This window comes from Pseudomonas sp. NyZ480 (genome assembly GCF_029537255.1).
Taxonomy (GTDB): Bacteria; Pseudomonadota; Gammaproteobacteria; order Pseudomonadales; family Pseudomonadaceae; genus Aquipseudomonas; species Aquipseudomonas taiwanensis.
Map to the genome: position 1 here is coordinate 2,956,958 of NZ_CP120626.1, position 57,671 is coordinate 3,014,628.

At 62.8% G+C, this 57,671-nt stretch carries 47 protein-coding genes, 1 pseudogene and 2 riboswitches (1 of these 50 cut by a window edge); of the genes and pseudogenes, 23 read left to right on the forward strand and 25 right to left on the reverse strand.

The genetic code is table 11. The features are described from left to right. Positions 1-71: 71 nt before the first annotated feature. From P3R38_RS13515 to P3R38_RS13530, 4 genes and pseudogenes are all read right to left on the reverse strand, one after another. Complete coding sequence (locus P3R38_RS13515; RefSeq protein ID WP_277686249.1) at positions 72-1,073, reverse strand: AAA family ATPase; 1,002 nt, start codon at positions 1,071-1,073, stop codon at positions 72-74. A 1-nt stretch (position 1,074) separates the two neighbouring features. Continuing rightward, positions 1,075-4,836, reverse strand: coding sequence for a cobaltochelatase subunit CobN (gene cobN, locus P3R38_RS13520; protein WP_202675382.1), 3,762 nt, complete (start codon positions 4,834-4,836; stop codon positions 1,075-1,077). A 3-nt stretch (positions 4,837-4,839) separates the two neighbouring features. Next, the gene (cobW, locus tag P3R38_RS13525) at positions 4,840-5,907 is read right to left on the reverse strand and encodes a cobalamin biosynthesis protein CobW (RefSeq protein WP_023380813.1); all 1,068 of its coding nucleotides are present in this window, start codon (positions 5,905-5,907) and stop codon (positions 4,840-4,842) included. Positions 5,908-6,001: 94 nt separating this feature from the next. Next, positions 6,002-6,211: riboswitch (cobalamin riboswitch) on the reverse strand. Between the two features lie 34 nt (positions 6,212-6,245). After that, a pseudogene (locus P3R38_RS13530) lies at positions 6,246-6,382 on the reverse strand (IS481 family transposase); the annotation flags it as partial. Between the two features lie 2,091 nt (positions 6,383-8,473). Then, positions 8,474-8,696: riboswitch (cobalamin riboswitch) on the forward strand. Positions 8,697-8,789: 93 nt separating this feature from the next. Between P3R38_RS13530 and P3R38_RS13535 the strand changes: the two are divergent. From P3R38_RS13535 to P3R38_RS13565, 7 genes are all read left to right on the forward strand, one after another. Then, positions 8,790-8,975, forward strand: a complete 186-nt coding sequence (locus P3R38_RS13535) for a CbtB-domain containing protein (RefSeq protein ID WP_023380814.1) — start codon at positions 8,790-8,792, stop codon at positions 8,973-8,975. Between the two features lie 10 nt (positions 8,976-8,985). After that, positions 8,986-9,678 (forward strand): CbtA family protein, encoded by a 693-nt coding sequence (locus P3R38_RS13540; RefSeq protein WP_104883832.1) that lies wholly within the window; start codon positions 8,986-8,988, stop codon positions 9,676-9,678. After that, positions 9,678-10,088: a cobalamin biosynthesis protein gene (locus P3R38_RS13545; protein WP_277687218.1), complete on the forward strand. Its 411-nt coding sequence runs from the start codon at positions 9,678-9,680 to the stop codon at positions 10,086-10,088. Before P3R38_RS13540 ends, P3R38_RS13545 begins: the two co-directional genes overlap by 1 nt. A 32-nt stretch (positions 10,089-10,120) precedes the next feature. Continuing rightward, a complete protein-coding gene (gene cobM / locus P3R38_RS13550) occupies positions 10,121-10,873 on the forward strand; it encodes a precorrin-4 C(11)-methyltransferase (protein ID WP_027906681.1) in 753 nt (250 codons plus the stop codon). Between the two features lie 66 nt (positions 10,874-10,939). Beyond that, positions 10,940-11,182 (forward strand): DUF1272 domain-containing protein, encoded by a 243-nt coding sequence (locus P3R38_RS13555; RefSeq protein WP_023380818.1) that lies wholly within the window; start codon positions 10,940-10,942, stop codon positions 11,180-11,182. A 216-nt stretch (positions 11,183-11,398) separates the two neighbouring features. Further along, positions 11,399-12,013 (forward strand): response regulator transcription factor, encoded by a 615-nt coding sequence (locus P3R38_RS13560; RefSeq protein ID WP_277686250.1) that lies wholly within the window; start codon positions 11,399-11,401, stop codon positions 12,011-12,013. Positions 12,014-12,026: 13 nt separating this feature from the next. Next, positions 12,027-15,299, forward strand: coding sequence for a transporter substrate-binding domain-containing protein (locus tag P3R38_RS13565; protein WP_277686251.1), 3,273 nt, complete (start codon positions 12,027-12,029; stop codon positions 15,297-15,299). Here P3R38_RS13565 and P3R38_RS13570 read toward each other — a convergent pair. Continuing rightward, positions 15,274-16,593: a PAS domain-containing methyl-accepting chemotaxis protein gene (locus P3R38_RS13570; RefSeq protein ID WP_277686252.1), complete on the reverse strand. Its 1,320-nt coding sequence runs from the start codon at positions 16,591-16,593 to the stop codon at positions 15,274-15,276. The two genes, P3R38_RS13565 and P3R38_RS13570, sit on opposite strands and share 26 nt — an antisense overlap. A 111-nt stretch (positions 16,594-16,704) precedes the next feature. Further along, complete coding sequence (locus tag P3R38_RS13575) at positions 16,705-17,724, reverse strand: LacI family DNA-binding transcriptional regulator (RefSeq protein WP_023380822.1); 1,020 nt, start codon at positions 17,722-17,724, stop codon at positions 16,705-16,707. 207 nt (positions 17,725-17,931) lie between these two features. On the opposite strand from P3R38_RS13575, the gene P3R38_RS13580 reads away from it, so the two are divergent. Together P3R38_RS13580 and P3R38_RS13585 are read left to right on the forward strand one after the other, a co-directional pair. After that, positions 17,932-18,471, forward strand: coding sequence for a gluconokinase (locus tag P3R38_RS13580; RefSeq protein ID WP_023380823.1), 540 nt, complete (start codon positions 17,932-17,934; stop codon positions 18,469-18,471). 111 nt (positions 18,472-18,582) lie between these two features. Beyond that, on the forward strand, positions 18,583-19,935 hold the full coding sequence (locus P3R38_RS13585) for a GntP family permease (protein WP_023380824.1): 1,353 nt from the start codon (positions 18,583-18,585) through the stop codon (positions 19,933-19,935). A 30-nt stretch (positions 19,936-19,965) separates the two neighbouring features. On the opposite strand, the gene P3R38_RS13590 is transcribed toward P3R38_RS13585, so the two are convergent. The 4 genes from P3R38_RS13590 to P3R38_RS13605 all read right to left on the reverse strand — a co-directional run bounded on the left by P3R38_RS13590 (position 19,966) and on the right by P3R38_RS13605 (position 25,317). Further along, positions 19,966-21,390 carry a sigma-54 dependent transcriptional regulator gene (locus P3R38_RS13590; RefSeq protein ID WP_023380825.1) on the reverse strand — a complete coding sequence of 475 codons (1,425 nt, stop codon included), beginning with the start codon at positions 21,388-21,390 and terminating at the stop codon, positions 19,966-19,968. Further along, positions 21,359-22,852, reverse strand: a complete 1,494-nt coding sequence (locus P3R38_RS13595) for a HAMP domain-containing sensor histidine kinase (RefSeq protein WP_023380826.1) — start codon at positions 22,850-22,852, stop codon at positions 21,359-21,361. Before P3R38_RS13595 ends, P3R38_RS13590 begins: the two co-directional genes overlap by 32 nt. 292 nt (positions 22,853-23,144) lie before the next feature. Then, positions 23,145-24,602 carry a HAMP domain-containing sensor histidine kinase gene (locus P3R38_RS13600; RefSeq protein WP_277686253.1) on the reverse strand — a complete coding sequence of 486 codons (1,458 nt, stop codon included), beginning with the start codon at positions 24,600-24,602 and terminating at the stop codon, positions 23,145-23,147. Between the two features lie 118 nt (positions 24,603-24,720). Beyond that, the gene (locus P3R38_RS13605; RefSeq protein WP_023380828.1) at positions 24,721-25,317 is read right to left on the reverse strand and encodes a lytic transglycosylase domain-containing protein; all 597 of its coding nucleotides are present in this window, start codon (positions 25,315-25,317) and stop codon (positions 24,721-24,723) included. 185 nt (positions 25,318-25,502) lie between these two features. On the opposite strand from P3R38_RS13605, the gene gspG reads away from it, so the two are divergent. Both gspG and P3R38_RS13615 read left to right on the forward strand, forming a co-directional pair. After that, a complete protein-coding gene (gene gspG / locus P3R38_RS13610) occupies positions 25,503-25,928 on the forward strand; it encodes a type II secretion system major pseudopilin GspG (protein ID WP_023380829.1) in 426 nt (141 codons plus the stop codon). Between the two features lie 11 nt (positions 25,929-25,939). Beyond that, positions 25,940-27,130: a type II secretion system F family protein gene (locus P3R38_RS13615; protein WP_023380830.1), complete on the forward strand. Its 1,191-nt coding sequence runs from the start codon at positions 25,940-25,942 to the stop codon at positions 27,128-27,130. A gap of 42 nt (positions 27,131-27,172) precedes the next feature. Here the strand turns inward: P3R38_RS13615 and P3R38_RS13620 are convergent, their stop codons facing one another. From P3R38_RS13620 to P3R38_RS13640, 5 genes are all read right to left on the reverse strand, one after another. Continuing rightward, complete coding sequence (locus P3R38_RS13620) at positions 27,173-28,708, reverse strand: DHA2 family efflux MFS transporter permease subunit (protein WP_023380831.1); 1,536 nt, start codon at positions 28,706-28,708, stop codon at positions 27,173-27,175. Beyond that, positions 28,705-29,898 (reverse strand): HlyD family efflux transporter periplasmic adaptor subunit, encoded by a 1,194-nt coding sequence (locus tag P3R38_RS13625; protein ID WP_023380832.1) that lies wholly within the window; start codon positions 29,896-29,898, stop codon positions 28,705-28,707. The genes P3R38_RS13620 and P3R38_RS13625 overlap by 4 nt, the downstream gene beginning before the upstream one ends. Positions 29,899-29,928: 30 nt before the next feature. Next, entirely contained in the window at positions 29,929-30,402 is a 474-nt protein-coding gene (locus tag P3R38_RS13630; RefSeq protein WP_023380833.1) for a MarR family transcriptional regulator, read from the reverse strand. A 164-nt stretch (positions 30,403-30,566) separates the two neighbouring features. Continuing rightward, positions 30,567-31,199, reverse strand: a complete 633-nt coding sequence (locus P3R38_RS13635) for a response regulator (RefSeq protein WP_277686255.1) — start codon at positions 31,197-31,199, stop codon at positions 30,567-30,569. Between the two features lie 14 nt (positions 31,200-31,213). Continuing rightward, positions 31,214-32,620 (reverse strand): PAS domain-containing sensor histidine kinase, encoded by a 1,407-nt coding sequence (locus P3R38_RS13640; protein WP_277686256.1) that lies wholly within the window; start codon positions 32,618-32,620, stop codon positions 31,214-31,216. A 194-nt stretch (positions 32,621-32,814) separates the two neighbouring features. Between P3R38_RS13640 and P3R38_RS13645 the strand changes: the two genes are divergently transcribed. The 3 genes from P3R38_RS13645 (at position 32,815) to P3R38_RS13655 (ending at position 37,424) form a co-directional block, all read left to right on the forward strand. Further along, entirely contained in the window at positions 32,815-34,437 is a 1,623-nt protein-coding gene (locus P3R38_RS13645) for an acyl-CoA synthetase (RefSeq protein ID WP_104883826.1), read from the forward strand. A gap of 39 nt (positions 34,438-34,476) precedes the next feature. After that, entirely contained in the window at positions 34,477-36,246 is a 1,770-nt protein-coding gene (locus tag P3R38_RS13650; protein ID WP_023380839.1) for an acyl-CoA dehydrogenase C-terminal domain-containing protein, read from the forward strand. Between the two features lie 170 nt (positions 36,247-36,416). Further along, complete coding sequence (locus P3R38_RS13655; RefSeq protein WP_023380840.1) at positions 36,417-37,424, forward strand: FecR family protein; 1,008 nt, start codon at positions 36,417-36,419, stop codon at positions 37,422-37,424. 12 nt (positions 37,425-37,436) lie between these two features. Here the strand turns inward: P3R38_RS13655 and P3R38_RS13660 are convergent, their stop codons facing one another. After that, positions 37,437-38,756: a Na+/H+ antiporter family protein gene (locus P3R38_RS13660; protein ID WP_023380842.1), complete on the reverse strand. Its 1,320-nt coding sequence runs from the start codon at positions 38,754-38,756 to the stop codon at positions 37,437-37,439. Positions 38,757-38,968: 212 nt separating this feature from the next. On the opposite strand from P3R38_RS13660, the gene P3R38_RS13665 reads away from it, so the two are divergent. From P3R38_RS13665 to P3R38_RS13680, 4 genes are all read left to right on the forward strand, one after another. After that, entirely contained in the window at positions 38,969-41,113 is a 2,145-nt protein-coding gene (locus tag P3R38_RS13665) for a methyl-accepting chemotaxis protein (protein WP_023380844.1), read from the forward strand. Positions 41,114-41,292: 179 nt separating this feature from the next. Beyond that, a complete protein-coding gene (locus P3R38_RS13670) occupies positions 41,293-42,210 on the forward strand; it encodes an AEC family transporter (RefSeq protein ID WP_023380846.1) in 918 nt (305 codons plus the stop codon). Positions 42,211-42,258: 48 nt separating this feature from the next. Next, positions 42,259-42,870, forward strand: coding sequence for a cell wall hydrolase (locus P3R38_RS13675; protein WP_041925504.1), 612 nt, complete (start codon positions 42,259-42,261; stop codon positions 42,868-42,870). Between the two features lie 173 nt (positions 42,871-43,043). Further along, entirely contained in the window at positions 43,044-43,895 is an 852-nt protein-coding gene (locus tag P3R38_RS13680) for a CAP domain-containing protein (RefSeq protein ID WP_277686257.1), read from the forward strand. Positions 43,896-43,915: 20 nt separating this feature from the next. Here the strand turns inward: P3R38_RS13680 and P3R38_RS13685 are convergent, their stop codons facing one another. Next, positions 43,916-44,884: a helix-turn-helix domain-containing protein gene (locus P3R38_RS13685; RefSeq protein ID WP_104881685.1), complete on the reverse strand. Its 969-nt coding sequence runs from the start codon at positions 44,882-44,884 to the stop codon at positions 43,916-43,918. A gap of 101 nt (positions 44,885-44,985) precedes the next feature. Here P3R38_RS13685 and P3R38_RS13690 point away from each other — a divergent pair, with 101 nt between their 5' ends. Next, the gene (locus P3R38_RS13690) at positions 44,986-45,597 is read left to right on the forward strand and encodes a LysE family transporter (protein ID WP_023380850.1); all 612 of its coding nucleotides are present in this window, start codon (positions 44,986-44,988) and stop codon (positions 45,595-45,597) included. Positions 45,598-45,621: 24 nt separating this feature from the next. On the opposite strand, the gene P3R38_RS13695 is transcribed toward P3R38_RS13690, so the two are convergent. Further along, positions 45,622-46,521, reverse strand: a complete 900-nt coding sequence (locus P3R38_RS13695; RefSeq protein ID WP_027906690.1) for a LysR family transcriptional regulator — start codon at positions 46,519-46,521, stop codon at positions 45,622-45,624. A 117-nt stretch (positions 46,522-46,638) separates the two neighbouring features. Between P3R38_RS13695 and P3R38_RS13700 the strand changes: the two genes are divergently transcribed. The 4 genes from P3R38_RS13700 (at position 46,639) to P3R38_RS13715 (ending at position 51,648) form a co-directional block, all read left to right on the forward strand. Further along, on the forward strand, positions 46,639-46,992 hold the full coding sequence (locus P3R38_RS13700) for a cupin domain-containing protein (RefSeq protein ID WP_023380853.1): 354 nt from the start codon (positions 46,639-46,641) through the stop codon (positions 46,990-46,992). Positions 46,993-47,290: 298 nt separating this feature from the next. Next, entirely contained in the window at positions 47,291-49,708 is a 2,418-nt protein-coding gene (locus tag P3R38_RS13705; RefSeq protein WP_277686258.1) for a glucose/quinate/shikimate family membrane-bound PQQ-dependent dehydrogenase, read from the forward strand. A 111-nt stretch (positions 49,709-49,819) separates the two neighbouring features. Continuing rightward, positions 49,820-51,091, forward strand: a complete 1,272-nt coding sequence (locus tag P3R38_RS13710) for a carbohydrate porin (RefSeq protein WP_023380857.1) — start codon at positions 49,820-49,822, stop codon at positions 51,089-51,091. Positions 51,092-51,261: 170 nt separating this feature from the next. Next, positions 51,262-51,648: a VOC family protein gene (locus tag P3R38_RS13715; RefSeq protein ID WP_277686259.1), complete on the forward strand. Its 387-nt coding sequence runs from the start codon at positions 51,262-51,264 to the stop codon at positions 51,646-51,648. A 6-nt stretch (positions 51,649-51,654) separates the two neighbouring features. Here the strand turns inward: P3R38_RS13715 and P3R38_RS13720 are convergent, their stop codons facing one another. The 7 genes in view from P3R38_RS13720 to P3R38_RS13750 are tightly spaced (at most 12 nt apart) and all read right to left on the reverse strand, a layout consistent with a single transcriptional unit that may run on beyond the window. Beyond that, the gene (locus P3R38_RS13720) at positions 51,655-53,022 is read right to left on the reverse strand and encodes an ATP-binding protein (RefSeq protein WP_104881683.1); all 1,368 of its coding nucleotides are present in this window, start codon (positions 53,020-53,022) and stop codon (positions 51,655-51,657) included. Further along, positions 53,019-53,681, reverse strand: coding sequence for a response regulator (locus P3R38_RS13725; RefSeq protein ID WP_023380860.1), 663 nt, complete (start codon positions 53,679-53,681; stop codon positions 53,019-53,021). Before P3R38_RS13725 ends, P3R38_RS13720 begins: the two co-directional genes overlap by 4 nt. Before the next feature lie 2 nt (positions 53,682-53,683). Further along, positions 53,684-54,325: a tetratricopeptide repeat protein gene (locus P3R38_RS13730; RefSeq protein WP_023380861.1), complete on the reverse strand. Its 642-nt coding sequence runs from the start codon at positions 54,323-54,325 to the stop codon at positions 53,684-53,686. After that, positions 54,322-55,128: an SDR family oxidoreductase gene (locus P3R38_RS13735; RefSeq protein ID WP_104881682.1), complete on the reverse strand. Its 807-nt coding sequence runs from the start codon at positions 55,126-55,128 to the stop codon at positions 54,322-54,324. The genes P3R38_RS13730 and P3R38_RS13735 overlap by 4 nt, the downstream gene beginning before the upstream one ends. Then, complete coding sequence (locus P3R38_RS13740; protein ID WP_023380863.1) at positions 55,115-55,795, reverse strand: iron-containing redox enzyme family protein; 681 nt, start codon at positions 55,793-55,795, stop codon at positions 55,115-55,117. Before P3R38_RS13740 ends, P3R38_RS13735 begins: the two co-directional genes overlap by 14 nt. A gap of 12 nt (positions 55,796-55,807) precedes the next feature. Then, a complete protein-coding gene (locus tag P3R38_RS13745) occupies positions 55,808-57,268 on the reverse strand; it encodes an AMP-binding protein (protein ID WP_023380864.1) in 1,461 nt (486 codons plus the stop codon). Next, a protein-coding gene (locus P3R38_RS13750) for a thermostable hemolysin (protein ID WP_023380865.1) crosses the window boundary here: on the reverse strand, positions 57,258-57,671 show its 3' portion. The gene runs 264 nt beyond the window's last position; only the last 414 of its 678 coding nucleotides appear in the window; the start codon falls outside the window, past its right edge — the gene reads right to left on this strand; its stop codon occupies positions 57,258-57,260. The genes P3R38_RS13745 and P3R38_RS13750 overlap by 11 nt, the downstream gene beginning before the upstream one ends.

Genomic DNA, 57,671 nt, shown 5'->3' on the forward strand with positions numbered 1-57,671 from the left:
CCGGCTGGCGCCCTTGAGCGGTCCGACGCGGGGCCTGGCATCCGTCGCCTTGGCGTCAGGCGGGCGGATGCTCAGGGCTTTTTTGCCCAGTTCGGCACCTCGCGGCAAGCCCCGGTGGCTACCGGCTGAGGCGCCATGGCGCCCCAATCACCCTGCCCGCCTTGCCTTTGCCCTTCTCCTTGGCCGCCCTCAGGCGCTGCCGATGGCGGCATGGCGGGGGGCGAGACCCGACGGCGGTGGCGCAGGGCGAACTCCGCTACGGCGTCGACATCTTCCTCTGCAATGACTTCGGCGCCGCGCCAGGCGCAGTGGGCGCGGGCTGCTCGCAGCCAGACCAGATCGGCACGCAGGCCATCGACGCCAGCGGCGAAGCAGCGCTCGGTGATCCAGGCCAGAGCCTGGTCATCCAGGGCAATACGCTCGAGCCGCTGACGCGCGGCCTGACAGCGTTCACGCAGTTGCGCCTGGGCTGCGGCCCATTGCGCGCAGAACGCTTGAGGGTCGCTGTCAAAAGCCAGACGGCGGCGAATGATGTGCTGACGAGCGTCTGGGGTAGGCACCCCTTCAAGAGCCACATTCAAGCCAAACCGGTCCAGCAGTTGCGGGCGCAGCTCGCCCTCTTCCGGGTTCATCGTGCCAATCAGCACGAACCGGGCGCTGTGGCGATGAGAAATGCCGTCGCGCTCGACTCGGTTGGTTCCGCTGGCCGCCACATCCAGCAGCAAGTCCACCAGGGTATCGGGCAGCAGGTTGACTTCATCGACGTACAACACGCCGCCGTCAGCCTGGGCCAACACTCCTGGGGAAAACTGCGCCTTGCCCTGGCCCAGCGCCGCGTCCAGGTCAAGCGTACCGACCAGCCGCTCTTCACTGGCGCCCAAAGGCAAGGTGACAAACGGCCCTTCACCCAGCAAATCCGCCAAACCACGCGCCAAGGTGCTCTTGGCCATGCCGCGCGGACCTTCGATCAGTACGCCGCCAATCCTCGGGTCGATGGCCGTCAGGCACAGCGCCAGCTTGAGGTCGTCGGCGCCAACCACGGCCGCCAGGGGAAATTGTACGGGTTCACTCATTTCAAGCCTGTTCCTCGCCGTCGAGCAACTGCTCCTCGAGGGCCTCTCGATAATCGCCTGGGGCCTGCCAGAGGCCTCGTTGCTGAGCCTCCAGCAAGCGCTCGGTCAGATCGCGCAGGGCCTCTGGATTGTGCTCGCGCATGAATTCGCGCGTCGCCGGGTCGAGCACATAGGCATCGGCCAGGGACTGGTAATGATGGTCATCGATCAGGTGCGTGGTGGCATCGAAGGCGAACAGGTTGTCGACCGTCGCGGCCATTTCGAAAGCCCCCTTGTAACCGTGGCGCTTCACCCCGTCGATCCACTTGGGGTTCAGCGCACGCGCACGAATGACCCGGTTCAGCTCTTCCTTCAGGGTACGGATACGGGGGCGGTCGACCTGGCTGTGATCGCCGTGATAACTGGCCACTGTCGTACCGGCCAGCGTCTCCGAGGCCGCCAGCATGCCACCCTGGAATTGGTAATAGTCGTTGGAGTCGAGCACGTCGTGCTCGTGGTTGTCCTGGTTCTGCAACACCGCCTGCACCTGACTCAGGCGACGGGCGAACTGAGTGCGTGCCGGTGTGCCCTGGTCAGCGCTGCCATAGGCATAACCACCGTGGTTGAGGTAGACCTCGGCCAGGTCCTCACGCTGCTGCCACAAGCGTCCATCGATGGCGTTCTGCACGCCGGCGCCATAGGCGCCTGGCTTGGCACCGAAAACCCGCCAACCCGCTTCACGGGCGGCCTGCTCGGCCGAGACGCCTTGTGCGATCAGCACTTCACGCTCACTGCGCACCCGAGCCGCCAGAGGGTTAAGGTCATCTGGCTCATCCAGTGCAGCCACCGCTTGCACGGCGGCATCGAACAGCCGGATCAGGTTACCGAAGGCATCTCGGAAAAAGCCCGAAACACGCAAGGTCACGTCCACCCGAGGGCGGTCCAGCAGGCTCAGGGGCAATATCTCGAAATCATCGACCCGCTGGCTACCGGTCGCCCACACCGGCCGAACGCCCATCAATGCCATGGCCTGGGCGATGTCGTCGCCCCCCGTGCGCATGGTTGCCGTGCCCCAGACCGACAGGCCCAATTGGCGCAGATGGTCGCCATGGTCCTGCAGATGACGCTCCAAGACAAGGTTGGCCGAAGCGAAGCCCAGGCGCCAAGCCGTGGTCGTGGGCAGGTTGCGCACATCCACGGTGTAGAAATTGCGGCCGGTGGGCAGTACGTCCAGACGGCCACGGCTGGGCGCACCACTGGGGCCGGCAGGCACGAAGCGCCCCTCCAGCGCTGCCAGCAGGCTGCCGATTTCGGCCGCCCCACAAGCATCCAGATTCGGCGCGACCTCGTCCTGCAGCGCCTGCACCACCTCACGTACCGACTGCCACGGGGCTTGCTCGGGCAGTCGCAGCGTGCCGGCCAGGGCTTGCTCGATCACCTGCAAGGCCATCAGTTCGAGGCGTTCGCGGGTGTCGCCACAGGTTCGCCACGCCGAACCGCTGACGGCCTGCAACACGTCGGGGCGCGGCCCTTGCCAGGGTTGACCGAGCTCGCAGTCCAGCGGATCGAAGCCCAGTTCCAGCGCCTTGGCCAGGGCTCGCGGCAAGCTGGCGTTGCCACCACGACCATCGCCACGCTCTACCCGCAGCAAGGCGAGCAAGGTATCCAGACGCAGCCGTCCTTCAGGAGATTGGCCGAACACATGCAAGCCATCGCGGATCTGCGACTCCTTGAGGTCGCACAGGTACGTATCCAGACGCGGCAACCATACCGTTGCGTCGTCCAGCTGGCCTTCGAGCTGAAGTTCGCGGTCGATATGGTTGACCTTGACCAGTTCGAGTATGTCGCGCTGAAGCTCGCGGGCACGCCGCGGGTCAAGCAGTTGCGCCTCGTAGTATTCATCGGCCAGTTGTTCCAGGTGGCGCAGCGGGCCGTAGGTTTCGGCGCGGGTCAGTGGCGGCATCAGGTGGTCGATGATCACCGCTTGGGTACGGCGCTTTGCCTGTGCGCCCTCACCCGGGTCGTTGACGATGAACGGGTAGATGTTCGGCAGCGGCCCTAGCAATGCATCGGGCCAACATTGGGCGGATAGGCCGACCCCCTTGCCAGGCAGCCATTCGAGGTTGCCGTGCTTGCCGACATGGATCACCGCATCGGCGGCGTAGGCATGACGCATCCAGAAGTAGAACGCCAGGTAGCCGTGCGGCGGAACCAGATCGGGGTCGTGGTAGACGGCGCTGGGATCGACCTGGTAGCCGCGTGCGGGCTGGATGCCAACGAAGGTCAGGCCAAAGCGCAGACCCGCTACCATCAGGCGGCCACTGCGGAACATCGGGTCCTGCTCGGGCGGCCCCCAGCGCTCCAGCACGGCTTGGCGGTTGGCATCCGGCAGACGTTCAAAGGCTGCCTGATAATCCGCCAGGCTCAGGCTCTGGGCACAGGGGCGCTGGTCCACGTGGTCGAGGTCGTTGGTGACACCGCCCAGCAGTTGATGGATCAACGCGGTGCCGCTGCCAGGCAGCTCGCTCGTCGGATACCCCTCGTCCTGCAGGGCCTTGAGGATATTCAATGCAGCGGCCGGCGTATCCAGGCCGACACCGTTGCCAATGCGCCCGTCACGGGTCGGGTAGTTGGCCAGCACCAGGGCGATGCGTTTCTGGCCATTGGGCAGGCGCGCAAGCTCCACCCAGCGGCGCGCCAACTCGGCAACGAAATCCATGCGCTCGGGATGGGCGCGGTAGCACACCACGTCCGCCTGGCTACGCTCGCTGCGCCAGGCCAGATCCTTGAAACTCACTGGCCGGGTGATGATGCGCCCGTCAAGCTCGGGCAAGGCGATATGCATGGCCAGGTCGCGGGCGCCCAGGCCCTGCTCGCTTGCCTCCCAGCCGGGCTGGTTGTCCTGGGCGCAGATCGCTTGCAGAACTGGAATGTCGCGCCGGAATGGTCGCGAATTGGGTCGCTCTGGGCTGGACAGGGCAAACCCGGTCGTGTTGATCAGGACTTCGGCTTCGACCTCTTCCAGCCAGGCCTCGACCTGCTCCAGGCAGGCGCTTTCCTTGAGGCTGGCCACCGCGATGGGCAATGGATTGAGCCCGGCCTTCTGCAAGCGCTTGCAAAACACGTCGATGAATGCGGTATTGGCCGCCTGCAAGTGCGAGCGGTAAAACAGCACCGGTGCCACCGGCTGTTCCGGGCGCCAATGGCCATACCAGTCTTGGATTGATGCACTGGCCTTGGTGGGGTGATAGACGGCGGTCCGGGGCAGCGGTTGAGGCTCGTCCCAGGCGTAGTCGCAGCCCAGCCACTGGCTAGCGATGCAGTTGAACAGGTTGACGGCATTGGCCTTGCCGCCCTGGCGCAGGTAGTGCCACAGGCGGTCCGCCTGCTCGGGGGCCACCGTGCTCAAACCGGTAAGTTCGGGGTCCGGGCGATCATCGCCGGGCACCAGAATCAACTGCACCCCGCGCGCTGCCAGTTCGACCAGCTGTTCGACGCCATAGCGCCAGTAGCCGACGCCGCCGTGCAGCGAGACCAGGATCACCTTGGCATGGCGCAGCACCTGGTCGACATACAGGTCGACCGAAGCATGATTCTGCACCTGCATAGGGTTGGCTAGACGTACGCTGGGGAAGCCAGGCGGCAGTTGCTCGGCGGTGTCGGCGAGCAACGCCAGGTGCGAATCGCCGCTGCAGAGGATCACCAGGTCGGCGGGGGTCTGGCCGAGGTCGGCGATGCTGTCGTCCGGCACGAAACCGCCGGGCTGGGTCCGCAGCAGGTGCATGGGTCAGGCGCCCAGGGCCTTGCGCAGTCGCGCTTCCAGTTCACTGGCGTTCAGCTCCTGGCCGATCAGCACCAGGCGGGTGATACGCGGCTCGTCGGCGCGCCAGGCGCGATCGAAATGCTTGTCGAAGCGCGTGCCCACGCCCTGCACCAGCAGGCGCATCGGCTTGCCCGGAATGGCCGCGAAGCCTTTGGCGCGCAGAATGCCGAATTCGACCACCAACTGGGTCAGGGCATCGAGCAGCAAGCTTTCATCGGCTTCGGGCAGGTCGATGGAGATGGAGTCGAAGGCATCGTGGTCATGATCGTCATGGTCGTCGTCATCGTGGTGCGAATCGTGGTGGGTGCGGCGACCGTCGATATGCGCCTCGGATTCAGCCCCCACGCCCAGTAGTACGTCCAGTGGCAGGCGACCGCTGCTGGCTTCGATCACCTTGACTGCTGGCGGCAGCTCTTCGGCGACTTCCGCCCGGACCTTAGCCAGGCCTTGGGCGTCGATCAGGTCGGCCTTGTTGAGCACCACCAGGTCGGCACTGGCCAGTTGGTCGGCGAACAGTTCGTGCAGCGGCGATTCGTGGTCCAGGTTGGGGTCGAGCTTGCGCTGGGCATCTACCTGGTCTGGATAGGCTGCGAATGTGCCGGCGGCCACCGCCGGGCTGTCGACCACGGTGATGACGGCGTCCACAGTGCAGGCATTGCGAATTTCCGGCCACTGGAAGGCCTGTACCAGGGGTTTTGGCAGGGCCAGGCCGCTGGTTTCAATGAGAATGTGGTCGAGGTCGCCACGGCGCGCCACCAATTCGCGCATTACTGGGAAGAACTCTTCCTGTACGGTGCAGCACAGGCAGCCATTGGCCAGTTCGTAGACGCGTCCGCTGGCTTCTTCCTCGGTGCAACCGATGCTGCACTGCTTGAGAATTTCGCCGTCGATACCCAGTTCGCCGAATTCATTGACGATTACCGCGATACGGCGGCCTTGGGCATTGTCGAGCATGTGCCGGAGCAACGTGGTTTTGCCCGAGCCGAGGAAGCCGGTGACGATGGTGACGGGTAGCTTGGCCAGTGTTTTCATGTCGCAATGCCCTTGGCAGGATGGCGGGCATGCGGGACGAGAGCCACGGGCCAGTGGCCGGGCTTATTCGCCACCGGATCACCCCGCCCGGTTGAAAGTCGAAATCGTCCGAGGCAGGTCTCCTGGCTTGCACTGCTTCGCCCTCTCTCTGCGGGGGCTTGAGGGATGACGCCTTCCCGCGCTTGGGCGCAGTGGCTGTGTCGATCCGTTGTCGGTGCTTACAGTTGCGGGGGCAGCCGCGGCTTGTACCGCGTTCCCGTCTTAGCTTCGGCGCAGCCGAAGAACCTCGAAGCGGCAAGGCTACGCGTGGGGTGGCAGGTGGTCAACTGTTCGCACAATCGCTCGACCCATTTGTAGCCGGTCTTTCGGCTGATCTCGTAGGCCTGGCATAGGGCGCTGAAGCTGGGCGCCCCTTGCAGGAATCCGCGATGAAAAGCATTTTCAGGTCCATAGGTTTCAGCTCTCGCCAAGGCATGGTCAGAACCTCGAATACCGACCCTGTCAGTCAAAGACTGTTACCTATGTGCGTGATCTGATTTGTAACCCATGTGGGTGAGTCATGCCGCCAGACCTTTTTGGCTACTTTTTGGGGCGTCTGCCAAAAAGTGACCCGCTGTAAGAGCGGAAAGGTGGTTGAGCGTCGCTTTGGCAAATGGATATGCCCATGCATCCATAAACCAAAACTTTGAAGCACAGATTTAAGGGCGGCATTCAGATAGCGTGAATATCCATTCGCCATGGAGGGGCTCATTCACCCTTTCGCCTTTACGGCGACCTACTTTTGCTCTTGGGCAAAAGTAGGCAAAAACCGCTGGCTCCTATCATCCGGCCCCTACGCTTCGCTTCGGGGTTCCCTCGCTACGGGCTTGCTCCCGGGAGGACCGCGCTGAACGGCCCCTCCTGGGCCGCAGCGCTTGACGGGCATCCATGCCCGTCACCTCCCTCCGCAAGCCCTACGCTCGGCCTACTGACGTCGCAATTTGCAGCGCCTGGAATATCGCGCATTAAAAGCAAAAGCGGAGCATGAAATACCAACTCCGAACAACAACAACAACAACAACAACAACAACAACAACAGCTAAACCAGCCGCACATTCAATATTAAAACTATAAATGCGAGGCAAATTTTCTTTTGCTTCGCTTTGCTCTTGCTTCTAGCGCGCGGTAGTTCAGACGCCACCTAATGCGACTTCAGGAGGCCGAGCGCAGGGCTTGCGCAGGGAGGTGACGGGCATGGATGCCCGTCAAGCGCTGCGGCCCAGGAGGGGCCGTTCAGCGCGGTCCTCCCGGAGCAAGCCCGGAGCGAGGGAACCCCGGAGCGCAGCGCAGGGGCCGGATGATAGGAGCCAGACTTTTTTGGTTACTTTTTGGGGCGTCTGCCAAAAAGTGACCCGCTGTAAGAGCGGAAAGGTGATTGAGCGTCACCTTGGCAAATGGATATGCTCACGCATCCAGAAACCAAAACTTCAAACTTCAAACTTCAAAGCACAGATTTAAGGGCGGCATTCAGATAGCGTGAATATCCATTCGCCATGGAGGCGCTCACTCACCTTTTCGCCTTTACGGCGACCTACTTTTGCTCTTGGGCAAAAGTAGGCAAAAACCGCTGGCTCCTATCATCCGGCCCCTACGCTTCGCTTCGGGGTTCCCTCGCTACGGGCTTGCTCCCGGGAGGACCGCGCTGAACGGCCCCTCCTGGGCCGCAGCGCTTGACGGGCATCCATGCCCGTCACCTCCCTCCGCAAGCCCTACGCTCGGCCTACTGACGTCGCAATTTGCAGCGTCTGGGATATCGCGCATTAAAAGCAAAAGCGGAGCATGAAATACCAACTCCCAACTCCCAACAACAACAACAACAACAACAACAACAACAACAGCTAAACCAGCCGCACATTCAACATTAAAACTATAAATTCGAGGCGGACTTTCTTTTGCTTCGCTTTGCTCTTGCTTCTAGCGCGCGGTAGTTCAGGCGCCACCTAATGCGACTTTAGGAGGCCGAGCGCAGGGCTTGCGCAGGGAGGTGACGGGCATGGATGCCCGTCAAGCGCTGCGGCCCAGGAGGGGCCGTTCAGCGCGGTCCTCCCGGAGCAAGCCCGGAGCGAGGGAACCCCGGAGCGCAGCGCAGGGGCCGGATGATAGGAGCCAGACTTTTTTGGTTACTTTTTGGGGCGTCTGCCAAAAAGTGACCCGCTGTAAGAGCGGAAAGGTGACTGAGCGTCACCTTGGCAAATGGATATGCTCACGCATCCAGAAACCAAAACTTCAAACTTCAAACTTCAAAGCCCAGATTTAAGGACGGCATTCAGATAGCGTGAATATTCATTCACCATGGAGGCGCACATTAACCCTTTCGCCTTTACGGCGACCTACTCCGGCCCCTACGCTGCGCTCCGGGGTCCCCTCGCTACGGGCTTGCTCCCGGGAAAACCTAGGCTCGGCCCCCTGCCCTCGCATTTGGCTGCGCCTGAACCAACCCGCATAGAGGAGCAACAACAAAGCGACAACGACGCAAAATCGCTGTTGAAATGTAACTGCATTTGACGTGCATCCCGCCCCGTGCTCTCCTTACGCCTTGCGTTCAGGTGCCCCATCAGGGGTGAAACGGGAAACCGGTGCGTCACAACCCCCGACAGGGGTGGACAAAGCCGGTGCTGCCCCCGCAACGGTAAGCGAGCGAAGCGTCTAGACCACTGTGCCAGCACCCCTGGCATGGGAAGGTGACCCTTTACAAGGAGCCCTGCTCCTCCTCGTGAGCCCGGAGACCGGCCTGGCGTTCATGAACACCCCGCGGTGGGCGGGCGCTGTCGCATTCCCCTGGGCACTTCGCGCTCGGGGTTGCCGCGCCTGCCCATTGCCCACAAAAAGCAGAGGAACGCGTCATGCCCGTCACCAGCGCCAAACACACCGTCGCCACCCCCGTTACCCTGAGCCAGCGTGTCGTCATCGCCGTTGGTGCCAGCCTGCTGGGCCTGTGCCTGGTCTACTTCGCAGGGTTTTCGCACATCGAGGCAGTGCACAACGCCGCCCACGATACTCGCCACAGCGCCGCCTTCCCCTGCCACTGAGCCTGCCCGCATGATCAAGCGCATCGCCCGTACGGCAGGCTTCAGCGGCCTGCTTGCCGCCCTCCTGCTGACTTTGCTGCAGAGTTTCTGGGTTACACCCCTGATCCTCGAAGCGGAAACCTACGAGTCCGCCACCCCCGCTGTCGAGCCGCACAGCCATGAGGGCCAAGCCGCTCACACCCACGAACACAGTGAACAAGCCTGGTCGCCGGAAGATGGCTGGCAACGCGTGCTGTCCACCACTGGCGGCAATCTCGTCGTGGCCGTTGGTTTCGCGCTGATCCTGGCTGCACTGTACAGCCTGCGCGAACCCAGCCGCGTAGCCACCGGCGCACTGTGGGGCCTGGCCGGTTTCGCGGTGTTCTGCCTGGCGCCCACCCTTGGCTTGCCACCGGAACTGCCCGGCACCGCCGCCGCTGAACTGGGGCAACGCCAAACCTGGTGGATCGGCACCGCTGCAGCGACCGCACTGGGCCTGGCACTGCTGGTTTTCGCTCGCCACGGTTTGCTCAAGGTCGTGGGCGCCGCCCTGCTGGTGCTGCCACACGTGATCGGCGCGCCGCAGCCTGAAGTGCATCAAAGCCTGGCCCCCGAAGCGCTGGAAACCCAATTCGTGTTCGCCTCGTGGCTGACCAACGCGGCCTTCTGGGTAGCGCTGGGCCTGATCAGCGCTTGGCTGTACCGTCGCTCCAGCCAGGCTTGATGGCCTGCGGGGTGTCCTCGTCCCTGCTCTATGCAGGCTTCGGTTGCCGCCAAGGCTGCCCGGCGGCCACGCTCGACACCCTGCTATGCCAGGCACTGGATGCGCATGGCCTGCCACTGACGGCACTTGGCGGCATTGCCAGCATTCCAACCAAGGCCGATGAACCAGGGTTGCGGCAACTCTGCGCGCGACTGGGCCTTCCGCTAACCGTATTCGACTCGGTACAACTACAGCCATTCGAACCGCTATTGAGCCACCGTTCACCAACGGTGTTCGCCCACAGCGGCTGCTGGGGCGTGGCGGAGAGTGCCGCATTGGCGCTTGCCACCCACCATCACGGTTCGGCCAGGCTTGTCGTGCCCCGTCTTGTGCTCGGCCCGGCTACCCTCGCCCTTGCTTGTGGCCGATAATCGCTTCATTCATTTATCTGCAAGGACTCTCCATGACGGTCTACTTCATTGGTGCCGGCCCCGGCGACCCGGATCTGATCACGGTCAAGGGCCAGCGCCTGATCCGTCAGTGCCCCGTGATCATCTACGCAGGTTCGCTGGTTCCGCCAGCCGTCCTCGAAGGCCATCAGGCACACACCGTCATCAACAGTGCCCAGCTTCACTTGGAGCAAATCATCGAGGCGATGCGCGATGCCCATGAAAAGGGGCTGGATGTAGCTCGTGTCCACAGCGGCGATCCAAGTCTCTATGGCGCCATCGGTGAACAGATCCGCCACCTGCGCGAACTTGGCATCGACTATCAGATCGTACCTGGCGTTACCGCCGCTGCCGCCAGCGCCGCCCTGCTCGGCTGCGAGCTGACACTGCCCGATGTGGCGCAAACCGTGATTCTCACACGCTATGGGGACAGCTCCCCCATGCCGGCTGGCGAGCAATTGGGCGACTTGGCCCGCCATGGCAGCACCCTGGCCATTCATCTAGGGGTGAAACACCTGCCGCGTATCGTGGACGAGCTGATGCCCCACTATGGCCCTGATTGCCCGATTGCCGTGATCCATCGCGCCACCTGGCCCGATCAGGACTGGGTGCGTGGAAACCTTGGGAATATCGTCGAACGCGTGGCGGCCAAGGGCTTTCGCCGCACCTCGCTGATTCTCGTCGGCCATGTACTTGGGGATGCCCCCTTTGCCGAGTCCGCCCTGTATCGGGCAGGTCACGCCCACCTGTATCGCCCTGGCGATTGACCATTGCCAAGCGCCTGAAGCCCGTAGCAGACTCCGCTGTACCTCTCTCGAACCGGAGTCACGTCCATGCTGGAGCTACGCCCGAATTGCGAATGCTGCAATGCCGATCTGCCGGGTGACAGCCCGGATGCGTTCATCTGTTCCTTCGAGTGCACGTTCTGCCGTGCGTGCGCCGATACCCGTTTGAAAGGCCGCTGCCCGAACTGCTCTGGGCAATTGGTGGCTCGCCCCAGCCGCGTAGGCCAGGCTCTTCGCGACAACCCCGCCTCCATAGAACGGGTGCTAAAACCACACGCCGCTTGCGCCTGATCTGTCTTGGGCATCGCCAGGGTTCGCTTGGCGATGCCTATCTCAAGCATCTTGTAGGATTTTTCAACAGGTATCGGCTGCTTATTCAACAGTTCTATACTCGCCGTTACCAATCATCCTGAATGGAAGTATCTTGCAGCGCTGCTGAAAAAGCCGATGCAGACGTATTCCTGACAGTTTCAGGAAACGGACCACCTTCCGACAGGAGTTAGCTACATGACAACCGTGCTGATCGTCGACGATCACCCCATCGTGCGTCTTTCATTGCGCTTGCTACTTGAGCGCGAACGTTTTCACGTCGTCGGCGAAGTGGGCGATGGCAGTGAAGTCGCGCAGAAGGCACGGGAGCTGCGCCCGGACGTGGTGGTGCTGGACATCGGCTTGCCCGGCCTGGACGGCATGGAGGTGATCAAGCGCCTGCAGAACATGGAACCCGCACCGAAGATAATGGTGCTTACCGGCCAGGCCACCGACCTCTATGTACGCCGCTGCCTGGATGCCGGTATCGGCGCCTTCGTCATCAAGGATGAAGACCACGAGGCGCTGATCTTTGCCTTGAAGGCCCTCGTCAAAGGCTACTCGACCTTCCCGCAGATGTCCGTGAACAGCAATTCTCTGGAAAGCGAAACCGTGCGCCTGAGCAGCCTCTCCAACCGTGAGATGGAGGTGCTTCGGCGCCTGTCGCGGGGCGAAAACAACAAGAATATCGGTACCTGCATGAACCTCAGCGCCAAGACCATCAGCACCTATCGCGGGCGCATCATGGAAAAGCTCAAGACCGAATCGCTGGTAGAGATGGTCGATCTGGCCAAGCGCAACAACGTCAACTGAGCAATCCGCTGCCATGAAGCGCCCACTGTCGACCATGCTGCTCGCCCTGTTCCTGGCCTTGCCCCTTTGCGCACTGGCCGATGGTGAACCGCGAGACCTGCTTGCACGCGCGTTGAGCGCTGCCTCGCCGTTGACGCTGGATGCCCAGGACCGCCAATGGCTCCAGCGGCGCGAGGCACTGATCCTGGGCAGTTCCCGCCCCGACTATCCGCCGTTCGAGATCAACACCAGCCTGTCGGACTACGAAGGCCTGAGCGCAGACTACGCCGGACTGATCGCCGAACAACTGGGGGTGCCCATCAAGGTAATGCGCTTCGCCAATCGCCACGAAGCGATTGCCGCACTGCGCGACGGTCGCATCGACCTGTTGGGCAGCTCCAACGCATTCGAGGCTGACGATGCCCACCTGGTCCTCAGCCAGCCTTATACCGACGACCTGCCGGTCATCGCCACTCGCGAAGGCCGCTCCCTGAAAAGCAACCTGGAACTGGATGGGCTGCGCCTGGCCATGGTCGATCACTACCTGCCAGGCGAGGCTGTACGCGCGCTTTATCCAAAGGCCCAGTTGAGCCTCTACCGCTCTACCCAGGCCGGCCTTGCCGCCGTCGAACTGGGCGAGGTGGATGCCTACCTGGGTGATGCGATCAGCACCGACTTCCTGATCGGCAAGAGCTACCAAGGCACGGTCAAGATCGACCACTTCTGCCTGGCACCGGGAGGCACCTTCTCCTTCGCCCTGGCCAATGACAATCCACGCCTGAAGCGCCTGGTGGACCAGGCCCTGGACAGAATCAGCGAGAGTGAGCGCCTGAACATCCTGCGGCGCTGGACCAGCGGCAACACCAGCTTGCTGATGGAGCGTCACCTGGCCGCACTGACCGCCGAGGAAGAAGAATGGATCGCCCGGCACCCTACCGTCAGCGTATTGATCAACCCGGCACTGGCACCACTGACGTTCAACAACACCCAACAGCGCTTGAGTGGCATCACGTTGGAACTGCTGAAACAGATCACCCTGCGCACCGGCTTGCAGTTCAAGTTGATCGAGCAGCATTCGGTGCAGGCCATGGTGGACCAACTGGCCCAAGGCCAGGCGGACATGATCGGCGCGCTAGGCTACGGCGTGGCACGTGCTCGACAACTGCGCTTTACCCGCCCCTACCTGGTCAGCCCCAGGGTACTGGTGACCCGCAGCGCCTTGGCTTCGCCAACCCAGGCCACCGCCCTGGATGGCCAGCGAATTGCTTTGTTGCGGGGCGCACCGCAGCTGGCGGACGTGAAACGCCAGTACCCGCACGCCAGTATCGTCGAAGTCGACAACCCGCTTGGGCTGATGGAGGCCGTGGCCAACGATGAAGCCGATGTCGCCTACAGCAACCATATCAATGCGACGTACTACATCAACCACGTTTTCAAGGACAAACTGCATATTGCCGCCGTCCTTGGCGACGAACCCGCCGTCGCCGCATTCGCCGTGGCACCCGGCCAGCCAGTACTGCAGGGCATCCTCGACAAGGTGCTGCTGAGCATCCCGCCGGAAGAGCTGGACCAATTGATCAATCGCTGGCGCACCAGCACCGTGGTCAGCGATAGTCCATGGCGTGACTATCGCACCCTGGCCTTGCAAGTGCTGGTGCTGTCCACGTTACTGCTGGCTGGCGTGGTGTTCTGGAACAGTTACCTGCGCAAGCTTATTCAGCAGCGTACCGAGGCCCAAAGGGCCCTGCAGGACCAACTAGCGCTGAGCCGCGGCCTACTCGAGCAACTGCGTCAGGCCAAGGAGGATGCCGAACAGGCCAGCCAGACCAAAAGCACCTTCCTGGCAACCATGAGCCATGAAATCCGCACGCCGATGAACGCCGTGATCGGCTTGCTGGAGCTGGCCCTGGAAGACAGCCGCTGCGCGCACTCCGATCGCCAGACTTTGCAGACAGCCCACGATTCGGCGGTAGGCCTGCTCGAGCTGATTGGCGACATCCTCGACATCTCGCGCATCGAGTCTGGCCACATGACGCTTCAACCGGTGCCTATCGACCTGGTCGAGTTGGTACGCGCCACCGCACGTGTATTCGAGGGCAATGCCCGGATCAAAGGCCTGCACCTGCAAAGCGCCTTGCCTCCCGAGCCGGTCTGGGTGCTGGCCGACCCTCTCAGGCTCAAGCAGATCCTCTCCAACCTGCTGAGCAACGCCATCAAGTTCACCGACCGCGGCGAAGTCATCGCGAGCCTGACTGTGAGCTCGGTGCTGGAGGAAGGCAAACGTGAAGTCGAACTGTGCGTACGCGACACCGGCATTGGTATCGGTGTGGCCGACCAGGCCCGACTGTTCACCAGCTTTGCCCAGGCCAATGGACCACGGGCTCGCCAAGGTGCAGGCCTGGGTCTGGTCATCAGCCGTACCCTGGCGGAGCTGATGGGAGGTACTCTCAGCCTGCAGAGCGTCGAAGGGGTTGGCACGAAGGTGGAAGTGCTGCTCAGGCTACCCGCCTGCCAGCAGCCCGCTGTCGCTGCGCCCGATACCCCGGCCCGGGAAAGCGACGGCAGCCCACTGCACATCCTTGTGGTCGACGACTACCCGGCCAACCTGTTGCTACTGGACAAGCAGCTAACCAGCCTGGGCCACCGCGTAACCCTCGCCGAGAATGGCGCAGTGGCGCTCGCCCTTTGGCAAGAGGCGACGTTCGATCTGCTGATTACCGACTGCAGCATGCCGGTGCTCGATGGCCACGCCCTTACCCGGCGCATTCGCGAGCTCGAGCGCCAACGGCAGCGACCCGCCTGCCGCATCATTGGCGTCACCGCCAACGCCCAGGCCGAGGAGCGTGCCCGTTGCCTGGCAAGTGGCATGGATGACTGCCTGTTCAAACCGATTGGCCTACAGACCCTCAAGGCGCACCTGCCCCGGCTGCCTGCCCAGCCGGAGCAGTCAAGCACTCCGTCAAGCGGCTTTGACCTCAAGGAACTCCGTCATCTGACTCAGGACAACGAGCAACTGACGCGCAGCTTGCTCGAACAATTGGCGCAGAGTGCCCGCGAAGACCTGGCAACTCTCCAGGCACTGGGCCCCACTCCCCCCGCCGACGCATTACGCACCGTGGCACACCGTATCAAAGGTGGCGCCAAGATGGTCAGGGTGCGTGGCGTGGTCGGCGACTGCGAGGCCATCGAGCAGGCCCTGGCCCAGGACCTGCCTACCGCCGCGTTGCAGCGCCGCCTGGAAGCGAGTCTGCAGAGCCTGCAACGCGAACTGGCCGATACCCTCAGTGCAATTGCAACGTCGAACTGATCTGGCTGATGGCGTCGACCACATGCCGCGACCCCTGCTGGATCTCCATGATCACCGTACCGGCCTCGTTGGCCAGCGCCACCCCCTGACCGGTGCGAGACAAACTCGATTGCATGCTCGCCACCGCTGTCAGTGACAGGTCGTGGTTCTGCCGCACCACATCGACGATCTCCAGGGTCGCCTTGCTGGTCCGGGCCGCCAGGCTGCGCACCTCATCGGCCACCACGGCAAAACCACGCCCCTGATCTCCTGCACGCGCAGCCTCGATGGCAGCATTCAATGCCAGCAGATTGGTCTGGTCGGCAATGCCGCGGATGGTCAGCACGATCTGCCCTATCACGTCGGATTGGCGGCTGACCGCATCGATGTTACGGGCGGCATCGTTCAAGTCCTGGGAAATCTGCTCGATTACCTCGACCGTCTGCTGGACCACCTCCGTGCCCTTGCGGGCGCACGCATCGGTCTGCACCGAGCTGGCATGGGCCGCTTCGGCGGCGCTTTGCTGGGTGCTGATCTGGGCAGTGATGTCGCTGGCGAACTTCACCACTTTGTACAGTCGCCCGTTGCTGTCGAAGATCGGGTTGTAGGAGGCTTCCAGGTAAACGGTCTGGCCTTGTTTATTGACCCGCTCGAAGCGATGGGAATGGTATTCGCCACGGTTCAGTGAGGCCCAGAACTCACGGTATTCGGCCGACTCACGCTCATGGGGCAGGCAGAACAAGCCATGATGCCGGCCCACCACTTCCTCGAGCCGATAGCCCATGGTGTTGAGAAAATTCGGGTTGGCCTTGATTACCCGCCCCTGGGGCGTGAACTCGATCACTGCCATGGAGCGGCCAAGGGCCGTGATCAGGCTTTCGCTTTCATGCTCGTCCTTTACGCGCTGGCTGATATCAGCGGCGACCTTGAGCACGCTGGTGACCTGCTGCTGGTCATCGAGCACAGGCATGTAGCTCGCCTCCAGCCACACCTCTTCGCCGGCCTTGTTGATGCGTTCGAAGGTGCCGCTGATGGCTTTACCCTGGCCCAGTTCACGCCACAACTGCTGGTACTCGGCACTCTGGGCGTAACCCGGGTCGCAAAACAGCCGATGATGCTTGCCCCGCAGTTCTTCTGCGCTGTATCCCATGGCCCGACAGAACTGTTCATTGGCATCGAGAATGGTGCCATCGGGTTCGAACTCGATGATCGCCATGGACCGGCTGATCGCCGCCAGTTTCGCTTCCACGCCGGCCAAGGCCTGATGGCAGCGCTGGATCTCGATCAAGTCGGACTTGCGATGGAAATCGAACATGGTGCCGGGCTCCTTCTGGGCGGAATTTTCAGAGCATAGATCGGCATTGGAGGCGTGCAAGCACGTTGATATCACTTTGTAATTAGGCGCCAAGCCTGATTACGCACTCGCTCAGGAACTCTCGCGCACCATCAATTCAAACCCCAGGTCCTGCTGCTCGGTCGTGACCCGCTTGCCATCGAGCAACGCCAGCAATGCCTGGGCCGCGCCGCGCCCGACGGCGGCTCGTGGTGTACGGATCGAGGTTAAGCGCGGCACCATGTGCGCCGAGGCTGGCAAGTCGTTGAACCCCACCATGGCCACTCGACCTGGCACCTCGACGCCCTGACGCATGGCCTGCAGCACTGCACCCTGGGCCAAGTCGTCGTTGCAGAAGAATATGCCGTCGACGTCCGGTGCCTGCTCCAACAACTGGCTGAACAGTTCGCTACCCAAGGCGATGGACGACGGTTGCGGGGCGAGAATCTCCAGCTCCGAGGCCTGCAATCCGGACTCCACCAAGGCCTGGCGGAAGCCCTCGGCACGCTGCATCACCCGCGGGTCGAGCTGCGCGGCAATGAACGCCAACCGGCGGCGGCCGCGCTCGATCAGGTGACGGGCGGCAGCACGGCCAGCCTGCTGCTGGGAGAACCCCACCGATAACTGCCCCGCTTCCCCGCCGAGCTCCATCATGTGGACACATGGCACGCCACTGGCCGCCAGCATCTGGCGCGATGCGTCGCTACGGTCGAACCCGGTCAGCAACATGCCACACGGCTGATAAGCCAGATAATTGCGAATCAGGTTCTCTTCCTCGGCGATATCGTAGTGATAGTTGCCGATCAGCACTTCCAGACCGCGTGGACGCATCACCTCGTGGATAGCTTCGAGGGTGTCGATGAACAGTTGGTTGGACAGCGAAGGAATCAGAACCACCACCGACTGGCTACGCGCCGATGCCAAGGCGCGGGCGGCCGGGTTGGCGACGTAACCCAGGCTCGCGGCGGCAGCCATGACTTTTTCGACCAGTTCTGGCGCAACGGTGCTGACGCCGCGCAAGGCACGGGAAGCGGTAATGGGGGAAACCCCGGAAAGCCGGGCGACTTCTGCCAGCGTGGGACGACCGGTAGTGCGAGAGCCTGTGCGAGACATGAATGTTGTAATTTTACTACTTGCCAAGGAGGGGGAACGGCCATAAGGTAGCGCTGTCTCAGGACGCAGGCAATGTAATCTTTGGTAGTGCCCGGCACTGATAGCCTGCCAAGCGTCCATACTGCGTAAGGACAAGACCAATAACACCGGGGAGGTGGCGTGTCGTCGAAGACGAGACAGCGCTGTCTCACTCCGCAGGAGGTACTGATGAACTCTTCCCTGTCCGCCATTGTGGTGATGGGTGTCGCCGGCTGCGGTAAAAGCAGCGTAGGCGCCGCCATTGCCGCCAGGAGCGGAGGCCGCCTGATCGAAGGCGACGCTTTCCACCCTGCCGAAAACATCAGCAAGATGAGCGCCGGCATCCCTCTGAACGACGACGACCGTGCCGGCTGGCTGGTTCGCCTTGGCCAGGAGCTACAGTCGACGCTCCAGTCCGGCGAACGCCCGATCCTGACCTGCTCCGCCCTCAAGCTCCGCTATCGCGAAACCTTGCGCGCTGCGGTGCCGAACCTGTGTTTCGTATTCCTCGAACTGAGTCCGGCCGAAGCGGAAAAGCGGGTGCTGGCACGCCCCGGCCACTTCATGCCTGCCAGCCTGATCGACAGCCAGTTCGCCGCGCTCGAACCACCCCATGGCGAGACGCTGACCCTCGCGCTGGACGCGACTCGTCCGCTCGACACGCTCGCAGAGCAGGTCGACGTATGGCTAAAGCCTTGCGGTGAGCGGAGCCTGGCGCGGACCGCCTGATCCCGGCGGTTTTCCTGGCTCACCCGAGATAGCGCTGTCTTTACGCTAACAAACCTTAAAAAAATCAAAAAGCTACGCCAAAAACAACGATAAGACCGAGGCATAAGAACCATGTTCGGACTGGCAACTGATACCTACCTGCTGCTCGACGCCCTTGTCACCATTGTCGGGCTGATCCTGCTGATCACCCATTTCAAGGTCCACCCCTTCGTCGCCCTCACACTCGCCGCCGGCTTCCTCGGCCTGACCTCCGGCATGCCGGTCGCCAAGGTCATGAAGTCGTTCCAGGACGGATTTGGCGGCGTGCTTGGCTTCGTCGGCATCGTGCTGGCGCTGGGCACCATGCTGGGCAAGCTGATGGCCGACTCAGGTGGCGCGGACCAGATCGCACAAACGCTGATTCGCGCCTTCGGCAAGAAGAACGTGCATTGGGCGATGATGTTCGCCGCGTTCCTGGTGGGCATCCCGCTGTTCTTCGAGATAGGCTTCGTGCTGCTGATTCCGCTGGTGTTCATCGTGGCCCGCCGCTCAGGCGTGTCGCTGATCAAGATCGGCATCCCGCTGCTGGCCGGTCTTTCCGTGGTCCATGGCCTGGTGCCGCCGCACCCGGGACCACTGCTGGCCATCGGCATCTTCCACGCAGACATCGGCAAGACCATCTTCTATGGCCTGCTGATTGCCTTGCCAACCGCCGTGATCGCCGGACCACTGTTCGGTAACTTCATCGCCCGCTACATTCCGGGCAACCCCTCGCAAGAACTGATGGACCAGATCGCCAAGGAGTCCGACCAAGGCAACCTGCCAAGCTTCACCATCACCCTGGTCACCGTACTGTTGCCAGTGGTGCTGATGCTGCTCAAGACCTTCGCCGACGTGGTCCTGCCAGCCGAGCACATCGTGCGCCAATGGATGGACCTGATCGGCCACCCGATTACCGCCTTGCTCGCCGCCTTGCTGTTGGCCTTCTACACCTTCGGCTCGGCCCGGGGATTCAATCGCCAACAGATCATGAAGATGCTCGACCAGAGCCTGGCGCCAACAGCGGCCATCGTGCTGATCGTCGGCGCCGGCGGTGGTTTCAAACAGATGCTGGTCGATACTGGCGTGGGTAACGTGATCGGGCAAATGGCCGTACAGGCTGAGATTTCGCCGATCCTGCTGGCCTGGCTGGTCGCCGCAGTGATTCGTATCGCCACCGGTTCGGCGACGGTGGCCACCATCACTGGCGCAGGCATCGTGGCCCCGGTGATCGACCTGGTGCCGGGCGTGAACCGTGAACTGCTGGTATTGGCCACCGGTGCCGGCTCGCTGATCCTCTCGCATGTCAACGACGCCGGTTTCTGGCTGGTGAAGCAGTACTTCAACATGACCGTGGCCGAAACTTTCAAGACCTGGAGCATGATGGAGACCATCCTGTCGATAGTCGGCATCATCTTCATCATGTTGCTGTCGTTGGTGGTGTGACCCTCAAGGGGGCGGCCAACGCCCCCCACTTCACCACTGTCGCTTGTCAGGCCGGGTCAACCCAAGCTTCTCGATCCGGTAGCGCAGCATGTCGCGTGACAGACCGAGCATCCGCGCCGACTTGGTGACATTCCAGTCGGTGCGATCCAGCGTACGGCATACCAGATCCCGCTCCATGTCCGGCAGACTGGTACCCGGGTCAGGCTCGAAGCGTGGTGCCTCGAACGACGCAGGCGCAGGATGAGCCAAAGGCTCGTCGATCAAGGTCATGCACAGGTTCAGCTGGTGTGCCTGCACCACTTCATTAGGTGCCAGCAAGACCGTCTGTTCCAGCATGTTACGCAGTTCACGCACATTTCCAGGCCAGCTGTAACCTAGCATCAGCGACTCGGCCTCGGCCGAGAAACGCAGGTTGGGCTTGCCATAACGACGCCCGTGATGGGCCAGGAAGTGCCGGGCAAGCAGCAGGATGTCCTGCCCGCGGGCATACAGACGTGGCACCTTCAAGGCAATGATGCGCAAGCGGAAGAACAGGTCGCGACGGAATTTGCCCTGTTGAACCATTTGCTCCAGGTTGCAGTTGGTGGCACTGATCACCCGCAGGTCGACCTTGCGCTCCTTGACCGCGCCGATTCGCCGAATGCTGCGATCTTCCAACAGCTTGAGCAGCTTGGCTTGCAGGACCAGGTCCATTTCACCGATTTCATCCAGAAACAGCGTGCCGCCGTCCGCTGCCTCGACCAGTCCTACGCGGCGCTCCTTGGCATCGGTAAAGGCACCTTTCTCGTGACCGAACAACTCGGCTTCCAGCAGGTTGGCCGGAATCGAGGCGCAGTTGAACTCGATGAACGGCCCCTTGCTGCGTGAGCCGTCGAAATGCAGGGCACGGGCCACCAGCTCCTTACCAGTGCCGGTCTCCCCTTCGATCAGCACCGGCGGCAGATCGTCACTGGCCATGCGGCGCTCGGCATCGAGCACCTGATGCAGGGTGTGCTTGAGCGTGAGCATCGCCGGCGACTCGCCGATCAACGCCTGCAGGCCGGACTTCTGCGCTTCCCGCTCCTGATAGAACGACAGTGTGCGCTCCATGCGGTCCGCTGCCAGCGCCTTGTCCAAAGTCAACTTGAGTTCTGCCAGCACCACCGGCTTGGTCAGGTAATGGAAGGCCCCCTCCTTCATCGCCAGCACGGCGTCTTCGACATTGCCGTAGCCGGTCATCATGATCACCTTGAGGTCGGGCGCCTGTCCGACGAGGGTGCGTAACAGGTCATGACCGTTCATGCCGGGTAGCGAATTGTCGGTGAGCACCGCATCGGGCTGGACGCGCTTGATCTGCTCCAGTGCCAGTTCGGCACTGTGGCACACCGTCACCTCGAAGCCTTTGATGCCCAGGTACGTGCGAATGTTATCGGCGAGGACTTCATCATCCTCGACTACCAGGATGCTGTGCTCCATGGTCTCCTCCCGCTGCGATATTGAAAGTAAGGCTGACGCGGGTTCCTTCCTCTTCACGACTGCTCAAGCTGACCGAGCCGCCAAAACGTTCCATGATGCGTTTGACCAAGGCCAGGCCAACACCCAGCCCGCCTTGCTTGGTGGTGAAGAAAGGCTTGAACACCATCCGCTCCTGCTGCCGGGTCATGCCCTTGCCGGTGTCGCTGAGCAGCAGCTGAGCGCGCTGCCCGTCCTGCACACTTACCTCGGCGCGCAGCTCGCCGCCGTTAGGCATCGCTTCCAAGGCGTTGGCGAACAAACTGTTGAGAATCTGGGTAAGCTGCAGCGGCTGGCTGGCGACCCACTGCACCGATGGCCCCTCGAAGCTGAACTGCACACCGTTGCGCTCGATCTGCTGCGTGAATGCCAGCCGGGTATCCTCGATGGCAGCGACCAGATCCACCGCCTCGGCTTCGTCGCTGGCCGGGCGTAGCGACACCAGTAGATCGCGCACCCAACGGGACATACGGTCAACCTGACCGATGATGTCGACGATGTTCTTCTGCGCCACGGGATTGGCGATTTCCTGCGCCAACTCCGCACTGGAACGGATGTTGGCCAGCGGGTTGCGCAAACTGTGGGCCACCGCCGAGGACATCTCGCCAAGCGCCACATAGGTTTCACTGGCCACCAGGCGGTCCTGCTGCTGACGAAGCATGGACGCTGCCCGACGTACGATCCAGAACAGGCCGAAGTAAATCAGCGCGCCGCCGACCAAGGTCGACGCCCAGATCAGTACGTAGCCGCGCTGTATGCGACGGATCAGGTCCTTGGGTTCCTTGTAGATCTCAACCATAGAAAGCACCTGCTCCCCCTGGCTGTCGAACAAGGGGATGTAGTTCTCGATGAACAGGTACTCGGGCTCACGCAGAAACTTCTGTTCTTCACGGTCTTCGTGGGCCTTGTGATAGCTGGCCGACACAGCCTTTCGTGAGCGGAACGCACGATCGAGGTCGCCATCGGCCTCGATGCGCACGCCGATCAATTCTCGGTTGGTGGACCACAGGATGGTCCTGTCGCGAGCATAGACGTTGGCCAGCAAGGTGTCCGGGAGGTGCTCGACATGATCGAGGAACTCGACGCGGGTAGACTCGGCCAGCGCCGGGGCGAATTGCAGATGCTGCTCATCCCGTCGTGGGTCAAGCAATTCGCCCATCGTGACACCTGGGGGCAACTGCGAATGGCGTACCTCAGCCTGGGCCATGGACTGGATGAATTGGGCGGTCAGCATGGCATCGCGCTCGACGCTGTCGCGCACCACGAACCGGGTCGACAAATACCCCAAGCCCCCCGCCACCGCGGCGATGATCAGCAGGCTGATGATCGAAAACCAGCGCAGCAGATTGAATTCGCGCAACGGCACAGCTGGGCCACTGGTAAGGCCACGCGTCGTGCCCGGAACTTCGTTTTCCAGCGTCTGCATCGCTTGGTTCCCGCTCAGCAAGTCCATTCAGGAAGGCCTCAAGGGGTTGCTACCGTACGTAGCAAATTGATAGCACTTCGCCAGAGCGGCAACAGCCGCCATTTGTCGTGATCATGACGCTGCAAAAAGTTGGCCAGGCTATTTAGATTATATTTTATATTTACAATTCAATGACTTATGGCGCTTTTATTATACAGATTCGAGAATAATTCCCCGACATCGGGTGTTTTCCACCCAATTCGTAGAAAACGTTTTAAATCAGATACTTAAGGTCAACATGTAATTCAGGACATCACGTTCTCGCCAATCGGAAGCTCAACGAGACCCGGGTGCCATGGCCCGCGCGGCTGCTCAACCTTACCGAGCCTCCAAAACGCTCCATGATGCGCTTTACCAACATGAGGCCCACCCCCAAGCCACCTTGCTTGGTGGTGAAAAAGGGTCGAAACGCCAGTCGCTGCTGCTGCTCGCTCATGCCCTTGCCGGTATCGGAAAGACGCAAAGTCAGGTTGGTGCGATCGTGGCGTACCACCTCGACCTTGAGTTGCCCACCCTGCTCCATCGACTCCAGGGCATTGGCGATCAGGCTGTTGAATATCTGCGCAAGCAACGCTGGCTGACCCAGCACCTGAACGGCGGGTAATGGTCGCACTTCCAGGCTGACCCCTGACCGCGCGAGCGCCGCCGCGAATGTCTGCAGGCTTTCCTGAAGCGCCTGGGACAGGTCCACCGGCACCGCGTCGTCGTTCAGCGGCCGCAACGATTGCAACAACTGGCGGATCCACTGCGACATGCGGTCGACCTGGCTGATGATGTCGTTGATGTTTTTCTGTGCGGGGCCGTCGTCGAATGCCTGGGCCAGCTCTGCACTGGAGCGAATGCTGGCCAGCGGGTTGCGCAAGCTGTGGGCCACCGCCGAGGACACCTCGCCCAGGGCGACGTAGGTCTCGCTGTTGATCAGCCGCTTCTGCTGTACCGCCATCACCCGCGAGGCACGCCGCATGATGCCGTACAGGCCGATGTAGACCAGGCCTGCACCGACGGCGATCGCCAGCCAGATCAGCAACAGGCCGTGCTCGATGCGCACGATCAGGTCGTGGGGCTCCTTGTAGATCTCCACCATCGCCGTGACCTGCTCGCCCCCGGCATCGAACAGCGGAATGTAGTTCTCGATGAACAACTGCTCAGGCGGGGTCACGAACTTTTGCTCGGCCCGCGCCTGCTCGAAGTCGTGATAGCTCGCCGACACCCGCATCTTGTACTCGAAGGCGCGGTCCAGGTCTTCGTCGCCTTCGATCAACTTGCCCACCAGCGCAGGGTTGCTGGACCAGACCACCGTGCGGTCAGGTGCATAGATGTTGGCAAGCAGCATGTCCGGCAGGTGGGCGATATGGTCGAGAAACTCACCCCGAGCCCTGCGCCGCGCGTCCGGGTCTACGTCAGGCAAGGCTTGCTGGTCGGTGCGAGGGTCGATCAACTCGCCCATGGTGCGCACATTGGGGATGGACACATGGCGCACTTCGGCATCGGCAATGGCGGTGATGAACTGGGCCGTGAGCAATGCGTCGCGCTCGACGCTTTCATCGATGATGAAGCGGCTTGAAATCAGGCCCAGCCCAACGCCGATGGACAGAATGATCGCCAGGCTGACCCAGGCATACCAACTCAACAAATTGAATGGCTTGCGCTGTGGAGCGGCCTCGCCAGCTGTGGGCACGTCGAGGCTGTTCAAATGCGGGGCGCTGTCCATGCCGGACTCCAAGGCGGGTCACCTTTGAAGGTTATAGCCCAGAGTTGGGGAATCATGACGCCGATTGGTCGGAACGCTGCGGTTTATACGTTCTAGAGCCGCGTGCAGCAGTGCGGTACTACAAAGGGGAATCTTCGGCCAACCCCTGCAATTTACGGTATTCACGCAATACGTTGGGGACATATCGGCGGGTTTCGGCGAACGGCGGAACCGCCCGTCCACGTCGCAGCACCGCATCGGGTCCAGCGTTGTAGGCAGCCACGGCCAGGGTGATATCGTTATCGAACAGCTTCAGCATTCGCTTGAGGTAGCGAGCCCCGCCCTGCACGTTGTCTTCAGGATCCAGCGCGTTCTCCACGCCCATCTCCCGGGCGGTGTCCGGCATCAATTGCATCAGCCCGACTGCCCCGGCCGCCGAACGGGCCTTGGGGTTATAGCCGGACTCGGCCTTGATCAAGGCATGCAGCAACGCCTGGGGTACATCATGGGTTCGCGCCGCCGCCGCGACAACATCGGCGTATGGCCTTCCGGTCACCCTCTGCGCATCGGCAGGACCGGCCTGGGCGACCGTTTCACTGATCACCCGCTGGTAGTGGCTGCCTGGCCGATGGACGTTGGTCAGGACATAGCCGCCTTTGGCATCAATGCTGATGTACACGTCGGCCTGGGCCGCACCTGCCACCAGCCAGATCAATCCCAGAATGATAACTCGCATCTCGGTCACCTCCCGTTCGCTGCCCCCGTTTTGGGGGATATGCCCCAGAAAACCTGAGCTTTCGAGCTACGACGCAAGCACCGTGCCGCTTGCCATCCCGCATGCCGCAAGGCCCCGAGGCAGACGTGCACGGCAGTTGCATAAGGCTTGAAAAAGCATGTCCACATGCAGCGGAGGGCTTCACCATGCAGCGCAGAATCAATACCCAACGTGGTTTCACCCTGCTTGAGCTTCTGGTGGTGTTGGTGGTGCTTGGCCTGTTGGCCGGGATCGTCGCGCCCAAATACTTCAGCCAGCTCGGCCGCTCCGAGGCCAAGGTGGCGCGGGCACAGATCGAGGGGCTGAGCAAGGCGCTGGACCTCTATCGCCTGGAAGTGGGGCATTACCCCAACAGTGAGCAAGGATTGCAGGCGCTGGTGGCAGCCCCCAGCGGCGAGGCACGCTGGTCCGGGCCTTACCTGCAGAAAGCGGTGCCACAGGACCCCTGGGGCCGGCCTTATATTTACCGCCAACCGGGTGAGAACGGCGGCGAGTACGACCTGCTCTCGATGGGCAAGGACGGCCAGCCCGGCGGCGATGGGGAGAATGCCGAAATCACCAGTTGGCAGTAAGGAGAACGGCCATGCGCTACAGCCTCAAAGCCTTGGGTAGCCGGGGCCTGGTGCAGTTGCAGATCGACGCAGAGGATATCGAGCAGGCGCGGCGCAAGGCCGAAGAGCAAGGCCTGAAGGTGGTCAGTGTGCGTGGCCAAGGGCACTGGCTCGGCGGCCTGACCTGGCGCCGCGAGGCAACGTTCGACCTGGTGCTGTTCAGCCAGGAGCTTTCAACCTTGCTCAATGCCGGCCTCCCCCTGATCGACGCCCTGGAAAGCCTGGCGGAAAAGGCTCCTGCCGCCGCGACCCGCAAGGTGCTGGCGGCGTTGGTAAGCCAGCTCTACGAGGGCCGCTCGCTGTCCCAGGCCCTGGGACAACAACCGCGGGTCTTCCCAAACCTGTATGTGGCGCTGGTGCAGTCCAGCGAGCGCACCGGCGCCCTGGGAGATGCGCTGACCCGCTACATCAGCTATCGCCAGCGCCTGGACCTGGTTCGGCAGAAGCTAGTGGGTGCCTCGATCTACCCCTTGCTGTTACTGCTGGTGGGTGGGGGTGTGGTGCTGTTTCTGCTGGGCTACGTGGTCCCCCGCTTTAGCCTTGTGTTCGAAGGCATGGGCACCGAACTGCCCTGGTTGTCACGGGTACTGATGCAGATCGGTCTGTTCCTGCACGCCCAGCAACTGCCGTTGGGCCTGTCGGCCTTGGTGAGCATAAGCGCACTGGTCGTACTGCGCCGGCATCCGGCGCTGCGGCGTTGGGCATCCCGCCAACTGCGACGTGCTCCGGCCCTGCATCAGCGCCTGATGATGTACGAGCTGGCTCGGTTCTATCGCTCGCTGGGCATATTGTTGCAGGGCGGTATTCCCATCCTCACCGCCATGGGTATGGCCCGCGGCCTGCTGGGCAGTGCCGCGGCCCAGGGGCTGGAGCAAGCCAGCAAACGGGTGGGTGAAGGGTTGCCACTGTCCGATGCGCTGGAAGCGGGCCAACTGGTGACGCCCGTTTCGTTGCGGCTGCTTCGGGCGGGTGAGCAGTCAGGCAACCTTGGCGAAATGCTGGAGCGCTGCGCGGACTTCCACGACCAGGAAATCGGACGTTGGGTGGAGTGGTTCGTTCGTCTGTTCGAACCGTTGTTGATGACCTTCATCGGGCTGTTGATCGGCCTGATCGTGATCCTCATGTACATGCCGATCTTCGAGCTGGCATCGAGCATCCACTGACCATCAGGCGGACGAAACGGCTCCGCCCGCCTGTGGCGCGACTCAGTGCCCTGCCGACGCCGGTCCGGCCTTGGCGGTGAAGGGTGGCTTGGCCAGCCATACCAGCAGGATCAGGCCGGCGAACACCCAGGTCATCAAGGTGAAGTAGTCCACCGTCGACATCATGTACGCCTGTCCGTTGAGCATCTGTTCCAGTTGCGCGTAATGCTGTGGGGTGGCGCCGCCCAATTGCTCCAGGGTGTGCCGCGTCGTCGGGTCGTAGGCGCTGATGTGCTCGCTGAGATAGGCGTGGTGCTGGTCGGCGCGGCGAATCCAGATCCAGGTCGTCAACGAGGCGGCAAAGCTGCCACCCAAGGTGCGTAGGAAGGTCGCCAGGCCAGAACCATCGGCGATCTGCTGCGGCGGCAGGTCCGACAGCAGGATGCTCAGGGTTGGCATGAAGAACAGCGCCACACCGATGCCCATGAACAGTTGCACCAAGGCTACGTGCTGGAAATCAACGTCGCTGGTGAAGCCTGCGCGCAGGTAACAACTGGTGCCGATGGCCAGGAACGCCAGCCCGGCCAGTACCCGGAGGTCGAAGCGGTGCGCATACTTGCCCACGAACGGCGACAGCACCACCGGCAGCAGGCCGATCGGCGCCACCGCCAGGCCTGCCCACGTGGCGGTATAGCCCATCTGGGTCTGCAACCACTGTGGCAGAATCAGGTTGATGCCGAAGAATGCGGCGTAGCCCCCGACCAGCACCAGCGTGCCGATACGAAAGTTGCGGTGAGCGAACAGCCGCAGGTTGACCACAGGGTGTCGATCCGTGAGCTCCCAGATCACGAAAATCGCCAGGAACACCAGCGAAATCAGGCTGCCGACGATGATGAACGACGACTCGAACCAGTCCAGGTCGTTACCTTTGTCCAGCACTACCTGCAGGGCACCGACGCCAACGATCAGCGTCAGCAAGCCGATGTAGTCCATCGGCTGGCGACTGGTGACCACCGGACGGGTGCGCATCTGCTGACGCACCACGGCTGCGGCGAACAAACCGATGGGCACGTTGATGAAGAAGATCCACGGCCAGCTGTAGCTGTCGGTGATCCAGCCGCCCAGAATCGGCCCGGCGATCGGCGCCACCACCGTGACCATTGCCAGCAACGCCAGCGCCATGCCCCGCTTGGCCGGCGGATACACCGCGATCAGCAGTGTCTGGGTCATCGGGTACAGGGGCCCGGCCACCACACCCTGCAATACCCGAAAGCCCACCAACTCGGGCATCGACTGCGCAATACCGCAAAGAAAAGAGGCCAGCACGAACAGCAAGGTGGCCCAGATGAACAGTTTCACCTCACCGAAGCGGCGGCTCAGCCAGCCGGTCAGCGGCAACGCAATGGCGTTGCTCACCGCGAACGAGGTGATCACCCAGGTGCCCTGCTCATAGCTGACACCCAGGTTACCGGAGATGGTCGGCAAGGCCACGTTGGCGATGGTGGTGTCGAGCACCTGCATGAAGGTAGCCAGCGACAGGCCGATGGTGGTCAGCAGCAGGCTCGGCGGCGTGAACTGCGCAGGGGCTTGGTTGCTCATCGCTGGGCCGTCTTGCCAGTCGCGCTGTTTTCGTGAATCAACCGGGCGATCAGCTTGTCAGCCTCGACCAACTGGCGATCGTAAACCTGCGTGGTGTAACTGGCCTGCTGCGGTGGCTGCTGGGCCAGCGCCGGGCCACTCTGGTCGTGCAAGTCCACCTCGACCACCGTGGACAGGCCGATACGCAGCGGGTGGTCCTTGAGCTGCTCGGGGTTCAGTTGGATACGCACCGGGACACGCTGCACGATCTTGATCCAGTTGCCGGTGGCGTTCTGCGCAGGCAACAGGGCAAAGGCACTGCCGGTGCCGGCGCCAAGGCTGTCGACCGTACCGCTGAAGGTGACCTGGCTGCCGTAAAGGTCTGCAGTGATCTGCACAGGTTGGCCGATGCGCATCTCGCGCAGTTGGGTTTCTTTGAAGTTGGCGTCGATCCAGACCTCGTCCAAGGGAATGACTGCCATGGTCGCAGTGCCCGGTTGCAGGCGCTGTCCCAACTGCACGGTGCGCTTGGCGACATAACCGGTCACTGGGGCCACCAAGGTGGTACGGGCATGGTCGAGATAGGCCTGGCGCAGATCGGCGGCGGCAGCCATCACCTCAGGGTGCGAAGACACCACAGTGTCGTCGATAAGCGCCGCGCTGGTGTTGAGCTGCTGGCGGGCGCTGTTCAGGGCGCTCTGGGCCACGCTCAGGTCGTCACGAGCGTGGGAGATTTCCTCAGCCGCGATGGCCCCGCTGTCGGCAAGCACCTTGCGTCGGTTGTAGTTGTCCTGGGCCTTCTGCAGCTCGGCCTGGCGGGTCTGCAACTGGGCCTTGAGGGCATCGACATTGCTGTACAGGCCTCGGACCTGGCGCACGGTGCGGGCCAGCTTGGCTTCGGCGGACTGCAGCGCAACCTCGCTGTCGGCCGGGTCGAACTGCAACAGCACCTGGCCCGCGTGGACCAGGTCACCATCGTCAGCACCAATGCTGGTCACCGTGCCGGTCACCAGTGGGGTGATTTCCACCACGTTGCCGTTGACGTAGGCGTCGTCGGTGCTTTCGTGCCAACGCCCGACCAGGCTGTACCAAGCCCAGGCGCCGAGGCCACCGAGGACCAGCAGCAGAAGCAGGCCGAGCAGCCAGACCTTGCGCTTGCGCGAAGGTTCGGGGGTGGCGGAGGGATGAGAGGCGTCTGCGGGAGTAGCCATGACAGTACCTTGGAGAATGCTTGACAGGGATCAACGATCGCCGAAGCGGCGGATCGTCAGGGGGTCGCCAGAACCGAGCAGAACCTTGGCCAGCAGGCTTTCGAGGGTCTTGAGTTCCTCAGGCTGCAACACACCGACCAGCTCGTTCATCGCCAGGGCGCCGATCTCGGGCAGGCGATCGGCCAGGCGCTGGCCATCGGCAGTCAGCGCCAGGCGGACCTGGCGCCGGTCGTCCTCGCAGCGGTTGCGCAGGACCAAGCCCTTTTGCTCGAGGCGGTCGAGCATGCGGGTCATCGAACCACTGTCCAGTCCCAGGTAGCGGCACAATTCGGCCGGCGTATCCACCTGGTACTGGGTGACGATGATCAGCACCTTGAACTGAGCAGCGGTCACGCCCTCGGACTCAAGGTGCCAGTCCAGAATGCGGTCCTTGAGGATCGCCGCCCGGCCCAGGAGCATGCCGATGGCACAGGTATGGAAATTTTCCGGGTTGAAATGGGACATCGGGGTCTGCTCGATTAGATGTGTAAAAATATTACTGCCTAGGCAGTTAATGTCAAAGCTTTGATTAGGTGGCTATGTAAATAGAGATGAATGGTCCGCCTTGGTTCGAGCGGCCTTGCATCGCGAAAGGCCGCTCAAACAGCGGATGTAAACACGTAGGTGATTCAAGCCTTGCTTACCACTCCCAACCCCAGTGCTTCCACCACGCCGCAGGCAATCGCCATTCCCACCAGCTCTGCCAGACTTTGCGCCTGCAATCGCTTCATCACCCGTGCGCGATAAAGATCGACGGTCTTGACACTCACCCCCAGCCGCTCGGCCACCTCGCGGCTGCTCAGGCCTTGGGCCAGAGGCACGAATACATCGCGCTCACGCGGTGTCAGGGCATCGATCCGCGCCTGCACCTGCGCCAGCTCGCCACGCCGCGCTCGCCCGGCACGCTCCAGCGCGGCCTGGACACTGTCCAACAGCAACTGGTCGTTGTAAGGCTTCTCGATGAAGTCACAGGCGCCGGCTTTGAATGCCCGCACCACGATGGGCACATCGGCATGGCCGCTGACGAAGATCACCGGAATCTCCAATCCCCGCTCACGCAGTGCCTGCTGCACCGCCATACCGCCGACTCCCGGCATGCGTACATCGAGCAATACGCAGGCCGGCCCATCGTCCACGCATGCCTCCAGAAACGCTGGTCCGCTGGCGAACGGCAACGCCTGCAACCCCACCGACTCCAAGAGCCATACCGTCGAGTCGAGCATGCCCTTGTCGTCATCGACCACATATACTTTCGCTTGCACCCTTCTGCCTCCCGTTATCCCCGGCTCACGGCCAGCCGACAGCACATCACCAACCCGCCCTGCTCACCCAATCGTGCCCACAAGTTGCCGCCAAAGCCCTCGATCAGGCTGCGGCTCATGCTCAACCCAAGCCCCAGACCGTCCGCCTTGCTGGTGGTGAACGGTATGAAGATATCCTCCAGGCGTTCAGGCGCTACGCCTGGCCCTTGGTCCTTCACTTCGACCAGCACACTGTCGCCCTCGCGCACCGCGCCCAGCAGGATACGCGACGGTCGCTCGCCGTGCTGCTCGCGGTTGGCATCGATGGCATTGCGCAACAGGTTGAGCAGCACCTGCTCCAGCAACACCCGGTCGGCATAGACCGCAGGCAACTGCGCGCTCACACGCAGTTCGATGCTGACCTGCTCGCGGGCAGCCTCCCAAGCACACAGGCGAATGGCTTCGCCCGCCACGTCGGCCACTTCAATGGCCTGCAGGCGCCTTGGCCCCTTGCGCAGGAACGCCCGCAAACGGCGGATCACTTCGGCCGCGTGGGTAGCCTGCTCGGTGATACGCAGCAATCCCTGGCCAACCCGCTCACGCGCCTGCGGGTCGTGGTCCAGGCCCTGCAAGTAGCGCTGGCTGGCGTTGGCGTAATTGACCACCGCCGCCAATGGCTGGTTGATTTCATGGGCGATACCCGAGGCCAGCTCGCCCAGGGTGGCCAGCCGCGCACCATGAGCCAGGCTCTCCTGGGCCTCGATACGCAACGTGATGTCCCGAGAGACACAAACGATCTCCACCACCGCACCGGTGTAGGTTTCACGTATCGCGCGGGCGGCGATCTCGAACCAGCGGTAGTTGCCCGACGCGTGGCGCACGCGGCAGGTCATGGTGTGATAGCCGTCCTGATCCAGGGCCTCCGCGGCCTGCTGCAATACCTGACGGCGCTCACGGGGGTGCAACAGCGCGCGAACCGCCGTGCCACGCAGGTGCTCAGGCCATACGCCCACCAGTCGATAGGCGGCGGGCGAGGCGTCGAGGAAACGGCCATCGGGGCTGTGACGTGAGATCAGGTCAGTGGTGTTTTCGATGATCAAGCGGTAAAGGCGTCGCGCCTGGGCGGCTTCCCGAGCCCCCATACGTTCGTCGCTCGCATCGCGGCAGCGGGCCAGCACCTGTTGGCGCCGATCGTCAGGGATGAAAGTCCATAACAGGATGCGCTCACCGACCTGCACCTCCACGTCGGCAATTGCCCGGTGCTGATGCAGACATGCACGCACCAGCGCCCCAGCGTTAGACGGCAGCCAGCCGGCCAGTGCAAGGCCCTCGTCAAGCAACGCCTGGAGAGCCGGGTTTACGGCGAGGGGCTGGGCATCGGCCGCCAGAATCAGGCTCGGTTGTGGATCTAGGGCGAGCAAGGGTGAGGGGTGTGTGTCCACGTTACAAAGCTCACTCGTATAGTATTTATACTATATTGCTATGGTCGATATTCCAGATACCATAGCAATTCGCGTAAAACAGCGACAGAGGAAGGCGGCCCATTGCGCGCCTTCCCGTTCCCTGATCAGAGCTAACAATCAGCCACCGGGGTCATGCGCACAACTTGCGCCTGTCTCCCCTACAGGAAAACCGCATGTCGATCTTCTCTCAGGGCCTGATGCCCGCTGCTGTCAACCACGTCGCCCTCACCCCCTTGAGCTTCATCGAACGCACCGCTGCCGTCTACGGCAGTTACCCGGCGGTGATCCATGGCGCCATCCGCCGCGACTGGCGCGAAACCTACCAACGCTGCCGCCGCCTGGCCAGCGCTTTGGCCGGGCGCGGCATCGGCCCTGGCGACACCGTGGCGGTGATGCTGCCGAACATCCCGGCCATGCTCGAAGCGCACTTCGGCATACCTATGGTTGGCGCCGTGCTCAATACCCTCAATGTGCGCCTGGATGCCGAAGCGATCGCCTTCATGTTGCAGCATGGCGAAGCCAAGGTGCTGATCACCGACCGCGAGTTCCATGGTGTGATCAGCGCCGCCCTCGCCCTGCTCGAACACCCCCCACTGGTCGTGGACGTGGACGACCCCGAATACGGCGAGGGCCAGCCAGTCAGCGAACTGGACTATGAAGCCTTTCTGGCCGAAGGTGATCCGGCGTTCGACTGGGAATGGCCCGCTGACGAATGGCAGGCCATCTCCCTCAATTACACCTCGGGCACCACCGGCAACCCCAAGGGCGTGGTTTACCATCACCGCGGAGCCTACCTCAATGCCTTGGGCAACCAGATGACCTGGGCCATGGGCCACCATCCGGTGTACCTGTGGACCCTGCCGATGTTCCATTGCAACGGCTGGTGCTACCCCTGGACCATCACTGCCCTGGCTGGTACCCATGTGTTCCTGCGCCGGGTCGATCCCCAGCGCATCCTAACCCTGATCCGCGAGCATCGGGTTAGCCACCTGTGCGGTGCGCCGATCGTGCTCAATGCCCTGGTGAACATGCCAGAGAGCGCCAAGGCGGCTATCGAACACCCCGTGAACGCCATGGTCGCAGGAGCCGCCCCGCCGGCCAAGGTGATCGGCGCGGTGGAAGAAATGGGCATTAAGGTCACGCATGTGTACGGCCTGACCGAAGTCTATGGCCCCGTCACCGTCTGTGCCTGGCACGCCGAGTGGGATGAACAGCCACTGGCCGAGCGGGCGCGGATCAAGTCGCGCCAGGGTGTGCGCTATCCGACACTGGACGGCCTGATGGTCGCCGACCCACAGACCCTGCAGCCCGTACCTCGCGACGGGACTACCCTGGGCGAGATCTTCATGCGCGGCAATACGGTGATGAAGGGCTATCTGAAAAACCCCGAAGCCACTGCCGAGGCCTTCCGAGGCGGCTGGTTCCACACCGGTGACCTGGCTGTGTGGCATGCCGACGGCTACGTCGAAATCAAAGACCGACTCAAGGACATCATCATTTCAGGTGGCGAGAACATCTCCACCATTGAAGTGGAAGACACCCTGTACAAGCACCCTGCCGTACTGGAGGCCGCCGTGGTAGCCCGCCCGGACGAGAAATGGGGAGAAACACCGTGCGCCTTCGTGGCACTCAAGCCAGGACACGAGGCCACCCGTGAAAGCGAGATCACCAGCTGGTGCCGCGAGCACCTGGCCGGGTTCAAGGTGCCCAAGACCGTGGTGTTCGGTGAACTGCCCAAGACATCGACCGGCAAGATCCAGAAATACGTCTTGCGTGACCGGGCCAAAGGACTGTGACCCGCCCTACTGCCATCCGACTTTTTCAAGAGCGCTGCCATGACTGACTACAATGCCCCCTTGCGCGACATGCGCTTCGTCCTCCATGAGCTGTTCGACGGCCCCGCCCTATGGGCGCGCCTGCCGGCCCTGGCCGAACGGGTCGACGCCGACACCGCCAATGCCATCCTCGAAGAAGCGGCCAAGGTCGCCGGCCAATTGATCGCCCCGCTCAGCCGCAACGGCGACGAGCAAGGCGTGCAATTCGATGCCGGCCTGGTCACCACTGCGCAAGGCTTCCGTCAAGCCTGGCAAACCTACCGCGAAGGCGGCTGGGTGGGCCTGGGCGGCAACCCTGAGTACGGCGGCATGGGCATGCCGAAAATGCTTGGCGTGCTGTTCGAAGAGATGCTCTACGCCGCCGATTGCAGCTTCAGCTTGTATTCGGCATTGAGCGCCGGCAGTTGCCTGGCACTCGATGCCCACGCCAGCGAAGCGCTCAAGGCGACTTACCTCCCGCCCCTGTACGAAGGCCGCTGGGCCGGCACCATGTGCTTGACCGAACCCCACGCCGGCACCGACCTGGGAATGATCCGCACCCGCGCCGAGCCCCAAGCCGATGGCAGCTATCAGATCAGCGGCAGCAAGATCTTCATCACCGGTGGCGAACAGGACCTGACCGAGAACATCATTCATCTGGTACTGGCCAAACTGCCGGATGCCCCTGCTGGCGCCAGGGGTATCTCGCTGTTCCTGGTACCCAAGTTCATGGTCGAGGCAGACGGTCGCCTGGGGGTACGCAACGCCGTGCACTGTGGTTCGATCGAGCACAAGATGGGTATCAAGGCCTCGGCCACCTGCGTGATGAACTTCGATGGTGCCACTGGTTACCTGGTCGGTGAGCCAAACAAGGGCCTGGCCGCCATGTTCACCATGATGAACTACGAACGGCTATCGATTGGCATCCAGGGTATCGGCTGCGCCGAAGCGTCCTACCAGAGCGCCGCCCGATACGCCAACGAGCGTCTGCAAAGCCGCGCCGCCAGTGGCCCGCAAGCACAGGACAAGGCTGCCGACCCGATCATCCATCATGGTGACGTTCGGCGCATGCTGTTGACCATGCGCACCCTCACCGAAGGTGGCCGGGCTTTCGCCGCCTACGTCGGCCAGCAACTGGACCTGTCGCGCTACGCGGAGGACACCAATGAACGCGAGCAAGCCCAGCGCCTCGTGGCGTTGCTCACGCCAGTGGCCAAGGCATTCTTTACCGACAACGGCCTGGAAAGCTGCGTGCTCGGGCAGCAGGTCTATGGTGGCCACGGTTACATCCGCGAGTGGGGCCAGGAGCAGCGTGTGCGTGACGTGCGCATCGCCCAGATCTATGAAGGCACCAACGGTATCCAGGCCCTGGACCTGCTGGGACGCAAGGTGCTCGCCGATGGTGGCCAGGCCCTGGCCAGTTTCATCCACGAAGTGCGCGCCTTCGCCGTGACCGCTCCCCTGCACCGCGACGCCCTGCAGGAAGCCCTGGCACGCCTTGAAGCTACCAGCCAGTGGCTGCAACAACAGGCCCCTGCCCAGGCCAACCTCGTCAGTGCCGTGGCGGTGGAATACCTGCACCTTTTCGGTTTGACCGCCTATGCCTACATGTGGGCGCGCATGGCCGCCGTGGCGCAGGCCAAGGCCGATGAAGACCCGTCCTTCTACGGCGCCAAGCTGGCCTGCGCCGACTTCTACTTCCAACGCATCCTGCCACGCAGCCTGGCCCTCGAGGCCTGCATTCGGGCCGGCAGCGCCAGCCTCTATGGGATGACGCCCGCGCAATTCTGACCCACCTCGCGCCCCATGGCCCGCAATGTCCGATGGGGCGCGAAGCATTCTCAAACGCTGAATATTCAGCGCAAAACCGACAAAAGACCGCTCATCTGATAGTCATTCGCCATTACCTCGGTTCTCGGAAACCCCTCGCCAGGGGTAGAATGCGCAAAACCGGAGCCGCAATGAACCACGATCCCTTGACCCCCGCCCCTGACGATGCCATTACCGACGCCGCCGCGCATTGGTGCATGCGTCTGCATGCCGACGACTGCACGGCGGCCGAGCGCGAGGCGTTCACTCGCTGGCTGGCCGCCGATAAGCGGCACGCCGAAGAGTACCAGGCGATGCTGGAGATCTGGGATACCGCCGAGCTGCTGCCCCGTACGGCCACGGTGGTCGAATTCAATCCGGCGCCGCACGTCACCCGCCGCACTCGCACGTGGCGCCCGCTCGCTTCTGCCGCGGCCATTGCCCTGGCGGTACTGCCGTTGGCGGGCTGGATCGGGTGGGAACAAGGCTGGTTACCCAACCAGTACCAGCACTTCGAAGCCGACGGCCGGATGCAGACCGTGCAACTGGGCGATGGCAGCCAGGTCGACCTCAACCTCAACACCGAGCTGACCTACCTCAATTTCAAGGATCAACGCCAGGTCAGGCTCAAGCGCGGCGAGGCGTTCTTCAACGTCACCCACGACAGTGCGCACCCGTTCATCGTCCACGCCGGTCGTGGCCAGACCCGCGTCACCGGTACCCAGTTCAACGTGTGGAAGTACCAGGACGAGGTCAAGGTCACCCTGGTGGAAGGTTCGGTTCTGGTCAGCAGCGACGGCAGCGAAGGCGGCTACCGCCTGGGCCCTGGGATGCAGGCCAGCTACCACACCGGCGACTTCGAGCCGCAACTGGTGCAGAGCAACGACTTTGGCAACGCCCTGGCCTGGCGCAGCGGCAAACTGATTCTGGACAACCTGAGCCTCGACCAGGCCCTGCCGGTGATCAACCGCTACCTCGACGCACCGCTGTTGCTCGCCGATGCCAGCACCGGCCGGATCCGTATCAGCGGTATCTACAACACCCGCGAGGTCGAGCGCCTGGTCGACAACCTGCCCAAGGTCCTGCCGGTTTACCTGACCCGCAGCAAGGACGGCAGCACCGTCCTCAACCGCATTTCTCCTCCGCCGAGCGAGGGCTGACGGCGGCCAGCCTTACAGCACCATTGCCGCCAGCCAGCCAAAGGCCAGCAGCGGCAGGTTGTAATGGATGAAGGTCGGCACCACGGTATCCCAGATGTGGTGATGCTGGCCGTCGACGTTCAGACCTGAAGTTGGACCCAGGGTCGAGTCTGACGCCGGCGAACCCGCATCCCCCAGCGCTCCAGCAGTACCGACGATGCAGACGGTGGCCACCGGGTCGAAGCCCAGTTGCACGCACAGCGGTACGAAGATCGCCGCCAGGATGGGCACCGTGGAAAACGACGAGCCAATGCCCATGGTCACCAGCAGTCCCACCAGCAACATAAGCAAGGCACCGATGCCCTTGCTGTGATCGATCCACTGCGCCGATGCCTCGACCAGGCCCTTGACCTCACCGGTCGCCTTCATCACTTCGGCGAACCCCGAAGCGGCGATCATGATGAAGCCGATCATGGCCATCATCTTCATGCCCTCGGTGAACAGGTCGTCCGTGTCCTTCCAGCGCACGATGCCCGACAGCGAGAAGATCAGGAAACCCACCATCGCGCCGATGATCATCGAATCCAGCCACAATTGAACGATGAACGCGCATGCAATGGCCAGTCCCGCCACCAGTAGGGTCAGAGGGTTGTACTGCACACTGACCTGCTCCACTTGCTCGATGCGTTCCAGGTCATAGTCACGACGTTTGCGGTAGCTGAAGAACACCGCGATCAGCAGGCCTGCCAGCATACCGGCAGCCGGAATGGCCATCGCATGGGTCACGTTGATACCGCTGACATCGACCCCGGCGCGAGCGACATTGGCCAACAGGATTTCATTGAGGAAGATGTTGCCGAAGCCTACCGGCAGAAACATGTAGGGCGTGATCAGGCCGAAGGTGATGACGCAGGCGATCAGGCGTCGATCGATGCGCAATCGAGTCAGCACGTACAGCAGGGGCGGAACCAGCAATGGAATGAAGGCGATGTGGATAGGCAGGATGTTCTGCGACGACACCGCCACCACCAGCATCAGGCCGATCAGCAGCCACTTCATCCGACCACCCTCGGCATGTCCCTGGCGGTCGATCATGGCCAGGGCACGGTCAGCCAGCGCATGGGCCAGCCCGGACTTGGCGATGGCCACGGCGAACGCACCCAGCAACGCATAGGACAGCGCCACCGTGGCACCACCGCCCAAGCCGCCGTTGAACGCCTTTAGCGTACCTTCGATACCCAGGCCGCCGAACAGCCCTCCAGCCAGCGCACCGATAATCAGGGCGATGACCACATGCACCCGAGACAGGCTGAGTATCAGCATGATGCCGACCGCGGCGATCACTGCATTCATGGTTTGGCTTACCTCGTTTGCGACAGAAAAAAAGCGCGCACTCTGAAGCACCGAGCGAAGGATGTCAAAAGCGCCATGTGTCGACCTGTTTCGAGGCTATCAACGCGTCGCCACAGGCTGGGCCAAAAATTAAATTGATCGTTCGAATAAAGAAAAAAATTTCAGCGCCGACACAGTCTCTAGCCCAGACCTATTACAAGGGAATTCTCCCCATGCCTTTGCGACAACTTTCCATCCAGTGGAAAATCACCCTGCTCGCCGGTCTCTGCCTGGCGGGTATTGTCACGTTGCTTGTAGGACTATCGCTGTATCGCATGGACCACAGTTCGGACCTGGTCAAGCAAAGCAGCACGCAGATGCTCACCCAGGCAGCCCAGGCACGCATCGAGTCACAAGGTGAAGTCCAAGCGCTGAACATTCGCCGCCAGTTCATGGACGCCTATCAATACGGCGCAGGGTTCGCCCGTCAGGTGCTGTTCCTGCGCGAACAAGCCGAAAAGCGTTTCCTCGACGCTTTCGACCTGCGCGAGGACATGACCCGCCAGGTGCGCGCCGCGCTGCAGGCCAACCCCGACCTGCTCGGCTTGTCGCTGGTGTTCGAACCCAACGCTCTGGATAACAAAGACAGCCTGTTCGCAGACAAGGCGGAGCTGGGCAGCAACGAAACCGGGCGTTTTTCCCTGTACTGGTCGCAACCACGAGCAGGCCAGCTGACCTCCATGTCCCTCCCCGAGCGCGACTTGACCGATACCCAAATCGGGCCGAGCGGGCAGCCGGCCAACACCTGGTTCGTGTGCCCACGCACCACCGGTAAAGTCTGCGTGGTCGAGCCTTACTTCTATGACATCGACGGCCAACGGGTGCTGATGACCAGCATCGTCTTCCCGCTGTCGGTTCAGGGCAAAGTGGTCGCGACGCTTTCCGTCGACATCAATCTCAACAGCCTGCAAGCCCTGAGCGAAGACGCCAGCCGCAGCCTGTACGAAGGTCGTACCACCGTCGGCATCCTCAGCCCGGCAGGCCTGCTGGCAGGCTACAGCGCCGACGCCAGCAAGCTTGCCCATCGTTTCGACGAGGTTGACCCGGCCAAGGGCGACGAACTGGTCCGCAAGCTGGCGGAAGGCAAGCTCAACGTCCTGCACGACCAGCAACGTCTGAAGGTACTGACGGCATTCCAGCCGATCCCAGGCGCCCAGCCATGGGGTGTACTGCTCGATGTGCCGGAGAACGCCCTGACCGGGCCGGCTGAAACCCTCAAGCGCGAACTCGACACCCTCAACACCAGCGGCACCTTGCTTGAACTGGGCCTGGGCCTGGCAGCGGCGATCGCCGGTCTGCTGATGGTGTGGCTGATGGCCCGTGGCGTCACCCGACCGATTCTTGGGGTAGCGGCGATGCTCAAGGACATTGCCAGTGGCGAAGGCGACCTCACCCGCCGCCTGACCTATGACAAGCGCGACGAGCTCGGTGAACTGGCTGGCTGGTTCAACCGCTTCCTGGACAAACTGCAGCCCACCATTGCCGAGGTCAAACGCTCGGTCCAGGCTGCTCGCGGCACCGCCGACCAGTCTTCGGCCATCGCCACTCAGACCAGCGCCGGCATGGAGCAGCAATACCGCCAGGTCGACCAGGTCGCCACCGCATCCCATGAAATGAGCGCCACGGCTCAGGACGTCGCCCGCAGCGCAGCCCAGGCCGCCCAGGCCGCCCGCGATGCTGATCAGGCAACCCGCGAAGGCCTTGCGGTAATCGACCGCACCACCCAGAGCATCGACACCCTGGCCGCCGACATGAGCACCGCCATGGCCGAGGTCGAGGGGCTGGCACAGAACAGCGAGAAGATCGGTTCGGTGCTGGAAGTGATCCGCTCGATCGCCGAGCAGACCAACCTGCTGGCTCTGAACGCCGCCATCGAGGCTGCACGGGCGGGTGAAGCCGGCCGTGGCTTCGCCGTGGTCGCCGATGAGGTACGCAACCTAGCGCAACGCACCCAGGAATCGGTGGAAGAAACCCGTCAGGTGATCGAAGCCCTGCAAGCCGGTACCCGCGAAGTGGTCGGTGCCATGGACAACAGCCACCGCCAGGCCCAGGGCGGTGTCGAGCAGGTCGGACAGGCCGTGACCGCGCTGCAGCGTATCGGACAGGCCGTGACGGTGATTACCGACATGAACCTGCAGATCGCCTCAGCAGCCGAGGAGCAGAGCGCGGTGGCCGAAGAGATCAACAGCAATGTGGCGACCATTCGCGATGTGACCGAGTCGCTGTCCGGGCAAGCCAACGAGTCGGCGCGGGTCAGCCAGTCGCTCAACAGCCTGGCCAACCAGCAACAGGCGTTGATGGACCAGTTCCGCGTCTGAGCCTCGAGGGCCGGCAAAAGCCGGCCCTCTTCACATGGCCACCTCGCTGGCCGCCAGGCGCGCGGCGCTGGTTTCTGAGCGCGGCATTACACCCGTCAACCGTCTGTGTGCAAAACAACGTGTTCCCAAACATCGGTCCACGCTAGTCTGTGCCGGAATCCGACAACGGAACACCGACCATGCTCCACCTGCTGCTGACCACCTTGGTCCCGATCATCGTGCTGATTGCCTTGGGAACCTTCCTGCGCGTTCGTGGTTTTCTGGCCGAACCATTCTGGCCCGGCGCAGAACGCCTCAGTTACTACGTGCTGCTGCCGTCGCTGTTCCTGCATGGCCTGGCGACCGCCAACCTCGATGGCGTTCCGGTAATGGGCATGGTTGTCGTGCTGATGCTCTCGACCGTGCTGGGTGCCCTGCTGCTGATGCTTTACCAAGGCGCCGCCAACCATGACGGGGCCGACTTCACCTCGGTATTCCAAGGCGGCGTGCGCTTCAACAACTACATCGGGGCCACATTGGCAGCCGGCATCTATGGCAGCGCCGGCATCGCACTGGCGGCAGTTGCCAACGCAGCGATCGTGCCGCTGGTGAACCTGCTTTGCGTCCTGGTCTTCGCTCGTTTCAGCGCACGCCACAGCTCACCGATCACGGTACTGCGGGCAATCTTTGCCAACCCTTTGATCGTCGGCTGCGCGGGCGGGCTGCTGTTGCGGTTCAGTGGCCTGGGTCTGCCCGCGGGTATCGAACCCACGGTCAAGGCGCTGGGCCAGGCTGCCCTGCCCCTGGGCTTGCTTTGCGTGGGAGCGGCCCTGGGCGGTGCAAGACTTGGCCAGCAGGTGCGGCCGTTGGTGGCCGCTTCGACGTTCAAGTTCCTGGTCATGCCGCTCACAACCTGGGGGCTGTGCCGGCTGCTGGGGCTGGGCGGTCAGGCGGCCGTCGTGGCAGTGCTGTTCCAGGCGTTGCCCACGGCTTCATCGTCCTATGTCATGGCCCGGCAAATGGGCGGCAACGCACCGTTGATGGCCACCATCATCGCCCTGCAGACAGTGGCTGGCGCAGTCACCCTGCCATTGATGCTCTCGCTGACGTTGAGTTGATGGCGATTGGCTAGACTGTGATTCAGCTCACAGTACGGACATTCGCCCATGCGCCTATCGTGGATGGTAATCGCGCTGACCACAGCCCTGCTTGCAGGCCCTCTTCACGCGGCCGACAGTACCAAGGCCGCGGTCGCCGAGGACAAGGCCGAAGCGCTCGAGGAAAAAGTCGTCGAGGATGCCCCGCCACCGAAGAAAAGCGAAACCCTGACCCCGAGCGAGGTAAAAGCGGTGGACCCGGCCGGCCAGTCGCCGATGGACGACAGCATCACCTGCCTGGCCCGGACCATTTACTGGGAAGCCAAGGGTGCCACGGACGAGGACATGAGTGCGGTGGCCAGCGTAGTGCTCAATCGCCTGGGCCATGAGGGCTTCCCGGACTCGATCTGCGCGGTGGTCAAGCAAGGGGTCGAAACCAAATCCTGCCAGTTCTCCTGGTGGTGCGATGGTCGCCCGGACCAGGTCGAAGAAGAACAGCGCTACACCATCGCCAAGGAAATCGCGCGCAGGGCCCTCAACCAGCAACTCAAGGACCCCACAGGCGGCGCACTGTACTTCCATGACCGCAACGTACACCCGGAGTGGGCCAAGGCCTACCGCAAGACCGCCGAGACCCAGCATTTTCTGTTCTACAAGCCAAACCAGGCGTTAGCCCGCTGAGCCAAGTCATTGGATCGCACTTTTCCGGCGACCAATGGTCTATCCCCTCCTTTGCCGCCCATAACCTTTCTGCCGGCTTCACCGGCAAGCTGCACGATTCCGGGCCAAAAGCCTCGAGCTTGTGTAGGATGGGCAGCGCTTACCAAGACGCTGCCAGCCATAGGGAGATCCACATGCGCGTCCTGTCATCCGTTGCCGCCTTGTCACTGGGCCTGGTCGTCTCGACGGGGGCCCTGGCCGTTACTGGCGAAGAGGCGCAACTGATCGATTCGATCAATGCCTATCGCAGTCAGACGCAACGCTGCGGCGGCGAGGTGTCGCTGGAACTGCCGCCCCTGAACAGCGATACGCGCCTGGCACTGTCGCCGGAAGGCACCCGCGACCTGCAGCAGGCCATGTCCCGCGCGGCCTACCCCATGGTCAATGTCCAGGCCATCAGCCTGTCCGGCCCGCGCGACGCCCGTGCCGCGATGAACGCCATCGAAGAGAGCTTTTGCCAGGTGGTGCTCGACCCCCAATTCGTCGACATCGGTGTGAGCCAGGAAGGCCGTGACTGGCGTATCGTTCTTGCCCGTCCGCTGCTAAGCGGCGGGCTGGGCGACTGGCAAGCCGAGGGGCAAAAGGTGCTGCAGGCGATCAATGCCGCACGCAAGGTGCCACGCCAATGCGGTGGCCAACCCTATGCCGCTGCCCCCGCACTGGGCTGGAACCCGACGCTGGCAGGCGTGGCCGCCAGCCATACCCGAGCCATGGCCAATCAGAATTTCTTCGACCATGTCGACAAGGATGGCCGCACCCCGGGCGACCGCGCCGAGCTTGCCGGCTACCTCTATCAGCAAATCGGCGAGAATATCGCCGCCGGTCGCGATACGGCGCGCAAGGTGGTCGACGGCTGGCTGGACAGCCCAGGACACTGCGCGACCCTCATGAACCCAGACTTCCGCGAACTGGGCGCGGCCTATGCGGTGGACCCGAAAAGCGATGCAGGCATCTACTGGACGGCGCTGTTCGGCAGTCCACAGTAAGTCCTTCTGGTGAAGGGGTTTCAAGGACCTGTCCGGCGCAAGACCTGCGCCGTGCAACCAAAGCGCCGGCGCACGCATTTGCCCAGGTAACTCGCATCGCCCAACCCTACCTCGTCGGCAATCTGCGCCAAGCTGTGACTGGAATTGAGCAGTCGCCAACGCGCCTGCTGCAAGCGCATCTCCAGCCACCAGCCTTTGGCGCTCATGCCGTGGCTGGCCTGGAACTGTCGATCCAGCTGGCGCCGACTGATGCCAAGCTCGCTGGCCAGTTGTTCGACGGACAGCTTCGCCCCCAGATGGTGACGCATCAGCGCCAAGGCCCGCGTAACCTGACGCCCCTGCCCAGCCCCGGTTTCGAGCGAGCGCAGCGCGTGACGGCTGTGGCGTGTTTCGTCCACCAACATGTCGGCCAACCCCTTGAGTGCACGGGTTCGACCGCAGGCTGCCGACAACAGCTCCACTGCAAGGTCGATGACCGCCGTACCGCCTGCACAGGTAATGCGCCCGCCATCGATGCAGTACAGCTGCTCGGGCAGAACCTGAAGGTGCGGGAAACTGGCTCTGAACTCCACTTCGTGGCGCCAGTGCACCACCACCTTGTGCCCGTCCAGCAAGCCACAAGCCGCCAGCAGAAAGGCTGCATTGTCGACTGCGACCAGCTTCACGCCCGCCTTGACAGCCTGCCTGAGCAGGCCCTGATAACGCGGAGCGAGCTGGGCGGTTGCGCCCGCGCTGCGTCCGCCGAACACCACCAGGTAGTCGTAACCGCGCAGTTCCAGCTGCTCCGGCGTTACGTGCACATGGACCACCGCCCCACTGCTCGATGGCACCGGATCGTCAGTCAGGCCCAGCAATGTCCAACTGCAATACCGCTGACGGCTGTAATCCTCATCGTCGGCGCTGAAACGCAGCTTGTCGAGAAAGCCGCCGAAGGGCAGCAAGGCAAAATCCGGCAACGGCAGGATCAACAGGCGAAGATCAGGGGGCATTGCACAATGTCCAGAAAACACCATTGAATGGCCAGATAATACCCTTTGATTCGAACGGCGTACCCTAAACTGGACGCCTGTGAATCGACAAGGCACTTTACATGGCACTCGACACCTGGCTGATCTACCTGCTGGCCAGCACCGGCCTGTCGCTGACCCCAGGCCCCAATAGCCTGCTGGCCCTGACCCACGGCGCCCAGTACGGCGCTCGCCGGACGCTGTTCACCATCGTCGGCGGTGTGTTTGGCTTCAGCGCCCTGATCGCCCTGGCCATGTTCGGCCTTAGCGCCCTGCTGCAAGCGTCTGCCTCGGTGTTGACCGTGCTCAAGTGGGTTGGCGGCGCCTACCTGATCTGGCTGGGGATCCAGCTATGGCGCAGCCCAGCCCTGCACCTGGAGATGAACGCGCGGGCTGCTCGACTGAACAATGCCGGACTGTTTCGCCAGGGCCTGCTGTCGGCCTTGGCCAACCCCAAGGTGCTGCTGTTCTATGGCGCCTTCCTGCCGCAATTCATCGACCCGCAGCGCGGGCTGCTCATGCAGTTCGTGGTGATGGCTGCTACTTTCGCCAGCGTCGAGTGCCTGGTCGAGTATGTGCTGGCGCGTCTGGCATTTCGCATCCGTCCCTGGTTGGCCAAAGGTGGCAAAGGATTCAATCGCTGCTGCGCCAGCCTGTTCGCGCTGATTGGCGCGGCGCTGCCCTTGGGTCGCTGAAGGCCATCCTTTGAAAGCCTCGACTCAGGGCTTGAGCAAGCCTTCGCAGAAGCTGACGAATGTCTTGACCCGACGCGAGCCACGATGATTGGGCAGGTACAACGCATTGATGCTGTCACTGGCCGCGCCTGGGCTTGCCTGCCAATCACCGAAAATCCGCTGCAGCCGGCCAGCCGCCACGTCCTCGCGCACCAGCCAGTCGGCCAGCAGAGCGATGCCGCAGCCCGCAAGGGCAGCCTCGCGCAACATATCGGCGTTGGCGCTGCGCAACGGCCCGCTGACGTCCAGTTCCAACGCCTGCTCTGCCTGGCGCAAACGCCAGGGCCGCGCTTTTTGTCCGTAGCGAAAACGCAGGCAGGCGTGATCCAGCAGCTGCCGAGGGTGGAGTAACGGCTCGCGCCCAGCCAGATACGCCGGGCTGGCCACCAGCCAGCGGTCGAAAGTGCCCAGCTGGCGGCAGACCAGTTCGTCATCCGGCGCCGGGTCGCCCAAGCGGATCGACAGGTCATAACGGCCATCGAGCAGGTCATCGAGGCGGTCGCTCATGTCGATGTCCAGCTCCAGCGCCGGATGCTGTGCCATGAACGGCCCCAGATGCGGGGCGATCACCCGGCGACCGAACTCCACCGGCAAGCACAGGCGCAACACCCCTACCGGCTCCTCGCCTCGGTCGGCCACACTGGCGTCAGCCTCTGCCAACGCCTCGAGAATCGCCCGTGAGCGCTCATAGTAGCGGGCGCCCGCCTCGGTCAGGCTGACTTGGCGGGTGGAGCGATTGAGCAACGTGGCCCCCAGGGCGCCTTCCAGGGCATCGACCAGCCGGGTGACCGAGGACGGAGCCACACCCTGGGAGCGGGCAGCGGCTGAAAAACCCTGTGCATCGACGGTGGCCACGAACATCTTCATCGCCAAGAGCTTGTCCATATCTTTCCCGCCGTTGAAATCTCGGAACGGTCCTACAATCGGTGTGGCAGGTCAAGAAGCGCACTGATGACTCCTCCCGTTCATAGTGGAAACACCCCCCGTAGAGCGAGATCCCAAATGCCCCTTGCGAATGTATTCGACGCACTTCCGTCCCGTTGCCCGAGCGACGTCGAACTGGTCGACGCGTTGCTCAAGCGCCCCGGCCTGCGCATAGAACGTATCGTCTCCACCGGCCAGGCCAGCCCACCTGGCTTCTGGTACGACCAGGCCGAAGGCGAATGGGTCGTGCTGCTCAGCGGCGCAGCCGGGCTGCGTCTGGAGCACGAAGACCATACCCGCCTGCTCAAGCCGGGGGACTGCCTCGACATTCCTCCCCACTGCCGCCATCGGGTGGAGTGGACCTCCCAGCAAACTTCCACCATCTGGCTCGCGGTGTTCTACAGCGCCTCCCTGCCCTGGCCAAATAGCTGAGCCGACCTGCCCACGCCCACTGACTGAACGCCTGCCTGCTGCCCGCTGGTGGCGGCGCCGCGCAGCGTTACCGACTGCCCCTGGGTGGCGCAGTACGACGAAAGTCTACTGCGTCACATCGACAAATGAACACGAACGGCACACCCCGTGCACATTTATCGGCCTGATCTAGACTTTTAGCCACTCCTTGGCAAGTTCAACCCTGCGACAATCAGCCTCAGAAAATTTTGTACTAACTTGTTAATTAGCTTGCTAAGGGCTTAAACTCCGCCGCATTCCACCTGCTGAGATCTCTGGCATGAAAGAAACCCCGCGCGCCTCTGGCGCCACAACCCTCATTCTGGTCGGCTTGGGCGTAATCGTCGCCCTGCTTGGCCTTCTCCTGGCTGCTGGCGGCATCAAGCTCGCTGGCCTGGGCGGTTCCTGGTACTTCCTGATCGGCGGCCTGGCCATGGCCATCGCCGGCGTCCTCATCGTACGCCGCAAGGTCGCCGGTGCCTGGCTGTACGCCCTGTTCCTGGTCGGTACCGTGATCTGGGCGCTGGTCGATGCCGGCTTGCAGTTCTGGCCGCTGTTCTCGCGCCTGTTCATGTTTGCCGCGATTGGCTTGGTGGTGGCATTGGTGTACCCAATGCTGGCCCGCGCCAACGGTGCCAGCGCCGGCCGTGGCGCTTATGGCATCGCGGGCGTATTGGCTGTGGTGCTGGCCATCGCCGTCGGCAACATGTTCGTTGCCCACCCCAGTGTCGCCCCCACCGGTAAAGGCCCTGGCCTGACCCCAGTGGCGCCGGAAAAAGCACAGAAAGACTGGGCCCACTACGGCAACACCGAAGGTGGCAGCCGCTTCGCCGCGCTGGACCAGATCAACCGCGCCAACGTCGACAAGCTGCAGGTGGCCTGGACCTACCGCACCGGTGACGTCGCCCTCAGCGACGGCAACGGGGCCGAGGACCAGCTGCCCCCCCTGCAGATCGGCAGCAAGGTGTTCATCTGCACGCCGCACAACAACCTGATCGCCCTTGACGCCGACACCGGCAAAGAGCTGTGGAAGAACGAGATCAACGCCCAGTCCAAAGTCTGGCAGCGTTGCCGTGGCATGGCCTACTTCGACGCCACCGCGCCGATCGCACAGCCGACCCAGCCAAACAGCTCGCCAATCACCCAGGCCAGCGTGCCAGCCGGCGCCAACTGCCAGCGTCGCCTGCTGACCAACACCATCGACGGTCGCCTGATTGCCGTCGACGCCGACAATGGTGAGTTTTGCCAGGGCTTCGGCAACAATGGCCAGGTCGACCTCAAGGCTGGCCTGGGCAACGTCCCTGACTCCTACTACCAGCTTTCGTCCGCGCCGCTGATGGCCGGTACCACCGTCGTGGTCGGCGGCCGCGTTGCCGATAACGTCCAGACCGACATGCCAGGCGGCGTGATCCGTGGCTTCGACGTCATCACCGGGGCCATGCGCTGGGCGTTCGACCCAGGCAATCCGGAAGATCGCAACGCACCGACAGGTGACAAGACCTACGTGCGAAGCACCCCCAACAGCTGGGCACCCATGTCGTACGATCCGGCGATGAACACCGTGTTCCTGCCGATGGGTTCCTCGTCCACCGACATCTACGGTGTCGAGCGCAGCAAGCTGGACCACACCTACGGCGCGTCGGTGCTGGCCCTCGACGCCACCACCGGCAACCAGAAGTGGGTGTTCCAGACCGTACACAATGACCTGTGGGACTTCGACCTGCCAATGCAGCCGAGCCTGATCGACTTCACCAAGGACGACGGCAAATCCGTTCCTGCGGTGGTGATCGGCACCAAGGCTGGGCAGATCTATGTACTCGACCGCGCCACCGGCAAGCCGCTGACCCAGGTTGACGAAGTACCGGTCAAGCCGGGCAATATCCCTAACGAGCCGTACTCCCCGACGCAACCGAAATCGGTGGGTATGCCGCAGATCGGCGCGCAGACCCTGACCGAATCGGACATGTGGGGTGCCACGCCGTTCGACCAGCTGCTGTGCCGCATCGACTTCAAGAAAATGCGCTACGACGGCCTGTACACCGCGCCGGGTACCGACCTGTCGCTGAGCTTCCCGGGTTCGCTGGGTGGCATGAACTGGGGCAGCATCTCTACCGATCCGGTACACGGTTTCATCTTCGTCAACGACATGCGCCTGGGCCTGTGGATCCAGATGATCCCATCGCAGAACAAGGGTCAGGCCGCAGGTGGTGGTGAAGCATTGAACACCGGCATGGGCGCGGTACCTCTCAAGGGCACGCCTTACGCGGTGAACAAGAACCGCTTCCTGTCGGTAGCCGGCATTCCATGCCAGGCACCGCCTTTTGGCACCCTGACCGCCATCGACATGAAAACCCGTCAGGTTGCCTGGCAGGTTCCGGTCGGCACCGTCGAAGACACTGGCCCGCTCGGCATTCGTATGCACCTGCCAATCAAGATCGGCCTGCCGACCCTTGGCGGCACCCTGTCGACCCAAGGTGGCCTGGTGTTCATCGCCGGCACCCAGGACTTCTACCTGCGCGCCTACGACAGCAGCAACGGTAACGAGATCTGGAAAGCCCGCCTGCCCGTAGGCAGCCAGGGTGGCCCGATGACCTATGTCTCGCCGAAAACCGGCAAGCAGTATGTGGTCGTCACTGCCGGCGGTGCCCGTCAGTCGACCGACCGTGGCGACTACGTCATTTCGTACGCCTTGCCGTAAACCGCTTCGTCCGTCATCACCGGCAAGCCGGCCACTACAGGACCCGCGAAGGTCCCAGTAGTGGCCGGCTTGCTGGCGATGAGGCCCTGAAAGACTATCCGAGACCCCGTAATGTCCCCCGCTCTTCGCTACACCCCCACTGCTCTACTCCTGGCCCTGGCCAGTACCACAGCCCTGGCCGATGGCGACCTCATGACCCGCAGCACCCTGACCGGTGACTGGGGCGGCCTGCGTCACCAGCTGGAAGAGGACGGCATCAAATTCACCGGTGACTACAGCGGCGAAACCGCCTACAACGCCCATGGCGGCCTGCACCGCTCCGCGCGCTATTCGCAGAACCTCAAGCTCGGTGTGCAGTTTGACCTGTCCAAGCTCTATGGCCTGGATAACGGCGGCAAAGTCCAACTGACCATCAATGACCGTCGCGGCAACAGCGCCTCGGAAGATCTGGTGGGCAACCGTCTTCCGATCCAGGAAAACTACGGCGGCCTTTACACCCGCCTGACCGAACTGAGCTATGAGCGCACCCTGTTCACCCCGGCGCTGAACGTCAAGCTCGGCTACATGGCCATGGGCAACGACCTGGGCGGGCTGGACAGCGGCATCCTGTGCAACTTCATGAACGCCGGTTTCTGCGGCCACCCATTGAACATGTCGGGCGGTAGCGGCTGGACCAACTATCCCAACGCCCACCTCGGCGTGCGTGTGAAGTACGACTTCTCGCCGTCCTGGCAGTTGCGCGTCGCGGCGTTCAATGTCGACCCCGAAAGCAATGGCAACTCCAGTCGCGCCTGGCACCTGGGGCCGAAGCACACCACCGGCACCGTGGTTCCGGTAGAGCTGGTGTACAAGCTTCAAGGCGAGCTGCCGGGCGAGTACAAGCTGGGCTATTACTACGACAGCTCCGATGTAAAACGCATTGGCAGCGACGACGAAGTGTCGGGCCGTGGTGGTCACTACCTGCTGATCGACCAAGCCGTGTGGAACGATCCGCAATCGGCTGGCCGCAGCCTGCATGCCTTCGGCCAGTATTCGGCATCGAGCAAGGCCGCCTCGCCATTCACCAAGTGGTATGGCGCCGGTGTGGTGCTGTACAAGCCGTTCGAAGGGCGCCCTCGCGATACCCTGGCCCTGGGTTACGGTCGCGCCGTGCCGAACCCGCGTAGCCGCGACGTGCTGGAAGAAACTGCGCTGAACAATGGCCAGGCCTTCCCCGATATCGACAGCGCCGAACAACTGATCGAGCTGAGCTACGGCTACCAGGCCACTCCATGGCTGAACCTGCGACCTGATGTGCAATACATCATCGAGCCAGGCGCCTTCTCCGGAAAGGACATCGACAACGCACTGGTGGTTGGCCTGCAGGTCAAAGCCACGTTCTGATAGCGGTTCAGGCTAGAACGCGCCGGTGGTTTGCGCGCCCTTTTCCATCAAGGGAGGGGGCAACCGCCGGCCCGTCCCCCCAAGGCTCAGGCCGAGTTCGGATAACGCTGGCCAAACGATGCAGAGCAGCTTTACTAGAGGATAACGAGCTTTGGAAACGGTGGACGCCCATGAAGATCGTAGTCACCAGCATCCTCGTAGACGACCAGGCCAAGGCCCTTTCCTTCTACCATTACGTGCTCGGCTTCGAACCCAAGCATGACCTGCCCATGGGCCAGCATCGCTGGCTGACCCTCACCTCACCCAATGACCCTGACGGGGTCGAACTGCTGCTCGAACCGGATGTACACCCTGCAGCAAAGACCTACAAGTCAGCGCTCAGGCAGGAGGGTATTCCCTTCACGACCTTTCGGGTGCGCGATATCCAGGCCGAGTACGCCCGCCTGTGCAAAGCTGGCGTGAGGTTCACCCAGCCGCCTACCGTCATGGGGCCGGTCACCACCGCGGTGTTCGATGACACTTGCGGCAACCTGATCCAGCTCGCCCAGAAGCACTGAAGGCATTCACGACTTCGTCGGTAGACGCAGCGTTGCACGCAAGCCATGCGGTGCCCGGTTGTCCAACTGCACGCTGCCGCCCACGCGGCTCATGATGGCGGCGACGATCGATAGCCCCAACCCAGCGCCATTGGGTGCATCCTTGCTGTAGAAGCGCTCGAAGACCCGCTTCAGGTTCACAGGCTCGATGCCAGGCCCTTCGTCATCAACATCCAGCCGCACTGTCTGGCCCTCGCGACGCAGGCGTACACTCACCCGTCCACCCGCCGGCGAATGATCTGCAGCGTTGGTCACAAGGTTCTGGATGGCGATACCCAGGGCACCGGCATCGGCACTGACGCGGTAGTCAGCTTCGGCAATGTCCAGGGAAGGCTCCAGTCCTCGTGCGAGCATCCAAGGGGTCAGGTCGGCCAGGGTATCGGTGACCACCTCAGCCAGGTCGACCGGCTGCCAGTCACGCGGGCCCAGTTGTGGCTCCAGCCGCGCCAGGGTCAGCAGTTGGTTGACCACCCGGGCAAGGCGGTCGACACCACCAATCAGGTAGGTCAGCGCCTTTTGTCGCTCCGCCTCGCTGGCAGCAGCAAGCGCGTTCTGCGCATGCAGGCGCAGAATTGCCAACGGCGTGCGCATCTCATGGGCGGCATCGGCGATGAAACGGTGCTCGCGCCGGAGCATTTCGTCGATCTGCGCGAGCAACCGGTTGATCGCGGCCTGCATGGGCTCGAGCTCAGCCGGTAGCGGTACCAGCTGCAAGGGCTCGAGGGATTCGGCGTGGCGCGCGCGTATGACCGTGGCCATGTTCTGCAACGGCTTCAGCCCCCAGCCAATCGCCGCCCAGACCAACAGTGCCAGCACCAGGCTGCCGAGCAGGAACGGCATCAACGTGTGGCGCACGATGCGGTCGATCAGGTCATAGCGAACATCGTTGCGCTCGCCGACCCAGATCACCCAGCGCTTTTCGGGTACCGGCAGCATGAAACTGCGCCAGCGCTGCTCGGCCACGACGATATCGGCAAACCCCGGCGTGCGCGGGGCTGGCTCGATACGCGGTGCGCTGGGCGTGTGCACCAGCAAACTGCCATCATCGGACCAGACCTGGAATGCCAGCTTGCTTTCATAAGGGTGGCCCACCCTGTGGTGCCCCGCCTTGCTCAGCGCCTCGTTGAAGGCACGGTAGAGGGCATCGCGGCTCTGTTCCTGCACCGGCAGGCTCATGATCCCTTGCAACAGCCGCGCGTTCTGCGCCAGGTGGGCGTCATAGACCTCGTTAATTTCGTGTCGACTGTCGTGGTAGTTGTACAGCGCAAGCGCTCCGCTCCCGACCAGCAACGACAGCATGACGCGCCACAACGTGCGCTGGCGCAATGAACTCATCGATGGCCTTCCACCAGGTAGCCAATACCTCGCACGGTTCGGATCAAGCCATTGAACAGCTTCTTGCGCAGCTGGTAGATGTTCACCTCCAGGGTGTTGCTTTCAGGCTCCTCATCCCACCCATACAACAACTGGGTCAGGCGCTCACGGGTGAAGACCTTGCCCGGTTGCGCGAGTAGTTCGTGCAGCAAGCGATACTCCTTGGGTGTCAGCACCACCGGCTGGTCCAAGTAATACACCTGCTGGGTCGCAGGGTCCAGACGCACCCCGGCATGTTCGATGACCAGTTGCGCACGACCGGCACTGCGGCGCAGCAGGGCCCGCAACCGGGCCTTGAGCTCGTTCAGGTCGAAGGGTTTGACCAGGTAGTCGTCGGCACCGGCATCCAGGCCATTGATGCGATCTTCGGTGGCATCCCTGGCGGTGAGTATCAGCACTGGCAGGTTCTTGCCGCTGGCGCGCAGGCGCCTGAGCAGTTCGATACCGTCCAACCGGGGCAGCCCCAGGTCCAGGATGACCAAATCGAAAGCCTCGTGCACCAGGGCGTGCAGCGCACTGGCGCCATCCTGCAGCCAGTCGAGGGTATACCCTTCCTGGCGCAGGCCGTCACAGATCCCCTCTCCTAACGCTGCATCATCTTCAACCAGCAGTAGACGCATGCTTAATCCTGCTTGTCCTTGATTGCCTTGAGTAAAGCATCGATTTCCCCTCGCCGGCCCTGGTCGGCCAATTCGCGGCCGGGCCGGGCGGGCGCTTGCAAGGCCTTCTGCAGTGCGGCGCGGGCCTCATCGTAGCGGTTCTGCCGATACAAGTGGTCAGCCCAGAAGTAGTTGCTGTCGATGCCATCAGGGTTGATCGCCAGGGCTTGACGCAACATCGCTTCGGCCTTGTCATGGTCGCCAAAACTCAATGGCCACCCCGGCACCTGATCATACAGTGCCCCCAAGCTTGTGTAAGCGGAGCCTTGCAGGGCCTTGGGGTCCATGGCCAAGGCCTTTTCCAGGCTGGCCCGTGCCGCCTTGACCTTGCCCAATGCCCCTATCCCGCCGGTGGCACCCGCCCAACTGCTGTTGACGATTCCGTCCCAGATCAACGGCTCGGCTGAACCTGGGTGCTGGTGAACCAGGGCCGCCGATTGCCCGGCCAGGGCCTCGAACGCGGCAGCCTGCTGTGCCTCGGGTACACGGTAGCGAACCTCGGCCCAGCGCTGCTGGATGGCACCGAGCTGCTGCGTGCCGGCTTGATCCAAGGCCCAGGTGAAAGGCGCGATGACCAGCAGACTGGCCAGTATCAGGGGTTTCATTTGCTCGACTCCTTGTTGTGCGAGGTGCTGTAGCGGCGAATCAGCGGCAGTTGCTTGCGCAGCGCGCGGTCGACCACGCCCGGTAGCATGCCGTTCAGACGGACGAATAATTTCTCTGGCCACCCCAGGTACAGCTCGTTGCGGTCCGATTGCACCGCCGCCAGCACGGCGCGGGCGACATCTTGCGGGTCGTCCATGCCCACCTTCAAAGCCTGGTTCAAGGCCGTCGCGGCACTACTGTTCATTGCCGTACGGGTGGCCCTAGGGGCGGCATACAGCACGCTTACCGTGGTGTCGGCCAGTTCGCGCCGCAAGGCTTCGGAGAAACCACGCAGGGCAAACTTGCTGGCACAGTAGGTGGCGTAGCCTGGGTAACCGATCGAGCCATAGGTCGAGCCTACGTTCACCACCAATGCCGCAGGCTGTTCGCGCAGCAGTGGCAGGCAGATGCGGGTGAGCTTCACTGCGGCTTTGATGTTCAGGTCGAACAGTTCGTCGAGCGCGGCTTCGTCGAGCTGTTCGATCAAGGCGAAACGGTTAACGCCCGCCGCGTTGATCAACACATTGAAACCGCCCATGGCCCGCGCCGCTGCCAACACCTCGCCGCGGCCTTCGGCGCTGCACAGATCAGCCGCCTGCCAGCGCAATTGCTGCGGGTAGCGATTCATCAGGCTGCTCAGCTTGCCCAGGTGGCGGCTGACCGCCAACACCCGCGCCCCCGCCGCGCAGAGTTGATCCGCCAACTCAAGGCCAATGCCGCCGCTCGCGCCAGTCAGCACCACCACGCAGTCAGACAGCCGCATGGCGCACCTCGCCCCGGTTGGCGCGTGGCAACCCTTCGAACATCGCGGTGTACAGCCGGTACACCACTTTCGCTGCGTGGACTACAGCCTGCTGGTCCTCGGGACTGTCGAGGCGATCCATCAGCTTGCGATACGTGGCCATGTGGTCCTGGTCCAGCGCGCCGTGGGAGCTGAGGTAGCTGAATGCGGTGTCCGGCAGGCCGAGGCCTTGCTTCAGGGAACCGGCAGCCTGAGTGGCCAAGGCAATGCTGGTGCCTTCCAGTACATTGACCATTCCGAACAGCGCCACGGGGTTGCCACGGGCGACCTGGTCATAGAGAAACGCCACCATCAGCTCGATGGGTAGCGCCGGCCGCGCATCGCGTACCTGTTGCGGCTCGCCACCGCAGGCAGCGATGTCATTGAGAATCCAGTGTTCGTGGCCATATTCTTCTTCGATGTACTCGCACACCGCACCGCGTAGCCACTCCAGCCGCTCAGGCAGTCTCGCCCCGCAGGCCATCATCAGTGGCACGGTATGCCGGACATGGTGATACGCCTGGCCGAGGAAGGCCCTGTAGGACTCAAGGCTGGCCTTGCCGTCAAGCGCGTCCTTGATCACAGGCACATTGAACAACGCCGTACGTTCCTCGGCGGTTTCCGCTTGCAAGGTTGCAAAGAATGACATGATGGACCTCTTTCATTGAATTTCAGTTAGCAGCGACTCGTAGCGCTGCAGAATGTGTTCACGCCGCGGGCGGCCATTGGCCGTGAGGGTCTGCTGGGCAACACTCAGTGACTCGGGCAAACGCCTCCAGGCATGCACCTGGGCATAGTCCGGCAGCCCGGCGTTGGCCTGACGCACCGCTTGCTCGATCGCTTCATCGGACGCTGACGGGTCCAGCGGCCAGAGCAACGCCAGGTTGTGGGGCAGGTGCTCGCCGTGCACGAACGCCTGCGCGATCACGCCCCCTTGCGTCAACTCGGCCTCCACCCATTCAGGGTTCACGTTGCGTCCGAAACTGGTGGTGAACTGGTGCTTCTTGCGCCCATCGAGGTACAGGAAACCGTCCGGGTCGAAGTGCCCGATGTCCCCCGTGGGCCACCAGGCGCCGTCGAACCCAGGCTCCCCCAGGTAACCCAGCAGGGCCGAGCCACAGACCAGTACCTCGCCGTCCTCGGCGATACGTACCTGCACATGGGGCAAGGGCCGCCCGACACTGCCCAGGCGCTGCTCGCCAGGACGATTGAGGCATACCACCGATGCGCATTCGGACAACCCGTAGCCCTCGAACACCGGAAGCCCGACGGCCTCGGCTCGCTGCAGCAGGCTGGAAGCCACTCGCGCACCGCCCACCGCGACAAAGCGCAAGGGCCCCACACGCATCAGGCCCCGCTCGATGGCCGTGACCAGACCCAGCAACAGCTGTGGAACCAGAATCAGGCTTTCGGCTCCGGACAACGCGATGCAGCCCAGCAGACGCTTGAAGTCGACCTGACTGGCGCCACCCATGCCCAACTGCTGCTGCGGGTACAGCATTACACTGGCACCTGCCAGTAAGGCGGCGTACAGGCCCAGGTTCTCCAGTAGAACGGCCAAAGGCAGCACTGCCAGGTACTTGCCCGGTGCCGCAGCGCGGCTGGCGGCCTCCAGCTCACTGGCGACCCGTAACAGGCTGTCGGCGCTGAGGCACACACCTTTGGGCGCCCCCGTGCTGCCGGAGGTGTAAGTGATCTTCGCGGTGCCGAGGGGCAACGGCTGGGCGACTGTGGCTTCACGCGTCCAGTATTGTTCACGCGGGCTGAAGCCGCATTGGCGCAGGTCCTCGGCGAAGCCCTCATCGGCCACCGCCAGTACCGCGCCGCTCTGCTCCAGGCAGTGCCTGCGCTGGGCATGGCTGAAGAACGTCGGCAGGATCACGCACGGGCGATCGCCGAACAGTGCCGCCAGGTCCCAGAACAAGGCCTCGGGGCCATTCTCCAGGGCCAGCACGAAGGTACCGCGAGGTTGCCCGGCCAACCAGTCCTGCCGCCATTGCACTTCGGCCAGCAGCTGGTCATAGGTAAACGCGCCGCTGCTGCCTTGCACGGCGGGTTGCGCGCCACGGCTACGTGCATGCCGGTGCAGGATCTGCTGAAACGCTTGCAGTTCATGCGGCATGACCGGCCTCCTGTACAGATACCGGCAAGCCAAACCGCTCGAATACCCCACTCTGGGCGAGCGCCGTGTAGCCACCACCGATGCGTCCGACGAACACTTGCGGATGCTGGGCGTAGTAATGCCCCCAGCTCGCCGCCTCGCCGTGCAGGCGCTCCGGGTCCGCCGGGGCCAGTGCCGTTGGCACCAGGCCAAGTCGATGGAAGCTGTTGACCAAGGTCGTCGCCCCTGTGAAGGCCACCCACTGCAAACCACGTTCGGCCAGCAACCAGGTCACGGCAATGATCATGATCCGCGCGCTGCCCGCACTGAGTGCGGCCAGGTTCCCGACCTCCACCAGTTCCGAGCGCTGCACCGTGCCGGCGGCCAGGCGCGATACGCAAGCCTCCAGTGGCTCATCGAGATA

Coding starts and splice junctions, on each gene's coding strand:
- P3R38_RS13515 (WP_277686249.1), bottom strand. CDS start 1,073: ATGAGTGAACCCGTACAATTTCCCCTGGCGGCCGTGGTTGGCGCCGAC.
- cobN (WP_202675382.1), bottom strand. CDS start 4,836: ATGCACCTGCTGCGGACCCAGCCCGGCGGTTTCGTGCCGGACGACAGC.
- cobW (WP_023380813.1), bottom strand. CDS start 5,907: ATGAAAACACTGGCCAAGCTACCCGTCACCATCGTCACCGGCTTCCTC.
- P3R38_RS13535 (WP_023380814.1), top strand. CDS start 8,790: ATGCCCGTCACCAGCGCCAAACACACCGTCGCCACCCCCGTTACCCTG.
- P3R38_RS13540 (WP_104883832.1), top strand. CDS start 8,986: ATGATCAAGCGCATCGCCCGTACGGCAGGCTTCAGCGGCCTGCTTGCC.
- P3R38_RS13545 (WP_277687218.1), top strand. CDS start 9,678: ATGGCCTGCGGGGTGTCCTCGTCCCTGCTCTATGCAGGCTTCGGTTGC.
- cobM (WP_027906681.1), top strand. CDS start 10,121: ATGACGGTCTACTTCATTGGTGCCGGCCCCGGCGACCCGGATCTGATC.
- P3R38_RS13555 (WP_023380818.1), top strand. CDS start 10,940: ATGCTGGAGCTACGCCCGAATTGCGAATGCTGCAATGCCGATCTGCCG.
- P3R38_RS13560 (WP_277686250.1), top strand. CDS start 11,399: ATGACAACCGTGCTGATCGTCGACGATCACCCCATCGTGCGTCTTTCA.
- P3R38_RS13565 (WP_277686251.1), top strand. CDS start 12,027: ATGAAGCGCCCACTGTCGACCATGCTGCTCGCCCTGTTCCTGGCCTTG.
- P3R38_RS13570 (WP_277686252.1), bottom strand. CDS start 16,593: ATGTTCGATTTCCATCGCAAGTCCGACTTGATCGAGATCCAGCGCTGC.
- P3R38_RS13575 (WP_023380822.1), bottom strand. CDS start 17,724: ATGTCTCGCACAGGCTCTCGCACTACCGGTCGTCCCACGCTGGCAGAA.
- P3R38_RS13580 (WP_023380823.1), top strand. CDS start 17,932: ATGAACTCTTCCCTGTCCGCCATTGTGGTGATGGGTGTCGCCGGCTGC.
- P3R38_RS13585 (WP_023380824.1), top strand. CDS start 18,583: ATGTTCGGACTGGCAACTGATACCTACCTGCTGCTCGACGCCCTTGTC.
- P3R38_RS13590 (WP_023380825.1), bottom strand. CDS start 21,390: ATGGAGCACAGCATCCTGGTAGTCGAGGATGATGAAGTCCTCGCCGAT.
- P3R38_RS13595 (WP_023380826.1), bottom strand. CDS start 22,852: ATGCAGACGCTGGAAAACGAAGTTCCGGGCACGACGCGTGGCCTTACC.
- P3R38_RS13600 (WP_277686253.1), bottom strand. CDS start 24,602: ATGGACAGCGCCCCGCATTTGAACAGCCTCGACGTGCCCACAGCTGGC.
- P3R38_RS13605 (WP_023380828.1), bottom strand. CDS start 25,317: ATGCGAGTTATCATTCTGGGATTGATCTGGCTGGTGGCAGGTGCGGCC.
- gspG (WP_023380829.1), top strand. CDS start 25,503: ATGCAGCGCAGAATCAATACCCAACGTGGTTTCACCCTGCTTGAGCTT.
- P3R38_RS13615 (WP_023380830.1), top strand. CDS start 25,940: ATGCGCTACAGCCTCAAAGCCTTGGGTAGCCGGGGCCTGGTGCAGTTG.
- P3R38_RS13620 (WP_023380831.1), bottom strand. CDS start 28,708: ATGAGCAACCAAGCCCCTGCGCAGTTCACGCCGCCGAGCCTGCTGCTG.
- P3R38_RS13625 (WP_023380832.1), bottom strand. CDS start 29,898: ATGGCTACTCCCGCAGACGCCTCTCATCCCTCCGCCACCCCCGAACCT.
- P3R38_RS13630 (WP_023380833.1), bottom strand. CDS start 30,402: ATGTCCCATTTCAACCCGGAAAATTTCCATACCTGTGCCATCGGCATG.
- P3R38_RS13645 (WP_104883826.1), top strand. CDS start 32,815: ATGTCGATCTTCTCTCAGGGCCTGATGCCCGCTGCTGTCAACCACGTC.
- P3R38_RS13650 (WP_023380839.1), top strand. CDS start 34,477: ATGACTGACTACAATGCCCCCTTGCGCGACATGCGCTTCGTCCTCCAT.
- P3R38_RS13655 (WP_023380840.1), top strand. CDS start 36,417: ATGAACCACGATCCCTTGACCCCCGCCCCTGACGATGCCATTACCGAC.
- P3R38_RS13660 (WP_023380842.1), bottom strand. CDS start 38,756: ATGAATGCAGTGATCGCCGCGGTCGGCATCATGCTGATACTCAGCCTG.
- P3R38_RS13665 (WP_023380844.1), top strand. CDS start 38,969: ATGCCTTTGCGACAACTTTCCATCCAGTGGAAAATCACCCTGCTCGCC.
- P3R38_RS13670 (WP_023380846.1), top strand. CDS start 41,293: ATGCTCCACCTGCTGCTGACCACCTTGGTCCCGATCATCGTGCTGATT.
- P3R38_RS13675 (WP_041925504.1), top strand. CDS start 42,259: ATGCGCCTATCGTGGATGGTAATCGCGCTGACCACAGCCCTGCTTGCA.
- P3R38_RS13680 (WP_277686257.1), top strand. CDS start 43,044: ATGCGCGTCCTGTCATCCGTTGCCGCCTTGTCACTGGGCCTGGTCGTC.
- P3R38_RS13685 (WP_104881685.1), bottom strand. CDS start 44,884: ATGCCCCCTGATCTTCGCCTGTTGATCCTGCCGTTGCCGGATTTTGCC.
- P3R38_RS13690 (WP_023380850.1), top strand. CDS start 44,986: ATGGCACTCGACACCTGGCTGATCTACCTGCTGGCCAGCACCGGCCTG.
- P3R38_RS13695 (WP_027906690.1), bottom strand. CDS start 46,521: ATGGACAAGCTCTTGGCGATGAAGATGTTCGTGGCCACCGTCGATGCA.
- P3R38_RS13700 (WP_023380853.1), top strand. CDS start 46,639: ATGCCCCTTGCGAATGTATTCGACGCACTTCCGTCCCGTTGCCCGAGC.
- P3R38_RS13705 (WP_277686258.1), top strand. CDS start 47,291: ATGAAAGAAACCCCGCGCGCCTCTGGCGCCACAACCCTCATTCTGGTC.
- P3R38_RS13710 (WP_023380857.1), top strand. CDS start 49,820: ATGTCCCCCGCTCTTCGCTACACCCCCACTGCTCTACTCCTGGCCCTG.
- P3R38_RS13715 (WP_277686259.1), top strand. CDS start 51,262: ATGAAGATCGTAGTCACCAGCATCCTCGTAGACGACCAGGCCAAGGCC.
- P3R38_RS13720 (WP_104881683.1), bottom strand. CDS start 53,022: ATGAGTTCATTGCGCCAGCGCACGTTGTGGCGCGTCATGCTGTCGTTG.
- P3R38_RS13725 (WP_023380860.1), bottom strand. CDS start 53,681: ATGCGTCTACTGCTGGTTGAAGATGATGCAGCGTTAGGAGAGGGGATC.
- P3R38_RS13730 (WP_023380861.1), bottom strand. CDS start 54,325: ATGAAACCCCTGATACTGGCCAGTCTGCTGGTCATCGCGCCTTTCACC.
- P3R38_RS13735 (WP_104881682.1), bottom strand. CDS start 55,128: ATGCGGCTGTCTGACTGCGTGGTGGTGCTGACTGGCGCGAGCGGCGGC.
- P3R38_RS13740 (WP_023380863.1), bottom strand. CDS start 55,795: ATGTCATTCTTTGCAACCTTGCAAGCGGAAACCGCCGAGGAACGTACG.
- P3R38_RS13745 (WP_023380864.1), bottom strand. CDS start 57,268: ATGCCGCATGAACTGCAAGCGTTTCAGCAGATCCTGCACCGGCATGCA.